This is a genomic window from Vampirovibrionales bacterium, from assembly GCA_016712355.1.
In the GTDB taxonomy this organism is placed as follows: domain Bacteria; phylum Cyanobacteriota; class Vampirovibrionia; order Vampirovibrionales; family Vampirovibrionaceae; genus JADJRF01.
The window spans coordinates 1-55,073 of sequence record JADJRF010000001.1 but is presented as its reverse complement, the minus strand read 5'-3'; the positions used below and the strand labels follow the sequence as shown (position 1 = coordinate 55,073).

General features: G+C 60.9%; 73 protein-coding genes (1 of these 73 running past the window's edge). 11 read left to right on the top strand and 62 right to left on the bottom strand.

Features of this window, described 5'->3' with window-relative positions; genetic code table 11:
- Together IPK79_00365 and IPK79_00360 are read left to right on the top strand one after the other, a co-directional pair.
- Positions 1-1,446, top strand: partial view of a recombinase family protein gene (locus IPK79_00365; GenBank protein MBK8188886.1) — the 3' portion only. The gene continues 84 nt to the left of window position 1, outside the view; 1,446 of the gene's 1,530 nt are visible here — the last part of the coding sequence; the start codon falls outside the window, past its left edge; its stop codon occupies positions 1,444-1,446.
- A gap of 90 nt (positions 1,447-1,536) precedes the next feature.
- On the top strand, positions 1,537-3,009 hold the full coding sequence (locus tag IPK79_00360; GenBank protein MBK8188885.1) for a recombinase family protein: 1,473 nt from the start codon (positions 1,537-1,539) through the stop codon (positions 3,007-3,009).
- 38 nt (positions 3,010-3,047) lie between these two features.
- On the opposite strand, the gene IPK79_00355 is transcribed toward IPK79_00360, so the two are convergent.
- The gene (locus tag IPK79_00355) at positions 3,048-3,311 is read right to left on the bottom strand and encodes a hypothetical protein (GenBank protein ID MBK8188884.1); all 264 of its coding nucleotides are present in this window, start codon (positions 3,309-3,311) and stop codon (positions 3,048-3,050) included.
- A 214-nt stretch (positions 3,312-3,525) separates the two neighbouring features.
- Between IPK79_00355 and IPK79_00350 the strand changes: the two genes are divergently transcribed.
- From IPK79_00350 to IPK79_00325, 6 genes are read left to right on the top strand one after another with little or no spacing between them, the layout of a single operon-like run.
- A complete protein-coding gene (locus tag IPK79_00350) occupies positions 3,526-4,311 on the top strand; it encodes a ParA family protein (protein MBK8188883.1) in 786 nt (261 codons plus the stop codon).
- A complete protein-coding gene (locus IPK79_00345; protein ID MBK8188882.1) occupies positions 4,292-5,212 on the top strand; it encodes a hypothetical protein in 921 nt (306 codons plus the stop codon). Before IPK79_00350 ends, IPK79_00345 begins: the two co-directional genes overlap by 20 nt.
- A 14-nt stretch (positions 5,213-5,226) precedes the next feature.
- Positions 5,227-5,439, top strand: coding sequence for a hypothetical protein (locus IPK79_00340; GenBank protein ID MBK8188881.1), 213 nt, complete (start codon positions 5,227-5,229; stop codon positions 5,437-5,439).
- A 2-nt stretch (positions 5,440-5,441) separates the two neighbouring features.
- Positions 5,442-6,824, top strand: a complete 1,383-nt coding sequence (locus tag IPK79_00335; protein ID MBK8188880.1) for a hypothetical protein — start codon at positions 5,442-5,444, stop codon at positions 6,822-6,824.
- A gap of 10 nt (positions 6,825-6,834) precedes the next feature.
- Entirely contained in the window at positions 6,835-7,323 is a 489-nt protein-coding gene (locus IPK79_00330; GenBank protein MBK8188879.1) for a hypothetical protein, read from the top strand.
- The gene (locus tag IPK79_00325; protein MBK8188878.1) at positions 7,320-7,622 is read left to right on the top strand and encodes a hypothetical protein; all 303 of its coding nucleotides are present in this window, start codon (positions 7,320-7,322) and stop codon (positions 7,620-7,622) included. The genes IPK79_00330 and IPK79_00325 overlap by 4 nt, the downstream gene beginning before the upstream one ends.
- 53 nt (positions 7,623-7,675) lie before the next feature.
- On the opposite strand, the gene IPK79_00320 is transcribed toward IPK79_00325, so the two are convergent.
- The 53 genes from IPK79_00320 to IPK79_00060 form a co-directional block, all read right to left on the bottom strand.
- Positions 7,676-9,781, bottom strand: a complete 2,106-nt coding sequence (locus IPK79_00320; GenBank protein MBK8188877.1) for a hypothetical protein — start codon at positions 9,779-9,781, stop codon at positions 7,676-7,678.
- 88 nt (positions 9,782-9,869) lie between these two features.
- On the bottom strand, positions 9,870-10,796 hold the full coding sequence (locus tag IPK79_00315) for a tyrosine-type recombinase/integrase (protein MBK8188876.1): 927 nt from the start codon (positions 10,794-10,796) through the stop codon (positions 9,870-9,872).
- A complete protein-coding gene (locus IPK79_00310; protein MBK8188875.1) occupies positions 10,796-11,017 on the bottom strand; it encodes a hypothetical protein in 222 nt (73 codons plus the stop codon). Before IPK79_00310 ends, IPK79_00315 begins: the two co-directional genes overlap by 1 nt.
- 80 nt (positions 11,018-11,097) lie before the next feature.
- The gene (locus IPK79_00305; protein MBK8188874.1) at positions 11,098-11,661 is read right to left on the bottom strand and encodes a hypothetical protein; all 564 of its coding nucleotides are present in this window, start codon (positions 11,659-11,661) and stop codon (positions 11,098-11,100) included.
- 14 nt (positions 11,662-11,675) lie between these two features.
- Positions 11,676-12,416, bottom strand: coding sequence for a phosphoadenosine phosphosulfate reductase family protein (locus IPK79_00300; protein MBK8188873.1), 741 nt, complete (start codon positions 12,414-12,416; stop codon positions 11,676-11,678).
- Positions 12,413-13,096, bottom strand: coding sequence for a hypothetical protein (locus IPK79_00295; GenBank protein ID MBK8188872.1), 684 nt, complete (start codon positions 13,094-13,096; stop codon positions 12,413-12,415). Before IPK79_00295 ends, IPK79_00300 begins: the two co-directional genes overlap by 4 nt.
- Positions 13,077-13,379 (bottom strand): hypothetical protein, encoded by a 303-nt coding sequence (locus IPK79_00290; protein ID MBK8188871.1) that lies wholly within the window; start codon positions 13,377-13,379, stop codon positions 13,077-13,079. The genes IPK79_00295 and IPK79_00290 overlap by 20 nt, the downstream gene beginning before the upstream one ends.
- A 1-nt stretch (position 13,380) precedes the next feature.
- Positions 13,381-14,838, bottom strand: a complete 1,458-nt coding sequence (locus tag IPK79_00285; protein MBK8188870.1) for a hypothetical protein — start codon at positions 14,836-14,838, stop codon at positions 13,381-13,383.
- The gene (locus tag IPK79_00280) at positions 14,835-15,584 is read right to left on the bottom strand and encodes a hypothetical protein (protein MBK8188869.1); all 750 of its coding nucleotides are present in this window, start codon (positions 15,582-15,584) and stop codon (positions 14,835-14,837) included. Before IPK79_00280 ends, IPK79_00285 begins: the two co-directional genes overlap by 4 nt.
- Positions 15,585-15,591: 7 nt before the next feature.
- Complete coding sequence (locus IPK79_00275) at positions 15,592-15,885, bottom strand: hypothetical protein (GenBank protein ID MBK8188868.1); 294 nt, start codon at positions 15,883-15,885, stop codon at positions 15,592-15,594.
- Positions 15,886-15,894: 9 nt separating this feature from the next.
- Positions 15,895-16,389, bottom strand: a complete 495-nt coding sequence (locus IPK79_00270; GenBank protein MBK8188867.1) for a hypothetical protein — start codon at positions 16,387-16,389, stop codon at positions 15,895-15,897.
- Positions 16,386-17,132 carry a hypothetical protein gene (locus IPK79_00265; GenBank protein MBK8188866.1) on the bottom strand — a complete coding sequence of 249 codons (747 nt, stop codon included), beginning with the start codon at positions 17,130-17,132 and terminating at the stop codon, positions 16,386-16,388. Before IPK79_00265 ends, IPK79_00270 begins: the two co-directional genes overlap by 4 nt.
- Before the next feature lie 131 nt (positions 17,133-17,263).
- Positions 17,264-17,623, bottom strand: a complete 360-nt coding sequence (locus IPK79_00260) for a hypothetical protein (GenBank protein MBK8188865.1) — start codon at positions 17,621-17,623, stop codon at positions 17,264-17,266.
- Between the two features lie 157 nt (positions 17,624-17,780).
- A complete protein-coding gene (locus tag IPK79_00255; GenBank protein ID MBK8188864.1) occupies positions 17,781-18,014 on the bottom strand; it encodes a hypothetical protein in 234 nt (77 codons plus the stop codon).
- A complete protein-coding gene (locus IPK79_00250) occupies positions 17,998-18,600 on the bottom strand; it encodes a hypothetical protein (GenBank protein ID MBK8188863.1) in 603 nt (200 codons plus the stop codon). The genes IPK79_00255 and IPK79_00250 overlap by 17 nt, the downstream gene beginning before the upstream one ends.
- Positions 18,597-19,181, bottom strand: coding sequence for a hypothetical protein (locus tag IPK79_00245; protein ID MBK8188862.1), 585 nt, complete (start codon positions 19,179-19,181; stop codon positions 18,597-18,599). The genes IPK79_00250 and IPK79_00245 overlap by 4 nt, the downstream gene beginning before the upstream one ends.
- The gene (locus tag IPK79_00240) at positions 19,166-19,486 is read right to left on the bottom strand and encodes an N-acetyltransferase (protein MBK8188861.1); all 321 of its coding nucleotides are present in this window, start codon (positions 19,484-19,486) and stop codon (positions 19,166-19,168) included. The genes IPK79_00245 and IPK79_00240 overlap by 16 nt, the downstream gene beginning before the upstream one ends.
- A 2-nt stretch (positions 19,487-19,488) precedes the next feature.
- A complete protein-coding gene (locus IPK79_00235) occupies positions 19,489-20,781 on the bottom strand; it encodes a phosphoadenosine phosphosulfate reductase family protein (GenBank protein MBK8188860.1) in 1,293 nt (430 codons plus the stop codon).
- Positions 20,781-21,428: a hypothetical protein gene (locus IPK79_00230; protein ID MBK8188859.1), complete on the bottom strand. Its 648-nt coding sequence runs from the start codon at positions 21,426-21,428 to the stop codon at positions 20,781-20,783. The genes IPK79_00235 and IPK79_00230 overlap by 1 nt, the downstream gene beginning before the upstream one ends.
- Positions 21,425-21,784: a hypothetical protein gene (locus tag IPK79_00225; protein ID MBK8188858.1), complete on the bottom strand. Its 360-nt coding sequence runs from the start codon at positions 21,782-21,784 to the stop codon at positions 21,425-21,427. The genes IPK79_00230 and IPK79_00225 overlap by 4 nt, the downstream gene beginning before the upstream one ends.
- Complete coding sequence (locus IPK79_00220; GenBank protein MBK8188857.1) at positions 21,781-21,987, bottom strand: hypothetical protein; 207 nt, start codon at positions 21,985-21,987, stop codon at positions 21,781-21,783. Before IPK79_00220 ends, IPK79_00225 begins: the two co-directional genes overlap by 4 nt.
- Positions 21,988-22,440: 453 nt before the next feature.
- Positions 22,441-22,617: a hypothetical protein gene (locus IPK79_00215; GenBank protein MBK8188856.1), complete on the bottom strand. Its 177-nt coding sequence runs from the start codon at positions 22,615-22,617 to the stop codon at positions 22,441-22,443.
- A gap of 3 nt (positions 22,618-22,620) precedes the next feature.
- Positions 22,621-22,908, bottom strand: a complete 288-nt coding sequence (locus tag IPK79_00210) for a hypothetical protein (protein MBK8188855.1) — start codon at positions 22,906-22,908, stop codon at positions 22,621-22,623.
- On the bottom strand, positions 22,905-24,326 hold the full coding sequence (locus IPK79_00205) for a DNA cytosine methyltransferase (protein ID MBK8188854.1): 1,422 nt from the start codon (positions 24,324-24,326) through the stop codon (positions 22,905-22,907). The genes IPK79_00210 and IPK79_00205 overlap by 4 nt, the downstream gene beginning before the upstream one ends.
- 161 nt (positions 24,327-24,487) lie before the next feature.
- On the bottom strand, positions 24,488-24,856 hold the full coding sequence (locus tag IPK79_00200; protein MBK8188853.1) for a hypothetical protein: 369 nt from the start codon (positions 24,854-24,856) through the stop codon (positions 24,488-24,490).
- Between the two features lie 369 nt (positions 24,857-25,225).
- Entirely contained in the window at positions 25,226-25,465 is a 240-nt protein-coding gene (locus IPK79_00195; GenBank protein MBK8188852.1) for a hypothetical protein, read from the bottom strand.
- Positions 25,466-25,599: 134 nt separating this feature from the next.
- Positions 25,600-25,950: a hypothetical protein gene (locus IPK79_00190; GenBank protein ID MBK8188851.1), complete on the bottom strand. Its 351-nt coding sequence runs from the start codon at positions 25,948-25,950 to the stop codon at positions 25,600-25,602.
- Between the two features lie 607 nt (positions 25,951-26,557).
- Positions 26,558-27,199, bottom strand: a complete 642-nt coding sequence (locus IPK79_00185) for a hypothetical protein (GenBank protein ID MBK8188850.1) — start codon at positions 27,197-27,199, stop codon at positions 26,558-26,560.
- The gene (locus IPK79_00180) at positions 27,196-27,579 is read right to left on the bottom strand and encodes a hypothetical protein (protein MBK8188849.1); all 384 of its coding nucleotides are present in this window, start codon (positions 27,577-27,579) and stop codon (positions 27,196-27,198) included. The genes IPK79_00185 and IPK79_00180 overlap by 4 nt, the downstream gene beginning before the upstream one ends.
- A 264-nt stretch (positions 27,580-27,843) precedes the next feature.
- Positions 27,844-28,143: a hypothetical protein gene (locus IPK79_00175; GenBank protein ID MBK8188848.1), complete on the bottom strand. Its 300-nt coding sequence runs from the start codon at positions 28,141-28,143 to the stop codon at positions 27,844-27,846.
- Complete coding sequence (locus IPK79_00170; protein ID MBK8188847.1) at positions 28,127-28,573, bottom strand: hypothetical protein; 447 nt, start codon at positions 28,571-28,573, stop codon at positions 28,127-28,129. The genes IPK79_00175 and IPK79_00170 overlap by 17 nt, the downstream gene beginning before the upstream one ends.
- Positions 28,574-28,577: 4 nt before the next feature.
- Complete coding sequence (locus tag IPK79_00165) at positions 28,578-29,558, bottom strand: hypothetical protein (GenBank protein MBK8188846.1); 981 nt, start codon at positions 29,556-29,558, stop codon at positions 28,578-28,580.
- A gap of 1 nt (position 29,559) precedes the next feature.
- Positions 29,560-30,084 carry a hypothetical protein gene (locus IPK79_00160; GenBank protein MBK8188845.1) on the bottom strand — a complete coding sequence of 175 codons (525 nt, stop codon included), beginning with the start codon at positions 30,082-30,084 and terminating at the stop codon, positions 29,560-29,562.
- Positions 30,081-30,467, bottom strand: a complete 387-nt coding sequence (locus IPK79_00155) for a hypothetical protein (GenBank protein MBK8188844.1) — start codon at positions 30,465-30,467, stop codon at positions 30,081-30,083. The genes IPK79_00160 and IPK79_00155 overlap by 4 nt, the downstream gene beginning before the upstream one ends.
- A 34-nt stretch (positions 30,468-30,501) precedes the next feature.
- Positions 30,502-31,533: a phage Gp37/Gp68 family protein gene (locus tag IPK79_00150; GenBank protein MBK8188843.1), complete on the bottom strand. Its 1,032-nt coding sequence runs from the start codon at positions 31,531-31,533 to the stop codon at positions 30,502-30,504.
- An 18-nt stretch (positions 31,534-31,551) separates the two neighbouring features.
- Positions 31,552-31,995 (bottom strand): hypothetical protein, encoded by a 444-nt coding sequence (locus tag IPK79_00145; GenBank protein ID MBK8188842.1) that lies wholly within the window; start codon positions 31,993-31,995, stop codon positions 31,552-31,554.
- Entirely contained in the window at positions 31,996-32,517 is a 522-nt protein-coding gene (locus IPK79_00140; protein ID MBK8188841.1) for a hypothetical protein, read from the bottom strand. It lies immediately after the preceding gene.
- Positions 32,514-32,843, bottom strand: coding sequence for a hypothetical protein (locus tag IPK79_00135; protein MBK8188840.1), 330 nt, complete (start codon positions 32,841-32,843; stop codon positions 32,514-32,516). The genes IPK79_00140 and IPK79_00135 overlap by 4 nt, the downstream gene beginning before the upstream one ends.
- 27 nt (positions 32,844-32,870) lie before the next feature.
- Positions 32,871-33,095 (bottom strand): hypothetical protein, encoded by a 225-nt coding sequence (locus IPK79_00130; GenBank protein ID MBK8188839.1) that lies wholly within the window; start codon positions 33,093-33,095, stop codon positions 32,871-32,873.
- A 243-nt stretch (positions 33,096-33,338) separates the two neighbouring features.
- The gene (locus tag IPK79_00125) at positions 33,339-33,626 is read right to left on the bottom strand and encodes a hypothetical protein (GenBank protein MBK8188838.1); all 288 of its coding nucleotides are present in this window, start codon (positions 33,624-33,626) and stop codon (positions 33,339-33,341) included.
- 12 nt (positions 33,627-33,638) lie between these two features.
- Complete coding sequence (locus tag IPK79_00120) at positions 33,639-34,178, bottom strand: hypothetical protein (protein MBK8188837.1); 540 nt, start codon at positions 34,176-34,178, stop codon at positions 33,639-33,641.
- Positions 34,100-34,522, bottom strand: coding sequence for a hypothetical protein (locus IPK79_00115; GenBank protein MBK8188836.1), 423 nt, complete (start codon positions 34,520-34,522; stop codon positions 34,100-34,102). Before IPK79_00115 ends, IPK79_00120 begins: the two co-directional genes overlap by 79 nt.
- Complete coding sequence (locus tag IPK79_00110; protein ID MBK8188835.1) at positions 34,509-34,823, bottom strand: hypothetical protein; 315 nt, start codon at positions 34,821-34,823, stop codon at positions 34,509-34,511. Before IPK79_00110 ends, IPK79_00115 begins: the two co-directional genes overlap by 14 nt.
- A gap of 2 nt (positions 34,824-34,825) precedes the next feature.
- Positions 34,826-35,113 carry a hypothetical protein gene (locus IPK79_00105; GenBank protein ID MBK8188834.1) on the bottom strand — a complete coding sequence of 96 codons (288 nt, stop codon included), beginning with the start codon at positions 35,111-35,113 and terminating at the stop codon, positions 34,826-34,828.
- Positions 35,104-35,457: a hypothetical protein gene (locus tag IPK79_00100; GenBank protein ID MBK8188833.1), complete on the bottom strand. Its 354-nt coding sequence runs from the start codon at positions 35,455-35,457 to the stop codon at positions 35,104-35,106. The genes IPK79_00105 and IPK79_00100 overlap by 10 nt, the downstream gene beginning before the upstream one ends.
- 5 nt (positions 35,458-35,462) lie before the next feature.
- Positions 35,463-35,897 carry a hypothetical protein gene (locus IPK79_00095; GenBank protein ID MBK8188832.1) on the bottom strand — a complete coding sequence of 145 codons (435 nt, stop codon included), beginning with the start codon at positions 35,895-35,897 and terminating at the stop codon, positions 35,463-35,465.
- Positions 35,884-36,186 carry a hypothetical protein gene (locus IPK79_00090; GenBank protein ID MBK8188831.1) on the bottom strand — a complete coding sequence of 101 codons (303 nt, stop codon included), beginning with the start codon at positions 36,184-36,186 and terminating at the stop codon, positions 35,884-35,886. Before IPK79_00090 ends, IPK79_00095 begins: the two co-directional genes overlap by 14 nt.
- Positions 36,173-36,475 carry a Vpu gene (locus IPK79_00085; protein ID MBK8188830.1) on the bottom strand — a complete coding sequence of 101 codons (303 nt, stop codon included), beginning with the start codon at positions 36,473-36,475 and terminating at the stop codon, positions 36,173-36,175. Before IPK79_00085 ends, IPK79_00090 begins: the two co-directional genes overlap by 14 nt.
- Entirely contained in the window at positions 36,462-36,785 is a 324-nt protein-coding gene (locus IPK79_00080) for a hypothetical protein (protein MBK8188829.1), read from the bottom strand. The genes IPK79_00085 and IPK79_00080 overlap by 14 nt, the downstream gene beginning before the upstream one ends.
- A 44-nt stretch (positions 36,786-36,829) precedes the next feature.
- Positions 36,830-37,117, bottom strand: a complete 288-nt coding sequence (locus IPK79_00075; GenBank protein MBK8188828.1) for a hypothetical protein — start codon at positions 37,115-37,117, stop codon at positions 36,830-36,832.
- Positions 37,118-37,388: 271 nt separating this feature from the next.
- Entirely contained in the window at positions 37,389-38,150 is a 762-nt protein-coding gene (locus IPK79_00070) for a hypothetical protein (GenBank protein MBK8188827.1), read from the bottom strand.
- 68 nt (positions 38,151-38,218) lie between these two features.
- On the bottom strand, positions 38,219-38,611 hold the full coding sequence (locus tag IPK79_00065) for a hypothetical protein (protein MBK8188826.1): 393 nt from the start codon (positions 38,609-38,611) through the stop codon (positions 38,219-38,221).
- A complete protein-coding gene (locus IPK79_00060; protein ID MBK8188825.1) occupies positions 38,602-39,003 on the bottom strand; it encodes a hypothetical protein in 402 nt (133 codons plus the stop codon). Before IPK79_00060 ends, IPK79_00065 begins: the two co-directional genes overlap by 10 nt.
- 116 nt (positions 39,004-39,119) lie before the next feature.
- Between IPK79_00060 and IPK79_00055 the strand changes: the two genes are divergently transcribed.
- Entirely contained in the window at positions 39,120-39,800 is a 681-nt protein-coding gene (locus tag IPK79_00055) for a hypothetical protein (GenBank protein ID MBK8188824.1), read from the top strand.
- Entirely contained in the window at positions 39,766-42,228 is a 2,463-nt protein-coding gene (locus IPK79_00050; GenBank protein ID MBK8188823.1) for a hypothetical protein, read from the top strand. Before IPK79_00055 ends, IPK79_00050 begins: the two co-directional genes overlap by 35 nt.
- Here the strand turns inward: IPK79_00050 and IPK79_00045 are convergent.
- The 7 genes from IPK79_00045 to IPK79_00015 all read right to left on the bottom strand — a co-directional run bounded on the left by IPK79_00045 (position 42,209) and on the right by IPK79_00015 (position 53,707).
- Complete coding sequence (locus IPK79_00045) at positions 42,209-42,535, bottom strand: hypothetical protein (protein ID MBK8188822.1); 327 nt, start codon at positions 42,533-42,535, stop codon at positions 42,209-42,211. The genes IPK79_00050 and IPK79_00045 overlap by 20 nt on opposite strands.
- Complete coding sequence (locus IPK79_00040) at positions 42,532-43,224, bottom strand: CHAT domain-containing protein (protein ID MBK8188821.1); 693 nt, start codon at positions 43,222-43,224, stop codon at positions 42,532-42,534. Before IPK79_00040 ends, IPK79_00045 begins: the two co-directional genes overlap by 4 nt.
- A gap of 82 nt (positions 43,225-43,306) precedes the next feature.
- On the bottom strand, positions 43,307-43,651 hold the full coding sequence (locus IPK79_00035; GenBank protein MBK8188820.1) for a hypothetical protein: 345 nt from the start codon (positions 43,649-43,651) through the stop codon (positions 43,307-43,309).
- 15 nt (positions 43,652-43,666) lie between these two features.
- Positions 43,667-44,062 carry a hypothetical protein gene (locus IPK79_00030; protein ID MBK8188819.1) on the bottom strand — a complete coding sequence of 132 codons (396 nt, stop codon included), beginning with the start codon at positions 44,060-44,062 and terminating at the stop codon, positions 43,667-43,669.
- 57 nt (positions 44,063-44,119) lie between these two features.
- The gene (locus tag IPK79_00025) at positions 44,120-45,811 is read right to left on the bottom strand and encodes a hypothetical protein (GenBank protein ID MBK8188818.1); all 1,692 of its coding nucleotides are present in this window, start codon (positions 45,809-45,811) and stop codon (positions 44,120-44,122) included.
- Between the two features lie 158 nt (positions 45,812-45,969).
- A complete protein-coding gene (locus tag IPK79_00020) occupies positions 45,970-46,308 on the bottom strand; it encodes a hypothetical protein (GenBank protein ID MBK8188817.1) in 339 nt (112 codons plus the stop codon).
- 1 nt (position 46,309) lies between these two features.
- Positions 46,310-53,707 (bottom strand): hypothetical protein, encoded by a 7,398-nt coding sequence (locus IPK79_00015; protein ID MBK8188816.1) that lies wholly within the window; start codon positions 53,705-53,707, stop codon positions 46,310-46,312.
- Between IPK79_00015 and IPK79_00010 the strand changes: the two genes are divergently transcribed.
- Complete coding sequence (locus tag IPK79_00010) at positions 53,696-54,304, top strand: hypothetical protein (GenBank protein ID MBK8188815.1); 609 nt, start codon at positions 53,696-53,698, stop codon at positions 54,302-54,304. The genes IPK79_00015 and IPK79_00010 overlap by 12 nt on opposite strands.
- 361 nt (positions 54,305-54,665) lie before the next feature.
- Here the strand turns inward: IPK79_00010 and IPK79_00005 are convergent, their stop codons facing one another.
- The gene (locus tag IPK79_00005; protein ID MBK8188814.1) at positions 54,666-54,914 is read right to left on the bottom strand and encodes a hypothetical protein; all 249 of its coding nucleotides are present in this window, start codon (positions 54,912-54,914) and stop codon (positions 54,666-54,668) included.
- Between the last annotated feature and the right edge of the window lie 159 nt (positions 54,915-55,073).

Sequence of the window (55,073 nt, the reverse complement as noted above, 5' to 3'; positions counted from 1 at the left end):
GAGTTTGTAGCCAACCTCTCGCGCCACTATCCCGGCTACACCGGCGCCATCATTGCCGATCTCCAGGTTATCGGCAGCCGCTCGATTGTAGAGCTATCCACCGCCGCCGAGACCTATCCCGACGCCTACGGCGAGTTGCTGCGTCTGGTGCGCGCTGGCGCCGTCGATGCCATTGTGTGCCGTTCGCGCGACAGGCTAGGCCGCACCGATGCGCTATCGATCACCGTTGAACGCTTTTGCCTGCAACACGGCGTCATCGTCGTGCCGCGCCAGAGTTTGCCGACGACGCTCGACATCAAGACGCTGCGCGACTCGGAGGGCGCCGGCCTGACCGCCGCCGTCGAGGGGTATCTGACTGGCTCAGCGGTCAGACGCCTGGTCAACGAGCACGCACGCGGCATGACGGCGCGCGTGAGCGTCGAGAAGCGTTTCCCGTCGCATTTGCCCTACGGCTACATCTACCGTTTCACGCCAGACGGCCAGCCCACTGTTCAGATCGATACGGAAGCCGGCGCCGCCATCCAGGAGGCCATCCGGCTCTACCTGACGCACCGCAACTACCGCGAGATTGCCGAAGCGCTTAACGCCGGCGGCTACCGTCCAGCGCGCGGCGCCGCCTGGACGCCCGACATGGCAAAACACATCGTCGCCAACGTGGACGCCTACGCCGGCTACATCTCGCTCAACCGTCGCTCACAGACTGGACGCACGCCGGTGCAGGTGCGCGGCGACCACGCCGCAATCATCAGCGAGCGCGACCGCCAAGACGTATTGAGCTTGCGCGCCACGCGCCAACAGGCGCGCATCGGGCGCGGCAGTGTCTTTTCCGGCGTCGTGGTCTGCACCGCGTGCGGCAAGACGCTCTCCAGCCAAGTGCAGTACTACCAGTCCGGCAGCGAACGCATAGCCTACCGCCGGCTGCGCTGCACGCACTGCCGGCCACAGCACAGCATCGCAGAGCAAGAGATCGAGGCCGTGCTGATTGCCGCCATCGACCAGTTGACGCAAAGCGGTGATCTTTCGGCGTTTTCCGAACAGGCGCGCCAGACGCTGCTTGAAAATGCACCTGACGTGGGTGAACGCCAGCGCGTGCTCGATCAGGCGCTGGCGTTGATTGCTCAGAAACAGCAGCGCCTTCTCAACTTGTACGTCGAGCGCGATGATCTGGCGCCGGAATTGTTTGGGGCCGAAATGGAACGCCTGAAGCGGGAGGCAATCAACCTCCAGGCGCAACTCGACGCACTACGCACACAGGTCGGCGCCGTGGCGGATGCCGAAAGCATCGCCGCTCGTCTACGTGAAGTGCAAAGCATCGGGCGCTATTTAATTGAACATCGCGCCGCCGATCTGCGTGGGGCGCAGATGTGGCTGGCGCAGGTTGTGCGCGTGGAAGTGAAACCGACAGCCGGCAGCACAGAGATCACGGCGGTGCGCTGGCTGGTCTGACATCGGCAGAGTGACAGGGTGACGCAATCGCATATCCGGTTTGTCTCTTGGACGGCGGTGTCTAGCCGCGCCCAGGCAGAGAAAGAGTCCTTGCCGGATCAACGCCGGCTCAACCACGAGTTCGTGGCCGATTTGGCGCGCCACTATCCCGGCTACACCGGCGCCATCGTTGCCGATCTCCAGGTCATCGGCAGCCGCTCAATCGTAGAGCTATCCACCGCCGCCGAGACCTATCCCGACGCCTATGGCGAGTTGCTGCGTCTGGTGCGCGCCGGCGCCGTCGATGCCATAGTGTGCCGTTCGCGCGACAGGCTAGGCCGCACCGATGCGCTAATCGTCACGCTGGAACGATTCTGCCTTGAGCATGGCGTCATCGTCGTGCCGCGCCAGAGTTTGCCCGTCACGCTCGACATCAAGGCGCTGCGCGACTCCGAAGGCGCCGGACTGCTCGGCGTGATCGAGTCGCATTTTGCCCACAGCGCCGTGCGGCGCATCGTCAACGAGCACGAACGCGGCATGATCGAGCGCGTCGCCAAGCACAAGCAATTCCCTTCTCATCTGCCCTGGGGCTACAAGTACCACTACAGCGAAACCGGCGCACGCACCGTCGTCATCGACCCGCCCGCCGCCGCCGTCATCCGCTACATTCTGGTCGATCTTTTCCTTGATGAAGACCTGGGACGCGTCGCCATTACGCAGCGACTCCAGGCTGAGCGCCAGCCGTCGCCAAGCGGCAAGCTCTGGGACTACGGCGCGCTGCGCAAGGTCTTCCGCATTCCCGACCGTTACGCCGGCTACATCCTGGTCAACCGCGTCTCGAAAAACGCACGCCCGCTGACCAGGGTGCGCGGCGACCACCCGGCCATCATCACCGACGCGGAACTGACGCGCATCCAGACCAAGATCGACGCGCTGACCACGCAGCACGATCCACCCTTCAGTATCCTGGCCGGCGTCGTCTGGTGCGCCGTCGCCAATCAGCCGATGTACACCGCGCACGCGTCCCATAATCCACCCATCACGCACTTTCGATGCTACTACTGCGAGAAGCGCGGTGAGGGGCGCCACAACGTCAGTGAGAAGCGCCTGTTGACTATCGCGCGACTCGCCATCCAACAACTGACAACCAACGCCGACGCACGCGAGGTGGCGCGCCAGATGCACGCCGCTGACGCCGCGCGCATCGACGCCGAACTGGACGGCGTGGCCGCCGCGCGTGAGCGCCTGCTCGCCAAAGAGCGCCGGCTGCTGCACACCTACGTGCATTTACCGGAAACGCAACTCGACTGGTTCGACGCGCAAATGGCGACGTTCCAGGCAGAACGCAAACGCCTGGACGATGCCGAGCAAGACCTGCTGGCGCAGCGCGCGGCAATCGAATCCGCCGAACATTCGGCGGATAACCTGGCGGCGCTGCACGCGCTAGGCGACCGCATGTTTGACGAGGCGACACCGGCGCAGCTACAGGCTTGGTTGTCGGGTTGCTTGAGAATCTACGTGAGACCGGGCGGGAAGGGAAGAAAAGATCGAAGTGCTATCATCGAGCGGATCGAGTTCGTCTGACTTGGCGCAAATCTGTGTGGTATGGACATGCCGCGCCGCTATGCGCTATCGGTTGGATCGTGGTAGACCATGCGCTCCCACAGGTCGTCTGGCGGTTCGACGCCGATCTCGGCGTAGCGCACCATCGCCGCCGTCCAGATCGCATCGACCGTGCTCAGCTTCACGTCAACCGGGTGATCGCGGATCAACTGGCTGAGATAGCCCGTGCCAAATCCGGCCCGGATACTCAACTGATTGATACTGATCTTCAACTGCCATTTGAGGTCTCCATCGATGAACTTGATATTGAGAGACGAACGCACGCGTAGCTCCTATCTATTTTCGCGACATAGATGACACCCTGATTATAGAGGCTATATCCCAAATGTCAATACTATAACCCAAAATTTGCAAACCGATTTTCACTATTTTTGTGTTTTGGTCTATAAGTTTTGAGTTTTAGTATTGACAATCATCATTTTCCGATCTATCCTATCTTGCAGATCGGCAATACGCACAAGGAAAGGTGACAGACTCATGCAGGTAATCACAGTGTTCGTGGCAAAAGGCGGCGCCGGCAAGACGACGGTCTCGGCGCACCTACTCGGCGCGCTAGCAAAGCGCGGCGTCAAGACGCTCGGCATCGACTTGAATCCCCAGGCGCACTTTTGCGCCAACCTGGGCGTTGAGAAGGGCGAGGCTGCCGCCGCGTGGACGATGGGGCTGGCGTCGGCGCGGTTGGAAGAAATGGTCGTGGCGGCGCGCCAGCACGCATGGATGCTGCCGGCCAACGACCTGCTCACAATGGCGGAAGCCGGCGTGCTCGGCGCGCACAAGCCCGTGACGGATTTCCGCCAACGCGTGCGCCAGCAGTGGGATGGCGACGCGGTGGTCTTCGACACGTCGGATCACGGCTACTTCAGCGAGATGGCCGTGGCCGCCGCCGATGTGGTTGTGATTCCGGTGCCGTGCCGGGCGAAAGATGTGTCGGCATTCCAGCCGACTGTCGAAGTGATTCAGAACGTGCGCAGCAAAGCGGGTTTGCCGCAAGCAAAGCTCCTGGTTGTGCCCAACATGTTCGACGGGCGCAACAAGGAGAGCGAAGTGCAGTTGCTCGCCTTGCGTGACCAGGTGCGCGGCGTCAGTCACGCCACGCTGACCGGCGTGATTCCGATTGCGGTTGACATCGACCGCGCCGGCAAGGTGGGGCTGCTACTGTGGGAGGCGTTCCCGTACCATGCGCACGCCGCCCTGTTGTCGTCGGAATTGGCGGATGGTCTTCGTTGGGCAGTCGGAGGTGAACGTGTCAGTCAACCTGCGTGAGATACTCGGCGGTTCCATCGCTGAGATGCTCGGAAACAACGGCAATGGCGGCGCACAGGTGATCGACCTGGATGCCAACCGCTGGACGGAAGGACAGGCGACGATTGCTGATCTTGTTTTCGACGCGCAGTACCAGATGCGCGTCGAGCATATCCACGACGATTACGTTGTGGAACTGCAAGAGCGCCTGGCCGCCGGCGAAGATTTGGGCGAAATCGAAATTCGCATTGTCGAGGGGCGCTGGTGCGTCACCGATGGCTGGCAGCGCACCGAAGCGCACAAGCGCGAGGGTTACACCCAGATCGCCGCGCGTTGGCGCGTTTCGACGCACGAGGAAGCGAAGGACGCTGCCTATCTTGCCAACACGCGCCACGGCAAGCAGTTGAACGACGCCGACAAACACCACAAGCTCAAGGATGCTTGCGCGCGCTGGCGCGATAAGCTCGAAAAAGGCGAGATGACCGTTACGGCGCTGGCGCGCAAGACCGGGCTGACCATCAGCTTTGTGCATCGGCACAGCAGCAAGTACGTCACGCTGCCTGCCGTGCGCATGGTCGAGCGCAACGGGCAGCAGTTCTGGCAAAACACGGAACACATCGGGCGCCCACCCAAAATCGCGCCTATCGAGGACGAGGCCGGCGACGATGTGCTCTACGAAGACGACGACGCTGACACGACGACGCAAAGCGCGCCGGCGCGCAGTAATGGCGGTGGCAGCGGCGCCGCACGCAGCGCAACGAAAAACGCTGGTGCTTCTCGCAACGGTGGGGCGCAGAGTGCAAGCCGTGAAGATCACGTCTCCTTCCACGTGCCCGCCAGCCGTGTCGAGGAATTCAAGGAGTATATCCGCGCATGGGAAGGCGCGGACGATCTGCGCAATCTGATTTTGTCGCAGGTGTGAGGTGGTCGATGCCCGTGCCGATGATCTTTGGGATGGCAATCGTGGGCGGCGTGGCGCTTGGCTTTGCGTTCCTGGCGCTGGAAGCCGGCTTTCCTCGCAATGTGGTGCGTGACCGGCTCAGTCAGTTCTGCATCGGCCTGATGCTGGTGATTCTGGCGCTGTCGGGCGGCGCCTTGTCTGTCAATGCGGTGCTGGCATCGTTGGTGCTGGCGTTAGGGTGGTGGTGATCATGGGGATGCGTGACGAAGCCTACACAATCGTGCAGGTACTCAAAGCCTACAAGCGCAAGGTGCGCATCGAAGCGCACCCGGTCTCTTACCAGACGGCAAGCGAGAACGTCCATGTGTTGACGCCGCTCGACGGCGCCACCATTGACCAGATCGTCAAGCTGGAAAAGGAGATTGAGCAGGCGCTGACCTCCACGCGCAACAGCACTGTCCAGGTGCGCTGGATCAAGCAGGGACGCTTTGCGATCATCGTCCCGCGCACCGATCCGCAGCCGGTCTCCCTGCGTGCGATGCTCGAAGGCGTCCCCAGGGGCGCGCCGGTTGTGACGCTTGGCGAGCACTACGATCACTCGTTCGTGCCGTTTGGCTCGCAGGTGCGTTCGCCGTCCTGGTTACGCTTCAGTCTGGCTGCCTCGTCCACGCCGCACCTTATCGCCGCCGGCACAACTGGCAGCGGCAAGACCACGCTGATGAAAGCGATGGTGTTGTCGTTGGCGGTCGCTTCCAGCCCGGAAGAAACCGCCATGATCCTGATCGACCCCAAAGCGGTCGATGGCTTTCCCGGTCTGGCCGGGCTGCCCCATCTGGCACACCCGGTCGTCACCGACTCGGAAGAAGCGTGCGCGATGCTGGCCGCCATCGTCGAGGAGATGGAGCGCCGCGAACGTGAGGCGACGGTCAACGGCGGGCGCGCCGGCAACTGGCAGCGTCTGGTCGTGGTGATCGATGAACTGTCGGCGCTGATCGAGAAGCAGCCCGACATCGCCACCTACTTCAAGATGCTGGCAGAGAAAGGGCGCGGCTTGCTAATCCACCTGATCGGCGGCACGCAGAAAATCTCGAAGGCGTCGCTGACGCCGGAAGCTGTCGCCAACGTGCCGGCGCGCGCCGTGGGCCTGGTGGCTTCGAGCGATGAAGCCTACTACGCGACCGGCGTGCCGGGCAGCGAACTGAACGCGCACAAGTTGCCAGGCTCTGGCAGCTTCATGTTCACGCTCAATGGCTCGAAAATCTGGGCGTTCCAGGCGCCCTGGGTGCCCGCCGAAGATCAGGAACGCATCATTCAAGGCATCAATGGCTGGTGGCAGGGCAAGCGCACGACGTTGACGCTCCAGCCGGTCAATCGCCGCACAGCGTCACGCCCTTCTGCGCCCGAAGAAAGCGCAGAACCGGTCTACACGGCCTCGGTCGCACCGCAAGACGAACGCGCCCGGCGCCACGCCGAAATGCAGGCATTCATCCAGTACGTGTGCGTCAGCGAAGGCGCACCGCCATCGGCGCATCGCGTGCGCCAGGAGTACCAGCAGCGTTACCATGTGGCGCTGAATGCCTACACGGCGCAGGCGCTTTTGCAGAAGACTGTGAATCAGTTGCAACCATCGTGAGGATCGAACCATGCGCACCGCATTCGTAGCAACCACCATCGCCGTTGTCGCCATCCTCGGTTTCGGGGTCTTCTTCCTGCTCTTTGTCGAAAATTCCATCGGCAAAAACGGGGTGATCCTGAGCATTGCCTTCGTCGGTTTTGCCGGCGTCGGCATCGTCATCCTGTTGATTCTGGCGGCAACGGTAATCGTGACTGGGCGCGTCTTTGGCGACACGGTAGGCGCACAGTCGGATGCGTTCGCGGCGTTCCTTAAGAGCTTTGGGCAGTGGGCATCCTATATGAAGGAGACCGCCAAGCAACCAAAACAGCCCATCGAAGCGCCAGTAGTCGATGACGAGTGGACTGTGTACGGAGCGCCAGTTGCGCAGTTTGGGGCGCCACAGCAAGGGCGTCTACCTGGTGCGAACACGCAGCAGCATCAACTGCCCGTGTTCCCCGATGAGTTGCCAGCACAGCAGCAAGCGCGCTCGGCAGCCAGTGAAGTGATGGTGAGGTGAGTATGTTCGGAATCGCCATGCAGTTGCTGACGGCTATCGCCCTGTCCGTCGCCATCCTGCTCAACAGCACCGGCAATCGCGATGCAACCAACTACGCGCTGTTTCTAGCCGCGATGTTTCTAATTGTATCGGTGGCGGCGGCGCTGAAAGGCGGTGAAGATTCACCGGATAATCAGCCGCCGGCGCAGGTCGCACCGCCGCCAGCGCCTACCAACACCCGCAGAGGCTTCGTGCCGGCCACGCCGCCCGAAGCGCCGTCAGCGCAGAACCCTGGCGAAATACGCGGCTTCACTTTCTGAAAAGAGAAAGCCCCTGGGGAGTGCCCAGGGGCTTTCTCTTTTGCGGCTTCAGCCTACTTGGTGATCAACACCATCTTCGTTGATACGTTCGTACCGGCCTCGTGGTAGAAGGTGCCAGACGGCAAATCCTCGACCACTTCACCGCCTACGTCTTCCAGCCACGTCCGAAACGCAACCGCCCGACTGTCGCTTCGATAGAACGCACCCGCGCCCATGATCGCGACCAACCGCCCGCCTTCACGCAGAAAGTCGTAGGCGTGGCAGACATGCGAGATGTCCTGCCCATCCTCGAAGGGAGGATTCATTACGACGCGATCTATCGGAGTGTGGCGCCAACGCTTGGCTGGAATCTCCAAAAAATCACCATCGGCAATGACGATGCGGGCGGTATACTTGAGTCGCAAGATGTGGAGCAGGGTGTAGGCGTGCTCGACCGCGATCACCTTCGCTCCGGCATCGAGCAACGGCGTAACGATATTGCCCTTGCCGGCGGATGGCTCCAGCACCAGCATACCCGGCTCGACCTGAGCGTAGTCGAGCATCTTGGCGACGACATCAGCCGGCGTCGGGAAGAATCCGGGAATGCGCACGCCGATCAGCGCACGTTCGGCCACCGTCACGGGGTCTGGTTGCGCCGGCGCAACTACGTGCGGCAGCAACTCACGCAGTGCGTGACGTAAGATCGGCAGGTTGTCGATCCCCATCCGTTCCAGCCGCTGATAAGAGATCGTGCTTGCCCGTATTGCCTCCGTCCAGTAGTTGTTAATCCCTGGAAACATGCCGGCCAGCGTTACCATCGCGTCGGCGCCCATCTTCGTGCGGGCCGTTACCATGCCGCTGCTGCTGACGCCCTTGATCATGTTGTTGAGCACGGCGAGCGCATCGCCGGCGCCACGCTTGCCCTTGAGCAGCGTCGCCACTTCGCGCGCATCGCCTTCGTTCCACGCCGGCCAGGGATACTCCGCATGGCGAATGTCGGCAGCGTCGTAGCGCACCGGGTCGCTGTAGGAGATGGTCTCGCCGCGTGCCTTTGCGCCGGCGATCATGGCGCGGCGCAGCAGATAGAGAAGCTCGGCAACCTGCACGGCGCTGCGCACGTTGGCAAGCACCGTCAACGCATCACCGTTCGCTTGCGCCGTGGCGATGCTCATGATCGTAGCGGCCATTGCCTGGTCGCTGCGTGCGTCCGCTTCCGCGCTGGCCGCCATACGTGCGCGCCGCACGGTGTTGGTGAGTCGATCCATCGCCAGCACATCGGCGGCGGCGCCGTCCTTGCGGATAGCGTACTGCGCCAGGCGATCTGCGGCTCGCTCCTCACGCATCCGGCGATTGCGTTCCCATCGGTCGCCGGCGCTTACGTCGCCGTCCTTGACGCCGGCAAAGGTCTCGGCGTCTTCTTTCTCCCAAAACAGGAAGCCGTTGGAGTAACGCGACCAGCCGCCGCCCAACCGCTCGGCGGCCTCGGCCAACTGCTTGTAGATGTCGCCATCGACGCGCGTCGAGAGCCGCACGATCCAGATGTCCACGTCCTTCTGCGTGTGACGTTCCTGCGTGACGGTCAACTCGACATCGCCCAAATCGACCTGATCGATCTTGGCGCGCCGCTCCTGCTCAGCACGGATGTTAGCCTGGTCGCGCTCCCAGATCAGGGTGTCGAAACGCTCCAGTTGATCATCGGTCAGCGCGTCCACGCCCTTGCTGCGCAGGAAGACGGAAAAATCTTGCAGCGTTTGGGGATCGGTCAGTGCAGCGGTGTGTGCGGCAGCACGCTCTGCGCATCGGGCTGCGTAGGCGGCCATGTCGTCGGGGGTAATCGCCTCGATAGACTTGCGCACTTGCGCCAGCCGTTTTGCCTCTACCTGTCCTGTGCGGTGATCGTCGTAGCTGTACGAGTAGGCGAGACCGACCGGCGACATCACCGTGAGCACGCCGGAAATCGCCTTGTATGCCTCATCGGCCACTTCGGCCTTCTTGCTGCCACGCGCCACGGTAAGCAGCCTGGCAAGCAACTCCTTCAGTTGCGCCACTTTGAGCGCCTGAAGTTCAGCCAGTAAATCGCTCTCGAAGTAGAGCTTGATCGCCCACTCTTTCCACGCCACAGCGTCGATCTCGCCGTTGCGTGCCTTCTCCCACTGCGCGAACACACTTTCGACAAGCATATATTCTCCTTTGGAATCACCTTGCATCAATTGCCTTTAGGAGAATAAATTATCATACGGTGTATACTTTGTCAATCTATAGGCATATTTAGAAGATAGGAAGCATATCGGAAGGGGAAATGTGGATGTCGGCGCGGTCGCCAATGTAGTTCTCGGTCGTCTCGACCGATTCGTGTCCAAGTGCATTCTGGATCGACTTGAGCGAAGCGCCGGCTTCGTAGGCGAGGATAGCGAAGGTGCGCCGCATGTCGTGGGGCGCCAGGGGCATGTCTTCTGGGTTGTACTTCTGCACGACCAGCCAGACGGTTTGCGCTGTCATGCTGGCGCCAATCTTGCCGTTGCGAAAGATGCGCCGGAAGATCGGCCCGCTGGCGATGCCGGCCGCTTCCAGCCAGGCGTCGATGCGCGCCTTGATGCTTTCGTGGATGGCGACAGATCGCGTGCGGTGGTGCTTGCCTTCGATGTCCACGATCAGCCAACGTTTGTCGCGCTGCTGAATCTGTTTGACGGTGAGCGATGCGATTTCCTCACGCCGCAAGCCGGCGCCCAGTGCAATCGCCAGGATTGCGGCATCGCGCTTGCCGGCCAGCGTCGTTCGGTCTGGTGCGTCGAGGATGGATTTTGCCTGCTCTGCGGTCAACCAATTACCCAGTTTCTTGCCTTTACGCGGCTGGTTGGGCACGCGCTTGATGGCTTGGGCGGTCGATTCGTCGAGGAAGCCGTTGTCGGCGGCCTCCAGCGCCAGCTTGCGGATGGCCGCCAGCCGCTGGTTGATGCTCGACGCCGGCACGCCAGCCTCTCGCAGCGCGCGGATGTGCGCCTGCACGGTGATCCGGTTCAACCCTTGCCGGTTTTCCTGGATGTACCACGCCAGAAAATCGCGCAAAGCGCGGCTGTAGTCGCGGCGCGTGCGCGGCGAGGTAAGCGAATCCAGCACCATCTCGATAATCGGTGAAAGATCGGCGGATTGATAGGGCGTCGGCGTGCCGGCGGGTAAAACGGTGATGGCGTCCATCACGCTTGACCCGGCGCGGCTCGTTCTGCCCAGTCGATCAACCATCGACCAACGGCCAGCGCCGCTTCCGGCGTTAATTCGGTGCCCAGAGTGATGTTTTTGACCTTCACCCCGAATCCCAACTGCAAGTCGGCGTAGTCGCCTTCGTTTGCCACGATCAGTTCGACGGGGCGGTCTGGCTCTGTGATCTTGATGTAGTTTTTATTCTGCGTGATCTTCATCGTGGTCTTCTTTCCCAAAAAAAACACGAAGTGGAGTGTAGTTGACACAACCTACATCGTGTCAACTACACTCCACTTCGTCAGTCGCTAGATGCGTCAGACAAGATATCGCGCCGCCTTACCTTTTGACGCCCTTGTCGTTCAGGCGCAAATGGATCGACAAATACATCTAGCGAACCACGCTCTATCCGTTGGCTGATTGCCTGCACGGTGACGCCAGCCAGCCGTGCAGCGTCGGCAATGGTGATCAGTTCGTCGCCCTGATTGCGAATGACCGCAGCCCACCAGAGCGCACCAAGTTCGGTTTCCGCCCAGTAGTCCGGGATTTCATACCGGTTGTGCGTCGGTAGGCTGAATAGCCATTCCGCCATGCTCTGTGCGATTTCCTGCATTTCGCCGGGATCGCCATCGATCACGCCAGCGCCGTAAAGCGCCAACGTGCGCCACTCTTGCGGCTCCATCGTGTATTGCAGTGCATCGGCGGCGCCGGCGTAGAGTTGCGCCAGGGCGTGACGTGCGGCGGGCACACCGTCGGCGCCGGGCACGATCTGTCCTAACTGCCACAGCAGGCGGCGCTCGATGTACTGCATCGTAAACTCGCGCACAATGCGCTCGACTTCTGCACGTTTTTCATCGTTCGTCATAGTGGTATTTCCTTTCATGTGTAGGTCGCCGCTTCTGGGAAGTGGGCAACCAAGTTACGGTAAATTTCCGGCCAACCGCGCCGCAAGATGGCGAGTTGACCGTATCCCAAAACACGTTCTACTGCCAACGGGCCTATTCGCTGTTCAGCGGCGGACAAGCCCAACTCGTCAAGCCTGTCGTATGCGGCGTTGTAGTCGATTTGGTGGCTAAGAATGTACGCCCACACATCCTCGACGCTCCACCAGGCAATGGGGTTGCAGTGCCACTTACCGGTTTTTTGCGCCTGAAACAACACCCCATTCTTACGCAGATGAACGCGCCGATAGCCGGCCTCGTCAGCGCGCAGCCCCAGGAAGACGCCGGCTTCGGGAGCGCCGCGCGTGGCGATCTCGTCGTCATCTAGCCAACGTGCGCCGGCGGCCTCGGCTGCTTCTCTGCTTTCCCATCGCTGTGCCCAGTCGGTGCCGTCGAAATTTTGGTAGGCGACACGTCGCACGTTGGCAGTGCGATCCAGATAGGCGAAACTTTCCGGCAGCATTCGCTGGTGTAGCGAGTGGTGCGCTACGGCGTCGGGGAGCACCTCGCGCACCAGCGCCAATACGCAGGTCGAGTCCTTGCCGGTCGAAAACGCCACATACCACGATGGGCACGCCGCCAGAGCATCTTGCACGATTGAGCGCGCTTGGGCCAGCTTGCGTCGGTGCGTCGGCAGCGTGGCGTGCAATAGGTAGCGTTCCCGGTTTGCCGCTTTCACGCCGGCATCTCCATCAGAATCTGGTTGGCCCGCACGAAGTAGGGCGGGCGTACTCCGTAAATCTCAGCATTATCCAACGTCGTCGCCGGCAACCCTCTGGTCAGGCGGCCTTCAGCGTCGCGTTCGCTCCAGTCGTGCGGCCAGGCTTCGACCCGCCAATACTGGCCGGTTGCGTACTCCTGAAGCGCACCGTTGCCGTATGCCGCCTTTTTGCCGATGGCATGGATGTAGCCATTGAGTAGGCGGTCGATCTCGGCAATATCACCAACAACATACCAGACGCATTCATCGAGCGTGCGCAGATGGATAGGCATATTGTACGCCTTGTCGCGTCCGGCAGTCGTGTTGATCCGCCTGGCTTTGTCGTGCAAGTAGCTCACGCCATCGGCGTCGCTGAATTGACGCACCCAGGCGGATGCGTCCTGTTGCAACTGCATCGACTGTACGTCGCACCACGACGCCGCCCAGTATTGATGACCGCCGCGCTGTCGAGATTCGAGCGGCAACGCGCAATCCATCAGATCGCTGGCGGGAGAGCCAGCGGTAAGCGTAGGGAGTTGATAAAACTCTGCGCCAAATTTGTCCAGTAGATATGCCCGCTGGATCAATGCATCTACTGCGATCCAGCGGTCGTACACGAATAAAGTGTTGGGTTTACAGCTAATCTTCATTGGCGGCATATAGTTGCATCCTTCCTCGATTTTGACCACGCTTTCCGCTTTTCAGAATCGTCGTCACGACAGGTAGCGGATCACCAGGTACGATAATGGCGCGAAAATGAAACGGCTTGCGCACTCTAACACGCATTGCTGTACCGTTGTAAGTGACGGCGTGACGCTCTATCGGTGCAGCTTCGAGTGCATCCGCAATGACACGGATGCACTCGGCATATTCCAGGCGCGCAACACGCGCCTGGAATTGCTGTACCGCATGGGGCGTGATGAAGTAGCGCCCCCGCACCATCTCAGTCGGTCTCCTGCGCCAGCAGATCGCCTTGCAGGTTGCCGGCGTCCACGGTGCCGGTTGGGATTGGCTCACCCGGCTCAACAGCCATCAGCAGGATAGAGATAGCCTCTTTACGTGCGTCCAGGTGGCGCTGGTAGGCGTCGAAAGCGGCCTGTGCTTCCGGCGCCAACGCGATCTTGCCATCTGTCACGGCAAGGAATGGCTCCCCGTTGCGCCGGTAGTCCACATCGGCCATGCCGTGGCCGTGCTGCGACGCTCCACCCAGAACCGGGCGTTCGGCCCACTTCACCCAAGCGGAAATCCACGCACCGAGTTGGTGCTCAGTCGCCTGATAAAAGTGCCACTGATTCCACAGGCGCGTGCCGGCGACGATCACTTCGCGCTCGAACATCATGCCCATGTGCGCATCGGTGGCGCCGACCGTCGCTTGTCCGGCGATGTACGATCCCGCCAGCATCGCAGCGTCTTCGCGGCGGCTGTAGGACTCGGTGCCGATCACGCTCTGCATTGCCAGCATGTCGGCTTGACTGCGAAGAACTTGCGGAAGCACCGGGATCGCCTCGCGCACAATCGGCCATGCCTTGCCGCATTTTGTGCTGCCCTCGACCATGCTCGATGTGTTGAACGCGCCGCCAAGTAATCCATAGAGCGGCATCATGTCGATGAGTTTGCGACGCTGATCGATGTCGAAGCCCTTTTCGCCCGTGCGCACCAGGCTGCCGCCGACAAAAAGCGCACGGAAGTGGTCAATGTCCAACTTCCAGCCGAAACGATCCAGCAAGAAGCGGGCGGCGTGACGGCGAATGACGCCGTTACGGATGGCGTTGCCTGAGTAGACTGGCACCATCGGTATGTACGGCATCGCGCGCGTGCGGAATGCTTCCGGTACGGGTTTCTCGTCGGGCGCCGGCGCGCCAAGCAGCGCCATTTGCCCGTTTTCGGCAGCCTTGATCGTGCGCCCCTCGAAGCGGGCGGCGCTTTCTGCCTGCATACGCGCGACGATCAGCAAACGCTCACCTTGTTCGCGCAGCAGCGCCAGCAGCGTGTTGGCATCGGCGGCGGCCAGAATACTGGCAACGAACTCGGCGTCATCCTGAAAGTAGATTGGACTTTCGCCGGCGCCCATCTTCTGGAGCATCTCCATGAGGAAATCGCCAAGCGTCGCCTTCATGCGCGCGGTGACGGCGATGCGCTCGGCAAGTTGTGCGTAGCTCCAGGCGCGGTCGCTTTTGGACTGCCAGACGACGCGCAAAAGGCGCTGTGCGTACTGGCGCAGTTGCTCACGCTGCACCGGATCGGCGGTCAGCGCAGCGTAGGGGTCGAGAACAGGCGCACCGGCATCGTCGCGTTGGAGCACAGGCTCGCGGCGGAAGGGGATCACGGTTGCACCGGCATCGAAGGCGCCGTGTGCCAGGGATGACCGTAGGGTGATCGTGGCATGGAGGTTGAGATTCATTCGTCGTCGGTTCCTTTCTGCGCCAGGAATAGCGCAAGCTCAAAAATAGGCTGCCCTCGCAATGGGACGATTGACGCTTCTAGTCGCGCCCAGTCGTTTTCGCCCTGGGCAAGAATCCATTTGGGCGTATAGACGCCCGTGCGGATGGCGGTCTTGCTATGCTCCGCCAGGTACAGCGCCTCGATTGGCGTCAGCACGGCAGCAAGATGCGTAGGCGAACCGGCAATGACGCTGCCGCCAAGCGTGACTCGCCACGCGGTTGCGCCGGCGGCGTTGACCGGCGTGCGGTAGATGGCGTGGCCGGCGCTAAGCGGCGCATCCTGAATGCAAAGCAGCCAGGGATCGGCGCGTGGCGGCGACAACAACACCTCAGCCATGCGGCGCTTGTCGGAAAGTCCAAGCAACTCCCATTGACTACCAATAACCAAATGCGTCATTGTACGCATCTTGAACGGATTGGGCTTTGCCGGGTGCGTCGCCGCTTCCGACAGGCTGAAGGCGCAAGCAGCACACAGCCACTCCGCATCGGGTTGAAGCGCGTCGCCATGTGCCGTCCAGGTCTCGCCAAAGCGTTCTGCGGTAGGCACGCCAGCGCCTTCAACTTCACCGCCACAAAGATAACACTTGCCACCGGGCGGCGCGGTGGGGCGTTTCCGCTTGGACAGTTGCATCCATCCTGACGCGTCGATGACGGCGGGAACGGGCGGCTGGCCGGCGGCTTGATAAAGCAATCGAGTCGAGTTCATAATCCTCCTATTTCACGCTGAATCGACGGGCGTAAGTAAACAACCGGTGCGCATCGTCAATGAGGCGTTGCGCTTCAGCCTGTTGTTGCGCAGTCGGCGCATCGATACCGCGCAACTTGCGACCACGCGCCACCAACTTGACGGCACTGTACACCGCATTGTACTGCGTGCGCGCTCGGATGATGGCGCTGGCACGTTCGCGTCCGGTGAGATCGGCGGTAATCTCTTTTTCCGAAATATGGCGCAGTTGCGATAGATGCGCACGCGCCTTATTGATGCGTTCTGTGATCGGTGTCGCCATCTTCGATCCCTACAAAAAGCGTGGAACCGCCACGAACGGTACGCCGGCTGCCGAGGCCGCCTGTTGATCTTCCGGGCTGTCGCCATAATACACCGTGGCGCCAGCAACTTTGAGCATGAACGCGTGAGGCTTGCGCGCCCGCTCGGTCGTGTAGACGTGCCAGCGCGGGACGACCACAGAGATAAGCTCACGCAACTCTTGCGCCACCCGTTGAATCTCGGCAGGATCAGCTTTGGGGTGGTAGGTGGATGCAAAAATGGCGGCGACTGGGTAGCCGTTGCGCGTCAGGAAATTGCGACCTGCGTTCAGGCGCTGCGCAACCTGCAATGGTGTCGGGTACTTGGCCGGGTTGAGCCGGCTAAAGGCCATGCCGCCCTGGTTCGTGCAGATCACGACCGGCTGGCGCTGCCGGGGGAGCAGCGCCAGCAGACCCGTATTGAGCCGGATCGTCGTGGTGTGATCGCTGTAGTTGGCGACCACACCATCAAAATCGAGGGCGATCACAATGCCTGCACCAGGTCGTACTTGCCGAGGTACCCGCTGATGACGACGGCCTCGCACGCGCTCCAGCCGTAGCCGTCCGCGTAGTCCATGTCGGCGTCGGTTTTGGTGTCGGCGGCCGGCGCCGTCAACCAGACAACATCTACCGGGCCAAGCCCCAGGGCTTCGGCAGCTTCGGCGGTGTCGAGGGACTTGGCGCTTGGGCAGGTGGCCGACTTCCATTTGGCGGCGTCGTAGATGTCGGCAGTGAAGCCGGGCGCTTCGACGGCGGCGCGCTCGCGGACATAGAGCGCCTGGCAGTCATGGCCGCGTTCGACGCCGCGACGCAGACGGTCGCTGCCGTGCGCCTGGCACCACGCCAGCTTTTCAACCTGGCGTTGCTGCTTAGCTGCTTCAACGACAGCCTCGGCAGCCTTGCGCTGTGCTTGTTCTTCTAAAAATCGAACGTGGTCGGCGGCGCGCTTAGCTTCGGCGTCGGCTTCCTTTTCCGCGCGCTGCTTCTCTTGGCGCTGGTAGGCGTCCAGCGCCTCTGCGAGTGTTGGCACGGCATCAAACTCGACGCCGGGCGAAATGCTGATCTGAGTGTCAGCAATTCGCAGCGCCGCAACATTGCGGCGCTGTTCGACCGTGGCTTCCACCAGGTCGAACGTCTCTTGCCCGATAGTCGCCGGTCGGCAGCCGGTGGCGACGAACTCGGCGTCTCGCCATTTGTCGGAACGGTAAAAAGAAACTTTTAGCGTGCTCACGATCAATCTCCTTGCCGCACTTGCGGCGACACTTCCCTCTGCATTGCTCCGGCTTGGGACGGTCAGGCGGCGCACTTGCGTGCCTGGCTGCATTAAAGCGCCGGGATTGACCGCCCGGCGCGGCGTATGGTTTAGTGGCTAACAGCGGCGGCTATGGCCGCCTTGACTGTCTTGTGGCCGGCGGTGCGGCGCACCCAGGCGCCGGCCTCATTAACAAAGTAGAAGCTGCCGCCGACCGGCGAGACCGTGTGCTTGTGCCAGCCGACCACAGTCACCTTGATGACGTTGGCGGTCAGCGACTTGACGGTGCTACGCACGGAAGGCGTGCCCCACGAGCGGCTGTCGCCTTTGCCGTTGTAGACAACCAAGCTGCCGTCTTCGCTGAAAAACGGCGTGCAGTCGCTGGTGCGGAAATAGGTGTTGCTGCCAGGCATTTCGCTGAAGTTGCGGGTCTTGATTGCGACTGGGGCGGTGGTCTGTGTGGTGTTCATCGTTCTGACTCCTTACCGCACTTGCGGTCGGTAGTGGCTCGGCTCTTGCTTTGCCTTTTGGTTTCGTCTCACCACTTGGTGATAAGCTGATTATACCACACAATTCAATTGAATTGCAATACGGCAACCACGTAAATTCAATTGAATTATCAGGATTTTACACTTTTTTTACAATTTTGTACATCTCGCTGTTCTCTAGCGAGTCAGCAAGGATAGCCGCTGGCGTAATCTGGTAGACGTAGACGCGGTGGCGCCGGCTCCAGACGCGTGTCACTGCCTGGTCGCCATCCACGATGGAGCGCACCTCGAACGTGCGCCAGACCATCCCTTTCTTGGAGTCATGCACAAGCTGCTTGTACCGAAGTCCAATCAGGTTATCGTACTGCGACATCTCCAAACCTCGCTTTCAATGTAAACCAGTAGTCCGGCAGCACGCCCGCATCGAACAACTCGCGTCGATGCTGCCAAAAATGCTCCAGCCAGTCTTCATCGTCCCAGTCCGGGTGGGTCTTCTCCGCTGTCCTGAAGATGCCTTCGACGGCTATTCTTGCGCGCACCGTCTCACCGCGCCGTTGCAGGTCGGCCATTCTCTCCATTTGCGCTTCCAGGAAGCCTGGCTGCTGCGATTTGCGCCAGAAGGTCGCGCCGTAATCCCCGAAGGGCGGATAGGCTTGACGACCTTTCTCCAAAAAGGCGATTTGCTCAGGCGTCTTACCTTCAATCGCCTTCGCTCTCTCCTCGGCTTCCTGCTGTCGCTCTTTCTCCTCTTTCGCCCGCATACGGTCGCCAAATTCGCGCGCCTGTTGCCGATTCCGCTCGACAGCCGGCAATTCTTGTTCTGGCGTAGTAAGCCATGACGCCATTGCGCCATCAGGACGGAGTGCGTCCGCAAACAGCGGCATCGACCTGATGAGCTTCCCGTTTTTCCTTTTCGCGCGGCGGGCGGCGCGCTGCTCGTTGGTCAGAGTGTTGTTCATGGCAATTGCACAGCTTTCAGCGTAAACCAGTAGTCCGGCAGCACGCCCACGTCGTACAACTCGCGTCGATGCTGCCAGCAATACTCCAGCCAGTCTTCATCGTTCCAGTCTTGGTGAATCTTCTCTGCCATCTTGAAGATGCTCTCGACCGCCAACTTTGCTTCGCACACTTCGCAATGGCTGCGAAACGGGCCGCCAAAGAGTCCAGGCGACGTAGTGATCATGAAGCTCATTGGCTGGCGTGGCCGGCCACACGCGCACAGCGGATTGAGGCTGTCGGCGTCAACCGGCTTGTAGTGCAATTCGAGCGGCTTGCGGGGTGGGGTGTAACGCGGTGGGTACCGTTTCTCCATGTCGTGATACCAGCCCCAATAGTTCCCGATTTGCTCACGCACTGGCGCCCACTCTGCCAGCCACTCAGCCGTGCGCTTGCCGTCCTGCGTCGGGATCGTGTCGTATGCCGGCACGATGGCTTGCCAGCACGCGTCGCACAGCCAAAAACGGCGCGTGCGCTGCACATGCTCGACAACCTGCCCGCAATTGTCGCAGTGGTAGTGGCCGGCAATCAGATCGAGTTGCATAAGTCGAGGTGCCACACGTTGATCGGTCTGCCCGATTTCGCCGTCTCCGTCGCGACGAGAAAGAACCCTTTGCGCGCATACCAGGAATTCGCTGAAAGATCGGCGGGACACTTCGCAACGATGCATGACGCGCTAGCGACGACGCGCAGCAGATCGAGCATCTGCGTACCGGCTCCCGATTTCGTCGCAATGATCTCCCTAATCGTTAGCTGACCGTCGCGTCGCAAATGCCAGTGGCACATACCGCCGTCCACCAACAATAATTCGCCACGCTTGGAAGATTCGTGCAGTTGCTCGAAACACATTGCTAGTTCAGCCTCTCGATTTCATCGCCGTGCACGCGGATAATCTGATCCTGTGCGTTACCCCAAATCGTTGCAGCGTCCTGTCCGTTTCCAACTTGTGATTGGTAGTTCCACGATACCCCCGGCGACAATTCGACCAGTGTCGCTGCATGGCGCTGGATAACGCCGTGGTACGAATCCTCCCATAGCGGTGCTTCGTACAGCGCTCTGGCCGTGCGCAAAGGAAACTGAGAGATGTGAACGCGTGTCGGTTTCGGCGTCATGTCGAGCAGCGTCTCCTGCGCAATCACGCCGCGCATTGCCTCTGGCGCTTGCTCTCGCCATATCCACAGCGTCTTGATACCGTCAATCTGCCACTCTTTTAGCAGCGTGCGCCCATGCCGATTTTGCATGTCGGTCAACTCACCAAAGAGCCGGCGACAGTAGTCCAGCGACAGGCGCGCTTCTTGCCCCTCAAATAGCTCACGATTCACTGACGCCCAAGCTGCGCCCCCAGGCCGTAGGTTGGCGTTTGTCCAGGTCAAAAGCTCAGCGGTCAGCGGGTCGGTTTCCGCCCAGTACTTGGCTGTGCGGTCGTTGAAGACCAGCGGGCACGACCAACACCCGTAACGCAAATCGCCGTCCGGCCCGTAGATGGCGCGCAGCCGGCTGTTATCTAGCCCGTAGGAGGGCGCAATCAGTTGCAGGAAGTCCCACACGGCGCAAGTGCGCCAGTTGACCACGGGCAGCATAGTCGGAAACTTGCTCTTGACGCGCGCCATCGCATCCGGCCCGCATTCGCCGCCCATCGTGCATGACAGGTACTCGTCGCGCCGTGCGCTTTCGCCGTATCGTGCGCCGACCATCAAGAGCGCGTCGTTCAGGTTGAGGGCGTTGCGCATCTTGCGCGCCGGCTGAATCTTGAGTTGGTCGGTACACCAGCGCATCGCCTTTGTCGGAGGGGCGTAGCCGTACCCCAACAGACGCACCCAGAAGTCAGATTGCAACACCGGCGCAACCTTTACGTATCGCGCCTTGATGCCAAGCGACTCCCACGCCGCTACCAATGTCTGCGCCTTGTCGTCTACTTCTTCGAGAAACTGGTGAAACTCCATCTGCGTATCGGCAAACAGGATCGTGGCCGTCGCCGGCGCCTGCACGCTCCCTTCCTTGACGCACACCCATGCCGATTGTACGGTGGCGTTGCTGTCTTTGCCACCGCTGAACATGAAGAACCAGTCCGGGTTGTACGGTTCCTCGTTGATAATGCGCGCCGTGTCTTGCAGCGCGGCAAGCGGGTCTTGTATGCCTTGCATCACAGCATCCTTATCTGTCGTGACCGGACATCGGTCAAGCTATCCCACTCCCATGCCGGCGCGGGCAATCGCCAGCACCAGCCGTATTTGCCGGACGATCCCGGTATCGGGTTGCCGCTGGCGTCCCGGTACATCGGCGTGGCGTGGCTATGCTTGTAGATCGTGCCGCGGTGGTACTGCGGATCGTGATAGCTGATTGCCAACTCGATATGATACGGCTGCTCCAGGTAGACTGGCGGCCACAACCGCACCCGGTCAGCCTGCACGCGTTGTAGCACCTCGCTGATCGCCCAGGTCGGCGTAGTCGGGCGAAACATGCCGCGCCGGTCGTAGAAGCCGGGGACGGTGTACGGATCGCACCAGCGACCGCCTGCTTGCAAACCAGGGTCAATCCAAATGCGGCACAAATCGACCACCTGCCATTGCGTCGGCAAGCCGGGATAGCCACACCATCCGCCGCACCGCGTCGCGTGCGGGATGCCGAGCATGACCAGACCAACCGGTACGGCGTCGTAGTCGAGGACGTACACCATCGGGCGTGCGCGTGGGTCTACGCGCTGATGCAGGTAGTGGTCGCTCTCAACGATGCGTTGCGCCCAGTCGAGATCGTCGCGGTTGCCGAGTCGGATGGTAAGTGAGTGGGTCATTCAGCGAGTCCGTACTTTTTGCGAAGGAAGTCCAGAAAATACTCCGGGCGCGCTGGCACGCCAGATGCGTTCCACGCTGCGATGATCTCCGCACGGCGTTCTGCCGGCAACTGCCGCAAAAGCCGGCGTCCCTTCAGCCAGGATTCGGCTTCGTATTTGCGGTGAGCGTCGAATTGGCGCTTTGTCTGGCGATCTGCCGCCGCCACCGATTCTTCAGGCGTAGGCTGGCCGGCGCGAATCTGATCGGCAAACAACGGTAGTGCCATTGCCTGTCGTTCCAGCCGGCGTCGCGCCGCGGCCAGACGCCGGCTGGTGACATGCGGCTTAAAACGAACGTGGCTGCGTGCGAATCTCATGGCGCGATACCGACATTCCACATGTACGTGTCCGGCCCGTCCTCTCCATCGCACGCCGCCTGAATGATCTCCGCGTAATCGCTTCCGGCTAGGATACGCAACACTTGGTCGATCACCCACGTCTTGTGGTGATCGCCAGGGATTTGACCGTACTGGACTGCAAGAGAAATAGCAGCCTTGATCTTGCGCTCCTGGTCTGCCATCTTCGCGTCGTCTTCTTCTCGACTGGGCAGCGCGGACTGCATTTTGTGCAGTTCCACCCACGCGTCAAGCTGCGCTCGCAATCGCTTCTCGGCTTCGCTATTTTCCTGATTCGCCGGCGCCGTCGAGGTGCGCACGCCGGTGCGCTGGCATCGCCAGCAAAACGGTCGCGACTCAGGCGTGCAGTCGCACGGTGTCTCGACAAGCGTCCAGCCCATCGCCAGCAACACCTTGTCAGCTTGATGGCGGTCGCTTTCTTGTTCGCGTTCGGTCAGATCGGCATAGCGCGTTTCGATCTGGCGCGTCCAGCGGTCAACCAGATCGGCGGATATGGTCACGCTGCCATCTGGATTGTGGCGCGCCATGTTGAATAGGTAGCGCATCCAGTGTGACCAAATTTCATGCTGTACGCCGGCAACCGCTTCGCGTGTATCGCTGCTCATGCTGTTTCTCCCCTAGTCCTCGTCAGGCGGCCAATCGACATCGACCCACTCGGCGCCGTTCCACTCGAAACCAAGCTCGCCTAGCCAGGCTTCCAACTCGTAGTCTTTGTACTTGCGGATTTCTTCTTCCGGCACCTCTGTTTCCGCTAACAGAATGTCGATTGCCAAAATGCGTTGATAGTCACCCACGTGTCACATGTTCCTTTCTACATGTCGAATCGTTACGAAACGGCCAGGATCGAATGGGTCTTCGACCAATGGAGCATCATATTCGCCCACGTAGCGCATATCGGCGTCAACCAGCACGGCGCCGGCTTTTCGCAGCTCGGCTGCTCTCTGGAGTCTGGATCGATCAGTATTGGATAGTCGCTGATTCCAGAATTGCGCCGACAGTGTTTTGAGTTCTTCAACCATGATCTTGAACCACGCTTCCGCGTTCAAGTCGAGGACATCCTGTTCGGTGTAACGAAGTTCGGTCATAGCGCCGCCACCACACGTTCGATCAGCATCTGCATGATCGGCGGCGTCACTGCATTTCCGTACTGGCGCACCTGATCACGATTGTTCCCGCGCACGATGTAGTCCGTCGGGAACGCCATCGCCGCCTTGATTTCGTGCGGGCGCAACATCCTGAATCCACAATCCTCGACAGATGACACATCGCCTGGTTGCACCAGATAGTGACGCGGCTGCGTGCTCTGCGTGGGCATAGGCTCATCAATTCCGCTGACAGCGGCTTGGACGCCGGCAACACGCGTGTAATAGCCGAGCAGGAAGGGCGGCACAATCAATGCGTGGCGGTCGGTTGTGGTTACGGTCGGAACTGGTTCGCTTGCCGGTTTGGCGACGCCAGTGCTGTAGTAGGGCATGATCAATGCCGTGTCTTGCCTGGTCGTCTGCGTCGGCATCGGTTCGGACGCGCTTCGCGCCCTATTGTTCGATCCGCCATACGACAACTGCACGACCAACGCGTGATGGTCGTATGTGGTGATCGTACCGAATGGCGCATCGCTCGCTGGCCGTGACCAGCCAGGCGTGTAGTTGGCAACGATCAGGTCTTGCCGCCCGTACTTGTCCAGTCCCCTCTGGATGCGTTCCAGAGTCTTGGCCTTGAGCGGTTTGTCGCGGTCGCCAATGCGCGTGGCTGGCAGCGTCCAGTCGATTGCAGATGCAGCGGGGTTGTAGAACGGCTTGACCTCGGCGGCGCAAATTGGACAACGATAGACGTACTGCGCACCGTATCGGCCCCACCGCTGACCGTGACGCTTCCAGGACTGGACGCTCTCGACGGTCTTGCCGCATGTCTCGCAGTGCGCAGCCGGGTGGAAGTCGAGATCAGGGCGTGCATTGCCCTTGCGCGAGAAGATGACGTACATGCGGTCTCTCGACTGCGGCGTCGGCCACGCAAACATGCTGTTGAAGAAGACGATCTGATGCTCATAGCCCAACAACTGCATGGCGTGCAGCCATGCGTCCCACGTGACCCAGTGCCGCGCATCGACCACGTTCTCTACAATGATGGCGTTGTAGCGGTGATACTCCGCAAATCTGGGCACGTCCCACATGGTCGCCCGGCTGCGCTCCTCTGCCGGGTCGGGCACGTTCGCACCGAACAGATCGGGCTGGCTGAATCGGCGTTTGCCTTTCGCCAGGCTGTGATTTGTGCATTCTGGAGATGTAATCAGGATGTCCGTCGATGGATAGCGACGCGGATCGCACGCCGAAATGTCGGTGCAGTCGTGCATGGCGTTGGGAAAGTTGCTGTTGTGCGTCTCGATGGCAAGTTGCCAGTGGTTGAGCGCCAGCCGAAGCTCTACGCCAGCCGCGGTCGCGCCGATACTGGAGCCGCCCGCGCCGCAAAACTGGTCAGTTACGGTGAGATAGGATTTCTTGGTCATTGTTCTGCGCTCTTTCCTCTTTCATCTGCTCCACGCAAGCCAGGCAGTACGCCTTGACCGCGCCATCTTCCCGGATCGCCATTTCGACAACCGCCGACCCACACCGTGCGCACACGGTCGAGGCCGGCATCCGCACGCGCCCGATCTGGCGCAGAAAGCCGTCAGTCTCCATACGCCAGCGCGCCTTGTTCGACCTTGATAACTTTGGATCGCTGAGCTTTGCGCCGCGCATCGCCGGCTTGCGCCTCTCGCATGGCATCTCGAATCCAGCCCAAAAACAGGTGGTTGTCGATCTTCGGCATCTTGCTGTTGAACTCCAAGAATACAAACCACCGGCTGTAGAGCAACTTGATCGCGTCTGTCGCTTCCTTCTCATCGAAGCCGGCCAGACCGTAACCGAACACACGCATGTAGTACCGCCAGACGGCGATAGGATCATCCGCGTAAGCCGGGTTGTTGCGCGGTGGGTTGGTGCGGATGGCCGATTCGTTGGCGGCGATGTAGTCGTCAAGTTGAGCGGAGTGCTTCATGGCTCTCTCTCGATCCACGCGACCAATGCCAGTATTCCGGCGCGAGTGCGCGCATCGTATGCGGCGCTCGCAAGGATTAGACGTTGAACCCAGTTCGCCCGATTCCTGGTGCAGTCGCACCAGTCGAGGAGGCGCCGAAACTCGTAGATGGTCACGGCGTCACTTCCCTATCGCGCAGATTCCGCAATGCCCGCTCGCACCCATCGCTAATAGTTCCGTAGGATGGCGTTCCTGGGATAAATCGGACGCGGCCATCGTCGTAGCTGATCCAGTACTCTTTTGTATCTTGGAACGCGACCCGGATCGTCACGCTGCTCATGCGTGGCAGAGCGTCAAGCAATTCTTGTAGAGCTTGTGCATCTAATTCATTCATTTCATCCCCTCCGCTTGCGCTTCCAAGTCATCCGCCACTTGATACCACAACCTGGCGCGCGCCCGATAACTGGACACGTCACCGCGTGGCAGGCCGAGCGCGGTTTCTCGGTCAGCGAAGGCGGCGTGATCGTCGGCTATCCTGCGCCAGTGCGCAGCGGCGTCAAGCACTTGTTGTTTGGTGATCGGTTGCGGCGTCAGGTGCGCCGTGCGTGGCTTGGTGTACCGTGGTAGCATCGTCGATCCTCCGTAGTCGTGCCAACTTCACTATGCCGCTACCACCGCAACGATGGCAGTGTGGCCGATGCTCTGGCGTGCAGCGGCACGGGCGTTCCTCGTGTGTCCAGACGAGCGTCTTGAATCCCATGCCGTCAGTCACGCGTCACCTCTGCTTGTGTTGCCGCCAACGGACAATTCGCCAGCGTGCAAATTCCGTAGGCCAAGATCGATCCGCCGGACAACCACCAACGTAGCCCCAAGCCGTCAGGCGATTGCAGCAGGCAGCGATCTAGCGCCGCGCCGGATGCTTCGACATTCAGCCCATTGACGCGCCGGCGTTCTATTTCCGGCGTGACGCGCCGCTGGCAGTTGCGGCGGATTTCTTGCCAGTGCCCGACGATCTGGAAACGTGCCGGCGAGCGTAGACTCTCTAGGAGAGCTTGCGCAGCGTCGGCGTTGCCTCGGTCGAATTCCTCAAGAGCGATAAACGCTACTGTCGGCATGTTCTTTCTCCTCTGAGGAATCAGAGGATGACGGCGCCACCCTCTGTAGTCGTGCGCTCCTGTAGATGCCCGTGCCACTGCAACGGTGGCAGAATGGTCAGTGGGACGGCGTACAGCGGCACGGGCGTTCTTCGTGCGTCCATTCGTAGGCGACGGGCAGCTTGCCCGTACCGTTGCAGTCTGGGCAGGGCACACCGTAAAAGCCAAAGGTGTCCACGCTGCCAGTTCCACTGCACATTCTGCATGTGGTGTCAGTCACGCGTCACCTCGATCAATATGTCCTGCCACGCACCAGCCAACGGCATATCCCGCCGCAACGTCCGATGGTTCCGTTGGCGATCTGGCGCCGCCACCCAACACCCGAACAGCAAGTCGGCCACAGGCTGATGATCCCAGTAGAGGCCGGCTCCGCTTGCGTCTTGCGTCCACCAGCGCGCCCATTCCGGTGCGTGTGCAAGTAGTTCCGAGCGCACACGCTGATCGACACTAGCATTATTGATAGCAATCAGACGCGTCCCCATCGGTGGTACGTCTGGCAGTAGATTGATTTGGGTAGCAGACATTTCAACACCTTTCCGCCCTGTATATCCGCCGATCATTCGCCGTTTTACTTGCCCCAAAGCCATTTGCCGAACTGCTTTGCAGCGCCGGCTGTTGGCGCGTTTGCCTTCGCAGCGCGCTTGGCGCTGGCCTTGCGCTTGCCCGCTGTGCTTCCCCAGGGCGTCGGCATCGACGGCTTTTGCCCTTCGGCCACTTGCCGGTTTAGCCGGTTCTGTGCCCAGGTCAGATTACGTCCCTCGACCAGATCGCCGCGCAGTTCGTACCGGTTGAGCAGGCACCACGTCACCAGCGCGTACTCGGCCCACTTGATACGATCCTCGGTGACGTTGCGAAAGGTCACTTCGATCAACATCAACGCTGGCTGGCCTTTGGGCGCCACTGCGACGCCGGCGGCCACACCGGCCGCGCCCGCCGCCATGCCCAACCCGGAGCCAGTGGCGACCGCGCCCACAAATGTCACGGGCGGCAGCAGGAAGCCGCCAGCGATGACGACCGACCAGGATGCCAGTAGCAGCAAGTTTTCCGCTGGCGCTTTGAACCGCTCGAAGTCGCGTACCCGCCGCGTCGCGCCGTTGGTGTAGTAGAGTTCGGCGGCGTACTTGATGTCGAGCTTGTACTCGGCCAACGCGTCTTTCAGTCCCCAGGGTTTGGCGTTGGGTGGCGCCGTGATGTAGTAGGTCTGTCTCACGCCTCACCCCCATAGACGGCGGCAAAAATTCTGACGCAGTGCGCACACAGATCGTCACGCGTCGAGATGTAAGCGGCGATCTGTGCGCCGTCCATCCCAGATGCTTCCAGCGTCAACATATCGCGCCGGCACAACGCCAATCGCCGTCTGGAGCGACCGACGACCGGCGCGTCCAGCGCAATGTGAGCGCGCAACGCACCAGCATCCAACCGACCAACCACAAATGATGGCGACGCGCCGTTGTCGTCTTGTACCAAATGCAAGATTGCGCCACACTGCTTCTTCCCGGTGCGACGCCCACACACGCCGCCGATTACACGGTCGGCACAGTTCGGATCATGACGATCCGAACTGTGCATGTGGCCTCTGGTGCATTTCAACAGCACGCCGCCTCTCCTACATCCCGCCAGCGGCGCCGGCGGCCACAACAAAGAAACCCAACACGCCGACGATGCCAATAATCAGCATCACATAGAAAACGCCTGAGTAACCACCTTCTTCTTCCATGATGTCCCCCTGATGAATTATGAAACATTGCCGATTCAGTAAAATAATACCATACAGCATAATATATGTCAATTATGCATAAACAAGGACGCCAGGTACATACACCTGGCGTCCTTGCGGAAGTTTGGCGGCTCTCGCTATGGCGTCGGCGTAACGATGGTCAGAGTCGGATGGATCGGCGGGATTGGCGTCGAGGTTGCGGTGGGCGTCGCCGTGTTCGTGGGTGTAGGCGTGACGATCTCGATACCAATCAAGGCGCCGCCGGCAACCAGCGGCAGAAATAGTTCCGGGCTGCGCGTGGAGGAGATTGGTGGGTTTGGGTCTGGCGTCAGCGGCGGCGTCGTCTCGCAACACGCACGCGCCGGCAAGTACAGCGCCAGCAGTAGGGCGGCCAGCACGATCATCAGAATTGCACGCTTCTTAGATGACATCTTCATCGCCAATCGCCTCAGTCGCCATCGTTGTAATCGCCGCCGTACACCCGTCCCACGCCGTACACCCGTCCCACGCCGTCACCATCATCGCCGCACTGTACCGGTCGAGACCGTGCCCAAGCTCGGCCAGCACTAGATCAGATAGTCGTGCCCAGTCGTCTTGCGTCACCGGCGTGAACGCATCTAGCGCGTACGGATTATTCAACCGCGCCGTCTGCACCGCACTCTCCCACGCCGCCACTCGCGCCCGCAGCCTGGCGTTCTCTACCTGCATCGCCAACGCCCGATTCGACGCAACTGTCAGCCCCTTCCGTACCTGGCTGATTGCATCCGCCCACGCCGTCATCGTCCGATTGCGATGGCTTGGCGCAGGCTCCGGTATCGAATCCAGCTTGTCCCATAAGCTCAACAACTCCAGATGTAAATCGTCCATGTCGCTAAATCCTGTAGTCCTTGATCACTTTGCCGGCGTGCTCATCTCCAGCGACGCGCATGTCCCACCAATACAGCCCCTTGTGTTTTCCAAAGAGACCGCCGGAATTGCGATAGTCCTTAAAGTGGCCGCGCACAATGTGCATTGCGCGCTTGGCGCCGACATTGCCGCCATCGGTCGCCGTCGCCGCCTGCTTACGTATAGACTCGATAGTCAGCGTCTTGAATGTGATGGCGGGTTTACCTTCACGCCGTCGCCGCTTGGCAACGGCTGGCGGCAGCGGGCTATCGACAAGATGCACATTCTTGGCGTGCATCAAGGAGGTGGCAAACAGGACGGGATGAAACGTGCCCCAAATCTCGTAGCCGTACAACCAGTGTTCCGTTTCGTCGGTATCCTGGCGTCTTTGCTCGATTGTCGCCTCGGTTTCTACAAAATGGTCGCCATCTTCATCGAACTCGTACAAGATGCTGTCGGTGATAAGTTCCCCTTGCCGGGTGCATTTTGCCGTCATTTTCCACCAGGGATGGAGCGATCCTTCCCATCCATCGAACCAGCGACCCAAATGTCCTGTTTTGCGCTCCATCCGTTCCAAGCGCGCGTTCAGCATCCGCCAAGATTCCCAGGTAATCAACCACCCATACTCGGACTGCAACGGTTCGGCGCGAATCAGGTATCCCATCGTGTCGATGTTGTTTCCGACTTCCGTGAAGACACCGTTGGCGTCAACTATGTCGCTGATCCACTTCGGAATCTTGTACTCCATCCATGTCACAGGGAAGGGTGGAATGACGGCGGGAAAGTCGCCATCCCACTTCCAGGCAAAAACCTTGTGCGGAGTTTCAAGCATCAACGGTTCCACGATGATATTCTTGGTGTCATCGAAGAACCACGTGGCGGCGTTCGTGATGTTCACCGCCTGTAGTTGGGTGCGATCTGGCAAGCCTTTTGTTAGCGCGTCGTAGTGCCGTTCCAGCATGTACATGCTATGCCCCTCCTGTCGCCACCTGCACGCAACTCGCCAACAGCGTTGCGCTGGTCGGCGTGTACTGCACGTCGTCATCCTCGAAGTGTGCGAACTCTGCCTCGGCAATCCGCTTGGCGTATACGAGCGCCGTCTGAATGTCGCCGGCCACGACGTTGACTTGCATCTCCATTGCCATCTGCGGTTTGTTTGGTGAAAGCTCAACCTGCCACAAACTCAGATAGTCACCGTCTCTGCCTTGCAGTTCGTACTGTCCCCTACCTGCCAGGTAGGGGTAGTAGGGCGCTGAGTCCCAGATCAGGTTGTTGTCGCTCGACAACCGCTCAAGGCGCTCGAAGTCGCAGCGCGACTCGATTACGATGCCCTCCAGATCACCTGGCCGGCGCATTCGCTCATGCAGTATCCGGTCGCCTTGTCGTTTCGCCGCTCTCATGGCTCCCTCTGGTGTCTCAGAGAGCGCGTACACCACAAGCGACGCGCCGAGTTCCAGTTGGTGCGGACGCAACGTTGCTTTCCACAGAATCATGATTGCTCCTTTCTTGAAGCGTCAGCCAATCGTCGGTTTCCGTATCCCTCGCGATAGCCGGCGGTGTGGCCGGCGAAGAATGCTGCGTGAGCAAGCTCCTCGGCATCGACGTTTTGCAGCAAAGCAAGCGCGGCTTCGACGCTGCGTGCAATCTCAAGCGCCGGCGGAATCGGGCGCGGCGTCTCGATGGCATTGCGCCATTGCTCGTTGTCGGCGCGCAACGCTTCGTTCTGACGCATGACTGTCCGCGCCAGCGATGCCAGGTCACTATCGTCGTACCCATCGAGCGCAATGCGAACGCGCTCAAGCTCAGCCGCCAACAGATCGGCTCTTGCTTTTTCCACCTGCCACAGTTCTGCTACGTTCTCTTTGTCCAAAATCATCGGGCAATCCTTTCTTATGCGTTGTCGCCTACGCTTACGGCGTTTCGTTCCACTCGCGCCCGTCGAGCAGTCGGCCGGCTGCGGCCTTACCGACGCGGTAAACCGTTGGTCTCAAGGAGCGCAACTCGACATCGCCAACCATTGTGCCGGAAAACTCGTGCCGATTCACCCCTTCGGGCGGCGTTTCATACCACCCGGCACGCGCCCGCCCAGTTACCGTAATTGAGATGGGATCGCCCCATTCGCCCCACTGCTTGAAGAAGAAGGGAACGCCGGCATCGACGCATTGATCGCGCAGCAAGCGCGCCCATTCCGGGTTCATCGGGCGCGCTTGCTGCCCAGACTCCCCGCCTACGATTACCCAGTGGATACCAGTCTCGCCAACAGGCAAGCGCACGGATTCGTTCGCCATGCCGTATGTCCCACGATCATCGAGGATTGCGTGCGTTTGCTTGCGCACTAGCACTCCATTCAACCGGATCAAATCGACCGGGCTAAGCAACGGCTCGCACGACAGGAAGCGCACCTTTGCCGGCGCCGCCAGCAACTTCGGAATGCGTTCGTCGGCGGCTTCCTGGTTCTCGACCGACGTACCAAGCCAGACGTTGGAATAGTAGCCCGTTTCCAACAGGCGCCAAGCGTCTAGCGTCCCACCCGGCGTAGTAATGGCACGCAGCATCGGCTCGATATTCTCTGGACGTTTGGTCAGCAGCAGCCAATCGAGCATCCGCGTCTTCGCAATCAACTCGAACAGGTCAGCGCGCCACGGTGCAACTTCTTCGCGACCCTCGAAGACATCGGCCAACGACGCGCAGAAGACGCGCAACCGCCGGCCTTCCTTTTCCGCTTGCCGGTTCCATGTCAACGGCTTGCGCCAGTTGGCGTCGCTGGTGCGCACGCGCGTGCCAGCCGGCCCCCACTTCACCTTGCCGTAGCGCGTGTCCATCAGCGTCTCGGCGTAGCAGTGCTTGCAGCCAGAGCTTACCTTCTGGCAACCCACCCAGGGGTTGAAGGTAAACCCAGGCGTCACCGTGCCATCCGGGTTGCGCTGGTGCGTCCACTCGATCTTCGTTTCTGCCACTTGTCACCTTCCCTTTCTTTCTTTGCCGGCTTTGCCGCGCGGCGCTGCCGGCTGAAGACCATCCCCGTGACCCGTTGCCCAGGCGATTGCGTCGAAGATAACTTCGACCGGCGACGCCGTGTGCTTCTTCTTTCCGTCCCAGGCTGGCGGTGCGCCGGCGTGCCGTTCGGCGCGCTCGCGGTTGCGCGGATCGATTAGTTTGTTGACCAGCGGCACACCAGCGCGCAATAGGATGTATTCCGCCCAGGCCGCCTGTTTGCGGTTGATGTTTGCCCACCGGATCGTCTCGCCGTTGCGCGTGTACATGCCGACTTCGTAAAAATGAATCCTGTACGTTCGCAGTAGGCTGCTTACGCGGTAGCCGTTCCAGCCAACCCACTCGATGCGATGCAGCCGGCCGTGCTTCGCCAAACCAATCAGGGTTGCAAAAGGCGAAATGATGTCCACCTACTCCTCCTCCTTGAACGCAGCGCCGGCCAACGTCAAGACCGCGCCATTCCGCAACGGCTTCACTTCGATCACGGCGGAGAACAGATTCACGCCGGTTTCGATCCAGACTTCGACCGGTAAACCGTCGGCGTCGGTTTCCGGCCAACTTGCCAACAGGGTGCGCAACTGCGTCACGGTCAGCGCCTGGTCGAAGCTCAACGTCATCGCTTGTGGCGTCACGTTCTGCGAAGCGGGTTGCTGCGCCGTGCTGACGAACTGCGCCACGCGGCGTCGGAACGACTCGAACTCGTCGCCGGTCATCTCGCCTTCGTAGCTGGCAATCGCCGTGCCGTCTTCGTACACGCGCAACCGCACAGTATCCGGCTCCGGGTAGACGCGTTCATCCGCCCACCGTTTCAGCACGAACGTGCCGGCGATCAAGGCGACAACAGAAGTCGTCTCGACCGGATATGCGCGGAACAGCATCACCATGCCGACGAGCACCGTCCAGGGCAACAGAAAATACACGACCCACTTCATAAAGACTCCTTCGCTTTGCGATTGAACGTTGATTCGATGACGCCGTACTTGCCGCTGGCGGCCTCGAAGTGCATACCGAAGATTCTGATCCCGCCCGGCACGAAACTCAGCACGGCGATGCTGTGCGCCAGTTGGTTCGCCAACTGCGACGCCTCCCCTGTCTTGCCGCCAAAGAGCAGCGCATCGCCGCGCTCACCGAGCACCTGCGAAAACTCAGACAGCGACGCGAACTGTTCAGGCGTCGGCCCGCCGGCGCTTTTCAGTTCGCGCATCAGCAACGGAACGGACGCCGACAGGAACGCCGGCAACGGGTGCGTGCTATTCATTGCTTTGCTTTCTCCGTTCGACATAAATCACAGTATGCTAAATTGAGGGTTAGCCGACAGTACATCGGCGTCGAACCACAGCGTGTCGCCGCCATCGACCGCGACGCGTACGCGCTCACGATTCGACGCCGGCGCTTCGACCACGCGCCCGGTGTACTCGGCGGTGCGCCCGCGCCCAAGCTGATCCACGAGCGCGCCGGAAAGCACGCTGGCATCGATTTTCACCCAGTCCCCAACCCGAAAAACGCTCATTTGCCACCCTCCAAAAATCGACCTTCACAGACGGGCTGCAAGGCCACTTCGCGCGCGTCCCGCGTAGTTTTGATCTCGCGTGACCTCGAAACGCCGTGTAGACCCTCTCACGCCCCGTAGCGGGCATTTTCGCGCGATGCACTCCCAGAAACTCTTTTGCTATGCCTTATTAGCACTAATTACACCGCGCATAAAATCCGCCGATCATTCACCGCTTTATGCCCGTAGGCATATCGGCGGCGATCAGGAAGCCTGACCGCGATCCTCTTGTTTGACCGTCTTCACGAAGTACGGTGCGCCGTCCACGTAAATTACCAGGCCGTAACCCTCCGCGGTTGCGATTGGGCCGGCTTCTTCTGGGACGCATTCGTAGATTTGCGCAATCACGTCGGCGCGTAACCAATCCGCACCGATGAAGATGTTGCCGACGTTGCTCACCACGTGGACGCTTTCGCCCGGTGCGATCATTGCGATGGCGTCCTCTTTGCTCAGGCAGACGCGATCTCCCCCTGGTACATTGACGAACTGCATTTTCTTCTACCCTTACTTTCTGCGCACGCCGTCCGGCAAGCGCACAATCAACGCATCCGGCATCGTCTCGGAAACGATGCGCGCCACCATCGACCAATCGCCGCCGCCGAGTCCGCTGCCCAGACCGAACGGCACATAGACTTGCGCGCCGATTGTCGAGTTATCCAACGTCTCGCTCATTGCGACTAGCGCCTGGCGTAACGCATCGTATGCCGTCTGTTGGCTGCCGCGCCCGACCGTGAATTGAGCGTAGAGATTGCCCACCCACGCCGCCGGCCACGATTGGCAGCGGAAGATCGTCGCGTCGCCTAGCTTGCGGTCGTCGTTGCGATACGCTTCGTACCACGCCGGCCAGCGTTGTCGAATTTGCAGCGCGATGCCGGCGCCCGCCGCGCGGATGCAGTTGACCTGGTGCAGCAGCACGCCGCCCTCACGCCCTACGATGTCGAGCGCATCCCCCACGATGATCCGATTCACCACAATTGCCACCACGCTTTCTGTTCCGCTTGCTTTCTGGCCGGCTTGCCCTGTCCCGGCTGCTTGATTTTGCAACCTGGCTCAACCCAGGCTTTAGGCATGACGCCGTTGTGTCGCGCCGCCCACTTCATGTTGCGTTTGTCGATAGGCTTCGACAGCAACGAAAACTGCGTCGTGCGGCACAACAGGTATTCCGTCCACGCCGCCGCGCGTTGACGCACGACAATCTCGGCAATGTAGATGTACGCCCCACTCACACCATCATCCGTGATCTCGCCACCTAACCCGCGTCCGTAGGTGCGCATCGAGAAGCGCACACCGTAGGGTTGCAGCGCCGTGAGCACCGCGCCGCGGATCGGCGTGCAAATGCCTTTGCCGACGATGATCTTCCGTTGCTGCTCTGGGTCAGGTTTGCGCATGGTTCACGCTCGGCGGGACAGCCAGAAGCTCCGTCCAGGGTGCAAGGTGGCTTTGCGCAAACGGATGGGTGTACGGGTACTCGATCCCATCCAAATCTTCCGGCTCCACGCAAACGACGTGCAGGTCGTACCCCTCGCCGTCAGCGACGAAGGTCTCGAAGGTTGACTGGCGATTGGCAAGCGCGTCATCGATGGCAGCGCGCAACGCGACCAACGCATCGCGCGTGCCGACAATGCCGGCTTCGTCGTGCCACGTGACCGGCGCGTACACATGCAGGATTTCATAATCAGATCGGCGCACGGCTACTCCCCTTTCCCGCTTAAAATCGCACCCGTCCAAAGCGCATCCGGGCGCCCGAACGTGTCGCGCCGCACAGCTTCGTCTTCGGGGATGTCCGACCACACGTGTTCGTCAACGGCAATCGTGTCGCGGATCGCCTGCACGCGCAGGTGGTCGATGTGCTTCTCGACTTCGCTACGGCTGGTGCCATCCGGCACGTCGAGCGTCACGTTGAAGGCAGCCAGCGACGCGCCAGTGTCAAGACGCTTTACCACGAAGCGCACGTAAATCTGACGATCTTTCACCAGCATTCCGTCACCTCGCCTTTCTCGCAATCAGCGATGATCTCCGCAGCCATGTCACGGTGATACTTGGATGGCTGCGCCCCTGGATCGGTGAGCACCTGCGATGCGTACAGGCGCGCTTTCTCGAAATTGCCGGCTTTCAGGTAGAGACTCGAAACTGAGATCGCTATGATCGTCCAGGTCGGTTCGCTTTCGGGTGGAGCCGGCAGCAACTCGAAAGCCTGGCGCTCCAGTTCGGCGGCCTCGGCAAATCGACTTGTCGCCGCAGCCGTGTCGCCAAAATGCCGGAGTATGTGCGCGTCATCCGCGATGCGCATTGCCTTGTGGTGAAGGTCACGAACTGTGAGCATTTCTCCTACCCGTTACCTTCCGCCGGCCCGGTCAGCAGACCAGCCGACCGCTCGTACATCGTCTGCCCAGTGTCGGTCAAGCTGTACGCGAAGAACACTTCCCGCAGATCGACCATCTGCGCCTCAACAATCGCCATTTGCGCTTCCACCCAATCTTTGAGAATCCGCCACGCCACGCGCAGCGCCTGGGCTTCGGTGCGCTGCGCCTTCGTTGTGCGCGGGTCGCGCTGGAGTTGCTTCCACACCGCGTGATGGCGGCACGGCAACTGATAGCGGAAGATTGCACCCGACGCGGCGATCTCGAACGCCAGTGAGACGGGGTTGCCGGCATCGTCGTACCCGACAAGCACACCACGCGCACCTTTGCCGGCAAGAAGTTTCTGAATCTCGCCCACGCTCTTGTGTGGGTCGATGGTCGTGGTGTAGTTAAGCACCGCCATGATCGACTCCTTGCTCGACGCTCAGCATCACGTCGATCTGAAGTTCCACGCTCCCGATGCGCCAACGCAAGAGCACCACCCCAACCGGCGCCGCGTCGTCCTTGACTAACCGCACGCCAAACACCTTCCGGTATTGCAACTGCTCTGGCGTCAGGTTGAGCAACGGCGCCGTGTCGCCGGCCAGCACAAACCGCGAATCGCTGCCGGGCGTAAACGCACCACGCGACATCGCCGCATAGTACGCATTCGCCAGCCGGCTATACGCCATCTGAAAGTCAATCATTTTCATTATGTCGAATCCGGGTGGTCGATTCTTGCACGACGGTCAACGCCTTCTGGAGTTCGTTGACCTGCCGGCGGTGAAGTTCATCGAGGTGACGCTGGCGCAGTTCCATGTCCTCGAACTGGACGCGGTAGTACTGTGCGGACATCCACGCCTTTTCGTTGTCCAGTCGGAGAAGGCTATTCTCCTGCAACTGTTGCTGCCAGCGACGATACAGCGACGCCCATAGGACAATCGCCGCCGCCAGCGCGATTGCCAACAGGACAATCGCTCCCCACAATTCAGAGTTCGGCATGTGTAACCTCCTTGATCCTGGTTGCCGTGTACTCCGGCACCAAGTAGCCCGTGGCGCGATAACGCGGCAGCTTGGCGATAACTGCGTTCGTGGCGTCTTCGTTTTCCAAGTCGGTGATCTCCTGCCACTCGCCCCACGTGCAGACGCGCACGTCAAGCTCGCCGCCGTTGAGCAGATGATAGTCGCCGTTATCATGTTCGCTTGCGTACTCTACGACCGCCGCCTGTTCATCATCCGCAAAGATGCTGGCGGGGTCGCCGTCAATGTCGAGGAAAACCGCCCAACGCGGCTTGCACTTGTGGTTGAACAATCTGATCTCCCCGCAAATCGGGCATCTGTCGAGCATACTTCCTCCTACCGGCGCCCGTGCCGGCCACTGCGTTTGACGACCGGCTGATCCGCCACCGCGCCGGCCAGGTGCTCCAGGCTCAAACGCGTGATAGTGAAACTGCCTCCGCCCTGGTTTTGTTCAAGCACGCGCAAAGCCGCACGCGCCGCCGCTTCGACGCTGCCGAAAAGCCGGCTCACGTCGAGCAAATCCACATCGAAGCCCATGATTGCCTTGACCGGCGTTACCACGCCGTCCTTGACCGTCACCTCGGCAACGGTCGTGCCAATCCGAGAAATTGCGTAGTGCGTCACCCCTACACCTCCCTTTCTTTCAATTGCCGACTTCTTCAATCGTGGTGCAGGCGGGAACGTGCGTGCAATTTCCCTGAGACCCTACCCGCCTGCACCCCTCTACCGTCTTTCCTGTGCGTCACCTCCTTTTTGGCGAAAAATTACACAATCATAATACCGTACAGTGTAAATAATGTCAATACGCATTATTCATTCACTCAAGAATATCTGATGGCAAAAAGAAGCGGACAAGATCAACATCTTGTCCGCCAGGGGTCAATCCGATGTTTGCCTACTCGGTCGCGGCGACATCGATCAGCGCCGCACGCTCCAGTTGCAGCGCCAACGCCATGACGGAATCGAGGCCGGCTGGCGTCGCAATCGCCTTGATAATCTCTGGCGCTTTGCGTCCGTTCAACGGCTCGACTGCGCCGGCGAGCCGTTGCGCCAGTACAGCGTCGCCGCGTTCGATGTCCGTGCGGATGATCCGCGCCAGCCGGGTCTTGCTGGCCGTTTCCAGGTGGGCGCGGGTGCGGAAGTTCTTGCCGCGTGACGGGCCACGGCGCCGGCCTTCGATCCAGGTCGCCAGCCCTTCCTCATCAAACATGACGATACGTTTCCCACCCACCATCTGCGCCGCGCTCAGGGGCACGCGGCCATTTCGGTAAGTGGCCGTCTTGATCGAGTTCTTCGATACGCCGGCATGTTCGGCAGCATCGCGCACGCCGTAACCGAGCTTGGGACGGCTGCGCCACGTGCGCGGCACCCACCGCCAATCGGACGGCGGCTGCACATCGGCGCCGTGATAGAAAAACAGTGCACCGTCCTCGCCAGCGTCGATCAATCCGCACGCACTGGCGATGCCGGCTTCCGCAACCGGCGCGTAGTGGTAGAGGCTATCGAGCAGCGGACGCACGAGGTAGAGCGTCTCGGCGCCACGCTTCTCGAAGATCGCCGGCACGACAACCAGCCCCTCACGCACCTTCATCGTATAGCCCTGGTCTTCCAGGCACTGGGCGGCTTTTCGCCACCGCTTGTCGAACAGTAAAACCATTGCGTCTGACCCCTGAATCTTCATGGATATATCACTTTCATACAGGATAGTATACAGTGTAGGAAATGTCAATCGCCCGCATCGAACAACGCCGGCTGGCAATCCGGCACGCCTGGCAATTCTATCGAAACAACAGGCGGATTGCACGATGCTTCTCTTGCTTCTACAAAGCGAACTCTCTCACGCACCATCTGCGTGACGCGCATCTCAATCGGCAGCCAATCCACGTAGGGCATACTGAAATGCCAATTGAACCACGCATCCCAATTGTCGCTATCAAGTGACGGCGAAGATGAGCAAGTTAAGTGCAATCCTGTCTCGCTGACAATCCAAAACTGGTCATCGTCCTCGCTTTCCTCCCACTCGTCAATGCTTTCCACGATCAGTTTAGCGCCGCAGATCGGGCATACAGCGATCCGCTCTGGAATGTCGATTTCAGACCCGATTGGTACTATCTGCACGGCGCACCTTCCTCGATCAACTTCGGAAACTCGCGCAGCACTTCCGCCGGCACTGGCAACCCCATCGCCAGCGCCCGGCACACTTCGGCGCGGCGCACATTGCGCAGAAAGAATGTCGCATCGGCGTTGCTCATCGATCCCGCCGCCGTCTTGGACGCGCGCAGTCCCGGCCCCGCAACGTAGAGCCGATTCGACATGCTCATCTGCGTGCCGCGCCTGTGGCGACTGGCGTACCAAAACGAGTACACCCGATCTTCCACAACAATCCGCGCCGGTAGGTCGTAGTCGCCAATCGAGTACGGCCGGCGCGCAGGATCACGCGCATCTCCCTGCCCCTCGGCAAATGCCCGAAACTCGCTGCGTGTCATCCCCCAAACTGGTTTTGCGTCCAATGCTTGACTATCCTCCGCTTACAGATTATTCTAGTAGTGTATAAATCGTCAGAAATTATGCCCGACAGAATAAAATTCTACTATACAGTACATGAATTGTCAATAAGGCTAGAGTAATGGCTAGACTCAAGAAATCCACCAAAACGAAAGACGAACCGCACATCGAGATCGAGGAAAGCCCCAATCTATGGGAGAAACAGCCCTGGGACACGGCGATAAGCTACGAGGCGTTTGTCTATGCGTACCTGGATCAACCGCCGCCGCGCCGGGTTGCAGCAGCGTATGTGCGTTGGCAGGAAAAGTGCGGACGCAAGGTTGTCCGACTCGCGTACAATCGCATCAGCGTACCGATCCACTTTTACGACTGGGTGCATGGGCGCGACACACAAGGTCAAAAGCCTGTCGGTTCGGTCTTTGAGCACTCGAAGACTTGGGCCGAACGCGCCGCCGCATTCGATGAAGATGTGTACCGCAAGCGCCTGGCCGCCATCCGCACCAAACAGGCGGCGCTGCGCGACAAGGAGTACGAGGCCGGCGACACGCTGTTAGACCGGGCACTCGGCATGATGGCGATGCGCCCCAATCCCACCGAGTTTGACGAGGCTGATGTCAACAAGCACATTGATATGGCGTTCAAGCTCATGCGCCGTGCCTTGCAGATGCCCACCGATAGTAAGGAAGTCATGGTCAAGCAGTGGCGCGAAGCCTTGACCGACGCCGGCCTTGACCCCGACACGGTGTTCGAGGAGACCGTGAATGCTCTTGTCGAGCAACTCGAAGCATCCGATCCTGAGTGATGACCGCATTGTCAGCGCCCTGCTGCGCGATGCGATGGCTGAAGCGCGCAAGCGCGCCCGCAAAGGAACGCGCGCCAAGCAAGATCGTTCCAAGTTCTACCGCTACCAGTCCGATCCCGCCGCGTTCGGGCGCGAAGTGCTAGGCGACACCTTCACCGATGATGTGATCACGGTGATGAACTCCGTCTACAGCAACCCTGTCACGGTCGCGCAATCCGCCAATGCCACCGGCAAGAGTCTGCCGGTCGATACGCCTGTCCTCACGCCCACTGGCTATCGCCCCATCGGTAATCTGGCTGTAGGCGATCTGGTCATTGGGCGCAATGGCCGCCCCACGCGCGTGACCGGCGTCTTCCCGCAAGGGTTGCAACCGACCTACACGCTCTACTTCAGCGATGGCGCCTGGGTTGATTGCAGCGAAGATCATCTATGGCAGATCGAGCAGTACGACGGCAGCGATCAAATCCTCACGACCGCCCAGATTATCGACCAACTCGACCAGCGCCTGCACATTCCCATTTGCGATCCTGTCGAGTTTCCCGCCGCGTCCCTGCCCGCCCCCCACGCAATGGGCGTCTGGTTCGCCGCTCACTCCACCGACACGCTGCCGCACGCGGCGTTGTTCAGCAGCATCGACCAGCGCCGCACCATCCTGGCCGGCATCCTCGACGCCTACGGCTACATCGATGACGAAGGTAACTGTGTGTACGCTGAACCGGACGCCGCCAAGCAGCGCCAGTTGCGCACCCTGGTCAACACCCTCGGCGGCGTCATGCTTCCCTTGCCAGATAATCCGCCGAAAGATCACCGCATTGCAGGCGCGGCGTCGCACTTTGCGATTCGTGTGCCGTTTTGCCCGTTCACCGTGCCACACAAGATCGCTCAGTGGCGACCGCAGCGCATCGAGCGGATTGTCGAGTCTGCTATCTATGTCGGCGCGATAGATAGCGTCTGCATCCGCGTCGAGGCGGAAGATCGTCTGTTTCTGACGCAGGATTGCATCGTCACGCACAACACGCACAGCGCCGCCCGCATTGCGGTGTGGTTCTACAAGTGCTTTCCCGGCGCGCAGGTCTACACGACCGCCGCGCCGCCTGAAGACAATCTGCGCCGGCTGCTGTGGGGCGAGATTTCCAATGTAGTCGGCAAGCACCCGACGTTATTCAACGATGATCGACGCTCTTTGATGCATCTGGAGCGTTCCCCAGTCGAGTTTCTGACCGGCGTCACGATTCCGCTCAACACGCAGCCCAACGAACGCGAAGCGCGCTTCTCTGGCAAACACGCGCCCTATTTGCTCTTTATCGTGGACGAGGGCGACGCGGTGCCTTCGGAAATCTATCGCGCCATCGAGGGGTGTATGTCGGGTGGGTTTGCGCGCATGTTGATCATGCTCAATCCACGCCAGAAGACCGGCCCGGTCTGGCAGATGACGCGCGACCGCCGCGCCAATGTGATCCAATTGAGTGCGCTTAGCCATCCGAACGTGATCACCGGTAAAGAGTTGATGCCCGGCGCCGTCAATCGCGATACGACCGTGCGCCGCATCCAGGAGATGTCGCGCCCGCTTTCGCCCAACGAGCAGCCCGACAGCCAGTGCTTTCAGGTGCCCGATTTTCTTGCCGGCCACGTGACGGTCGGCAAGGATGGCCGCCCCTATCTACCTCTGGATGCCGGCTGGCGCAAGGTGACGGAGAACTCGCTGTGGTACATGACCTTTGGCGAGTACCCGCCGCAAGGCGACAATCAGTTGATTGCCGACGATTGGATCGACGCGGCGATCACGCGCTGGCACGCCTACGTTGCCCGCTTCGGTGAAGGCCCGCCGCTTGGCATCAATCCGATCATCGGGCTGGACGTGGCTGATTTCGGCGTTGACTCGAATGTGTTGACGCCGCGCTGGGGCGGTTTCGTGGGGCGCTCGTACACGTGGGGCGGCGTCGATCTGGGCGTGACTGCCGATAGGACGGTGGATATTCTCATGTCGCTGCCGCGCTCGCAGAACGAGCGCGTCTCCGTGGCGCGCATCTGTGTGGACGCAAACGGTCTGGGCGCGGGTGCGCCGCCGCTGATCAATCGCCGGCTGCGCCACAAGGTGCGCGTGATCGGTGTGCGCGTGACCGAGAAACCAGACCAGAAAGCGAAGCAAGGTCAAGAGGAACTAGGGGAGTTCGTCGCGCTGCGCGACCAGTTGTGGTGGTCGGTGCGTGAGTGGCTGCGCACCGATAAGGGCGCAATGCTGCCTCCCGATGACGAACTACGTGAGGAACTTCTGGCGCCAACCTATGGGCGCGACCGCAAGGGCAATATCCTGGTGATGAGTAAAGACGACATGAAGGCGCAATTGCGGCGCTCGCCCGACAAGGCCGAGTCGCTGGCTCTCACTTTCACGCCGGCCAATCGCCGCTTCAAGCTCGACTTCCTGTAACGACGAAGACCATGCGCCGGCGCGCCGCTTTGACCATCAGTGCAAACCACGTCCACATCAGCAACGCGGCCGTCGCCTCTGTGACGCGGATCAGGATGGCGATGTCGCCGCGCGTGATCGGGCCGGCGACGGTCGAGACGGCCAGAAACATAAACCACATCACGGTGGCGCCAAGCCCGACGATCAGCACGGGGCGATGCGTGAAGCGGATACACCCGCCGTCGATAACGTGAATCGACACGATAATCGCCATCAGCCAGGCGATCCACATGACGTGCGCCACAATCGAAACAATTGCCCAGTTCACTGTCTACCTCCAAACACGCTCAGCGCGTAGATGATCACTACGACCACCGACAACGCGACCATGTAGAACATGATCGACCGCATCAGGCGGTTTTTGTCGATGGTAAGCGCCAATGTTTCCTTCTCCATCTTCTCGAACTGCGCAGATAGTTGGTCGATCTGCGCTTGCATCTCGGCAATCTTGTCGATGTAGCGGATGATCAGGTTCGGGGAGACCATGTAGCCGTAGTCGCTATCGCCGGCGTCCGCAACCGCCAGCGCCGCCAGTAAGGACGCGTCGCTGGTGTCTGTGGCGTTGCGGTAGAACGCTGTCGGTTTCGACCATGCCTTGTCGTCTTCCAAATCGACCACCGCAAAGAAAACGAATGCCGCGCCGTGCCGGATGGAGTATGCCGCAAGCCGGCCTGTCGAGCAAGCGTTGAAAAAGAGCACACGCGCGCCGCTCATGCGCGACAGGGTGGCGATTTCATCCGCCGACAGCAACACGTTGTCGCTGAGAAGAATGCCGTCCGGCCCGCCGTGCCCGGCAAAGTGCAGCACGTCGTACCGCTCGCTGGCGCAGAGATCGAACAACATCCGGGTTGTGACCCGCTCGATCAGCAGACGCACGTTGTGCGAGATCGTGATCGAGGAAATCTCAGGTAGCGTCCTGAGATCGTGATTTTCGGGCGCAATCAGTAGGATTTTCATAGTGCCTTCCACCGGACAACCCGGCTTGGGGATGGCTGGTCTTGCCCCTCTGCGCTAAGCTGCAAGACCAGCGTCCGGTTGGTTACTTCTGCTCGATCTCGATACGGTTGACGAGCGAGTTTGCCTCCTTGAGCCAAAAGACGGCGCTTTCGATGAATGCCTTGATGTCGTCTTCGTCCAAGTCGCTGAAGCGCGCTTGGAGTCGCTCTACTACCCACCGATACCGCAAGTCCGCCTGCAACTGCCCACTCTTAGACATCTGCTCGGCAGCCTCGACCAGCTTGACTGCATACTGCTCGACTTCACGCAGGTTCTCTGCGCCGATCTTGGCGGCGAGCCACTGCCGCCCCACCCACGCAGCGTACAATGCGATGGCCGTCAGCACCACGGAGATCATAGCGTACACCACTTCCATATCGACCGTCATCAGACACCTCCCGTGTCAATCCACCTTCAAAAACGGAACCAACATGTACAGATCGGCCGGCGTCAGGGGTTTGCCGCCGATGACTTCCAGATCGTTCGGGCCGATGGCCGGCGCGTCGAAGTCGTGCGTCGTCTCGAACAGCGCCTTGATCTGCGCTTCGATTGCGTCGTTGATCCGCACCGTGCCCTTTTCCTTGTCTAACCACACGATCTCGCCGGCTTCGTCCTTGTCGGCGTTTGCCATGACGATGCTCTCGCGCCGCGTCTGGATGTCCTGGTGTACCGGCGCCACAATGCGGTGAAGGATCGCCAGTTTGACCGGCGTGGCCGGCGGCTTGAACTCGCGCCCCATCAGCTTGTCGAGCGCCGGCATTGCTTCCAAAATCTCCCGATACGTGACCGTTACTTTCACTGACTTGCCTCCTGAAAGATATATTGGGCAGGGAGATAGCTCCCTGCCCGTCTCGAACTACCGATGGTGGTCGAACACATACGTGACCCACGACGGCATACCCGCCGGCGTGATGTCGTGGTTGATCGACCGGCAACTGTTGCACGGCTGCTGCACAAAGCCGGCCAGCCCCTGCCCAATCGCCGTGCGGAGGGTGATGTTGCTGTACTCGATGGGGATACAGTCCATGCCCACTGTCGCCATCGAACAGTTGCCGTTGATGCCGCCAAAACGGTCGAGGAACCGCTGCCCCAGGCGCAGATCGACGCGCCGCTGCCCGCCATACTCTGGGAAGTAGTAGGAGTTCAACGGCAGCACGTATTGGATGCGCGCCGTGAATTGCGAGTGTCGCCACCGGCAGTTGACATCGTTCATGCCGCAAAACTGGGTGAACGATCCATCCTGATTGACGTTACCCACCGGGTCGAACATCACAAACTGGAAGCGGAAATCGCTGGCGCCGTGCGCCCACCATTCCGCCGGCCCCACCGCCGGCCCGCTGCTGCGGAACTGAATCGGCCCCGCCGCCACTTCCTGCGCGCTCAATACCTTGTGGCAGCGCGACTCATCAAAAGGCGCGTCCTGGTCAAGTTGGCGGTACGGAAGGTTGTCGGATGCTACCGGAATCCAGATGTCCGGGAAGCGATCCTGTCGCGCCTGGAAGCAATCTTCATTGGATCGCGGTGCGATCAGATGTCCGTAGTCCAACCAACCGCCAGTACGCACAATGCCGCACGTCTCTGGCCGGCTGGCGTCGTCACAAACGCGCCCCTCGAAGGAGGCCGAGTGCATTCCCACGCCGCCGTCGAGGTTGCCGTGGAAGTGATGCTGAAGTCGAAAATCCGTCACGCACGCGCCGCCGTTACAGGGCTGGTTGCGACGCACTACCCACAAGTACCCCTCGTGCTTGTACTCGTTCTCCAGCAAGCCAGGATACATGCCAGGCGGGTCGCTGGCGCGCTGCGCCGGATAGGTCTGCCACGGGTAAGAGATCGATTGACCTGCGCGCGTGAACCATGCGCCAGGCTCGCCAAAAATGTCGTTGACGGCGTGCGGGTTGTCGCCGTGATGATGATCGAAATGACACGATCCGCCTGGCTGGTCATCGTCGGCATAGTTGAGCAGCGTGTGCCAGCGCGTGGCGTCGTGCTCCGCTTCGGTGCATTCCCGGTCGAATTGCCCGCCGGCTGCATCCGCCGTGATCTGGCTGTAGGTCGCCGGCGCCATGCCAAGCTCGTCGCGCATCGCCGTGCTGATCGTCCAGTTCGGCGCATTTACTGCGCCGGCTGGCGTCGTCGGCGTCGCCGTGGGCGGCGCGACAACTGGCGTATTCGTCGGCGTGGCGGTTGCTGGCGCTGTCGGCGTACTCGTCGGTGTGGCTGTCGCTGCCACCACACAGCGCAGGATCGCCCGGCTCGTATCGCGCGCGCCGCCCGTAGCTGGCCGGCTCACGCGCAGCGTCCCACCGGGGCAGAACGCCGTCACCTGTTCCCCGGCGGCCAGCGTGATCGACTGGCCTTCTAGCACAGCCGCCGCGCCAACCTCACCGTCTACATTCGTAACGCTCACCACATCGTCACCTGTCGTGACGACAGGCAGGTACAGCGGCGCCATCGGCGCGTCAGGCGTCGTCTGTGCCCACACGACGCTGACGCCAGCTAAAGACAAGAGCAACGTCACCGCTACCACCAAAATCGTCTGTCTGCGCATGATCTCCATCTCCTGTGCGATAACACTTGTGGGGACGATTCTGCGCCGTCCCCCACGCCCGCCAAGCCGATCTTGGCGGGCAACTTATTCCTACAGGCATATTTTGACCGACAAAACCGTATGGTCACGGTGTATTATATGCCTATAAGAATACAAAATCAACCAGTTTGCGCTGTGTACCGCTTCATCAGCACCTGCATCGGCGTCGCCTCAATCGACGCAATCGGCGTCTGCAACCACGTCTGAAGCTCCGTGAAGACGACGCCCCACCGATACCAATCTTGCGGTGAGTGGCCGGCCAACAGTTCGTTGTTGGTGATCGCCGCCTGCACCATGTCGGGGATACCGTTCAGGTTCCATGTCTGCTGCATCCCGCCGAGCAGCGCCAGCGTGCCGCGCAGTTCTTTGAGAATCTGAAGCACCGTCATCGCTACTTCCGTCTCGACAGGCACTTCCGAAAGTTGATCGGCGTAGAGCGCCGGATCGTAGGTTGGCATATTATCCTCCTGTAAAATAGGTGAACTCCAGTGAAACCCAGTCGTTCAGACTGAAATTTTCCTGTGGCGAAATAAGTCCGTTTGTGTTGATGATGACGCGTCCAATTGTTCTTGTGCCGGCCACTGTACACAAACACCCAATCAGTCGAGCATACGCAGGTCGATATTCCGTTGGCAATGCAGTATTGACTGCTACGTTCGCTGCAATAGCGGCATTAGCACGGATGCGCCCTTTGACGCTGACCATGTTGCCGAACCGCTTAATGCCTAGCGTAGCAGCAGTTCCACCGTAGTTTACCCAGTTATTGACAGGCGTCAGTTCGCTCCAGTCGTAGCCAACGCTGCTGGTCGATAACAGCGAGCCGGTAAATGTAGCGCCGGTCAACAGCGCGAACTGCGCTGCCTGGTAGCCGTCGAGCACGTCGGCATTCAGCCCCGTTCCCGGCCCGTCGTTGCCGGCGTGCCAGACGGGATTACCGTTGATTGTCACGTTATCCGCCGTCATCGCTATGGAGCGTTGTGGCGATGCTTGGCGCATGACGAACAGGCTAATAGACGCCGTAAGTGTTGTGTCGTAAACCTGCTTGGCTTGAATTAAGACTTGGGTGTACCGGGCACCTCCGTAACCAGAAGCGCCAACGGTCAAAGTTGTATCGTTATCATACGTATAAAGCATCGTGCCATCAGGCTTTAGGTTGGCGCCTAACGTAGCTTGGATTGTCGCTTTCTGTACGCTTGCTGTTGCTGGCGTAAAACGTGTGTGCAACGTAGCGATATTGAAATAGTCGCCCCATAGCGTATCGTAAGCGTTAAAGTAAACACCTCTTTGCGTGCTAAAATCATCCGCAGCATACACGGTAATACCTTGAGTCGGACTTAACGCTATACCGCCCCCATACATCTGATTACTCTGGATCGAAAATCCACCGATGCTACCGGATGTCGCCGTGATCGTCCCCGACAGTGTGGCATTGGTCGCCGTCAGATTGCCGCTGGCGTCCAGTTGTGCATTGGCCGCCTGCCAGGTGATCGTCGTGCCATCGAATTGAAAATACCGGTTGCTGCCATTGCCGATGTAGGCGCGCGGGTTGCCGCTGTTGTACTGCAACTGGATGCCGTCCGCACCAAAGGTGTTGCTGTTGATCGACAGATAGCTCGTCAGCGCCAATCGGTCGCCAGTGAGCGTGCTCGCGGCAATCTGCGCTGCCGTAATCGAACCAGTCGTGATCTTCCCACCGCTGATCGTGGTCGTGTTGGCGTTGACATCCGCCGCCGCGCCGCCCGCCGTGATCTTCGTCGTCGGGTCGTAGCCGCTGCTAAACGTCACGTTGCCGTCGATGCTGATCCGGCTGCCAGAGATGCGAATGCCCTCCGCCGTCGCGTTGATGCTGGCAACGACGTTATTGGTCTGCACTGGCGTGAAGTTCAAGAGGCTGGTCGTGATCGTGCCTGCCGCAATCTGCGTTGCCGTGATCGATCCCGTCGTGATTCTGCCGCCGCTGATCGTCGTCGTGTTGGCATTAACATCCGCCGCCGCCCCGCCCGCCGTGATCTTCGTCGTCGGGTCGTATCCGCTGCTGAAGGTCACGTTTCCATCTATGCTGATCCGACTGCCAGCGATGCGAATGCCCTCCGCCGTCGCGTTGATGCTGGCAACGACGTTATTGGTCTGCACTGGCGTGAAGCTCAGTTGACTGAGCGTCACCGTGCCGGTCGTGATGTTGCCGCCATTGATCGAGGTCAACCCCGATCCATTGCCGGCGATCACCAGCGATCCATCGTAGTAGCGCAGATGCTGCGACGCGTCCCCGATGAAAATCCCCCACTTGGTCGAGGTGACGCCCGGCATTCCATTCAGATCGCCCAGGCGAATGTACTCACTCTGCGCGCTGTACGTCGCGCCCTGCACGATCATGCTCAGGCGCGGCGAGGTGTAGGCGTTCATTTCGAGGCGCCCGTTGCCGCTTTGCCCAAGCACCGCAGCCGGCGTGCCATCCGCCCAGGCCGGGTCGGTCACGTGTGCGCCGGCAACATCGCGCGTCACGTTGTAGGTCGTGCCGCTTACCAGGCCGCCTACCGTCATATACTCGACCTTGATCGTTCCCGCCGCGTCGTGCGACCGGATCACGAGGAAATCGCCCGGCGTCATGCTCTGGCCGAAGTCGATCTGGGTCTGGCTGGCGCCTACGGCTGGCAGGTTGACGGCATTTTTCGTCACCATCAGCCCGCCGCCAAACAGTTGCACGGTTTGTTTGGCAAAGACTACCGCGTTGATCTGGCTCACGAATTGCTGCCGCCACCAAAGCGTTTCGCTGCCGAGGTCGTAGCTGTCGGTGTACTGGGGCAGCACGTGCCGCGCCGTGATCGTGCTGGCGAACGTGTGCGCACCTGTCCACACGTAGTCTTCCGCCACATCGACGCTCACCGCCGGCGTGCCTGCTAACGTGTAGGATGGCGCCAGCGCAAGGAGCACCGCTGCGTTCGCCGCTGCACTTGCCAGCGTTGCCGTGCGTGCGCTTGTGTCCCCTGCGCTGGAGAGCAGCAGACTTGCCAGATAGACCGACGCCGCGCCCGTGCCCGTGTCCACAAGCTCGGTCATGCCGGAAGGCGGCGTGGCGCGCACGTTGCCGGCCACGCCGCCGCCAAAGAGCAGCATGTCGGTCGCAATCGTCGTGGTCAGCGCCGGCGCGGTCATAGAGGTGCTCGACGCATTCGCCTGGCCGTCGTGGTCATCCAACGAGACCACCGTGTCCACATTGTCAAATGCCGCAATCGCCACCGCAATCGTGTCGATGGTGTCCAGTGACCATGTGGAGTTTGCCGGTTCCGACGCGCCGGCAATGCGCAGATAGGCCGCCGTCGTGACGCCCGTCCCCACCACCGACCGGATCGGCGTCCATCCAACCGGCGCCGTCAACCCGCCGCCGCTGTAGGCAACGATGGCAATCAGAGCGTCGTCCTGTGCTACGCCGGTTGGCGTATCGACCGTCACCGTTGCGTAGGTGGCTTCGGAGGGTGTCGGCGCCAGCGCCAGGAGGATCGCCGCATTCGCCGCCGCACTCGCCAGCGTCGCCGTGCGCGTGCCCGTGCTGCCTGCCGCGCTTAGGGTCTGACTCGCCACGTAGACTGACGCCGCACCCGTGCCCGTGTCCACAAGTTCCGTCATGCCGCCCGGCACGGTCGCGCGCACGTTGCCCGCCGCACCGCCCACAAAGAGCAGCACCGTGTCGGTTTCGGTCGTGGTAATCGCCGGCGCCGTCATGGAGGTGCTCGACGCGTTGGCTTGGCCGTCATGCGCGTCGATAGGCGCCGCCGTATCGACGTTGGTATAGGCCGCAATCGCCACGGCAATCGTGTCGGCGCTGTCGAGCGACCATGTGTAGTTGGCTGGCTCCGAACTTGCCACACGGCGATAGGTCGCCAGCGTCACGCCGCTTCCCGTTACCGTGCGCACTGCCGTCCAACCCGCCGGCGTCGAGAGCGTACCGCCGCTGTGTGCCACGGTCGCAATCAGCACGTCATTGTCGATCACGCCGGTTGGCGCGTTGACCGTGATCGTGGCGTTGACCGCCGCCGTGTAGACGGGGCGCAAGCTCACCAGCCCTGCTGCGTTTGCCGCTGCACTCGCCAGTGTCGCCGTGCGCGTGCCCGTAGCGTCGCCGCTTGCCAGCAACTGATCCGCCATGTAGACGCTCACGCCGGTCGTGCCCGTGTCGGCGTCTTCGGTCATGCTGCCCGGCGCCGTGGCGCGGATGTCGCCCGCCGCGCCGCCGACAAAAACCAGCATATCGACCGACGAGGCCGGCGTCACGCCCGGCGCCGTCATGGAGGCACTCGACGCGTTCGCCTGGCTGTTGGAATCGGCAATCGGGTTGCTGCCATTGACGCCGCTGTACGCCGAAATCGCCACCGCCAGCCCATCCGCTGTGCTCAATCCCCACGTGTAAGAGGATGCTTCTGACGCTCCCGCCGTGCGGCGATAGACTGCCGTCGTCACGCCCGTTCCCACCTGGCTCAGCACCTGCGTCCAGCCGCTGGCCGCCGTAAGCGTACCGCCTGCATATACCACCGTCGCCAACATGACATCATTCTCGACCACGCCGGTGGGCCGGTTCACCGTCACTTCGGTGTCGCCGCCTGCCGTTCCGGTGGGTCGCAAGCTCACCAGGAAGCCGGCGTTACGCGCCGACGCGCTGAGGGTCGCCGTGCGCGTGCCCGTTGCTCCGCTGGCTGTCAGTAGTTGCTGCGCGGCGTAGCTCTTGATCCAGGTAGTGCCGCTGGTCGTGTCGGCAAGCTCCGTCATGCCGCTTGGCGGCGTCGCTGTGCGGCTGCCGGCATTGTCATCGCCCACCGCGCCCAGGAAAATCAGCATATCCGCTGTCGTCGCGGCGTCCACGCCTGGCGCCGTCATGCTGGCCGAGGTCTGCGTCTGTGCGCCGCTGGCTGAAATTGGATCGGTCGTATCGACGTTGCTGTAGGCGACGATGGTACAGGCGATGTCGTTGGTTGCGCTCAGTCCCCACGCGTAGGAAGACGGCTCGCTGGCGCCTGCCACACGGTAGTATGCCCGCGCGTATACTGTGCCGTCCGGGTGCGACCAGCTTTGCGTCGTGCCGATCTGCGTCCATCCGCTTGGCGGCGTGAGGGTGTTTGCCCACCAGGTTACGACGGCGACAAGCACGTCGTTCTCGACAACGCCTGTCGGTCGCGTTACGCTCAGGCTGTTGGTGTAGCTGTTGGCCGATGTGGCCGTTCCGCGCTGCGCAATCGTGTTGTAGCCGCCGGCGCTTCCCGTGCCTGCCGCGGTCGTTGTCGCACCGCGCTGCGCTATTGTGCTCCAGGCCGCCGCGGTGCCGGCGTTGCTGCCCGATGTCGCTGTGCCGCGTTGGGCGATGCTGCCGCCCGTGCCGCTGCCGGTGTTGCTGGCATACGTCGCCGCACCGCGCTGCGCAATCGTGTCGTACACGCGCGTCGCGCCCGTGACGACAATCCCCGGCCCGGCGTTGATCTGGTACTGCCCGCCCGACCACAGCAACCCTGCGCCGGCAAATGCGCCGAGCGATGTCCAAGCCGGTGTATAGGGCGATGCACCTGTCACCAGCGCCTGGTACTGCGCCGTGCCAAGCATGTCGATGCCATCGACCTGATCGGCATTCAATCCCGTGACCAGCCGTCCCTGGGCGTTGGCGCCAAGCGTAAAGGGAGCGCCAGCCGTTGCCGGATTGAAAGTGTGCTGCGCCGAGATCGCGCGCGCAATCGAGATATGCACGTACTGCGTGTGCGGATCACCTGTCGTGAGGCCGCTCAATTCGCTGTGATCCAGCACGCCGAACGCCGCCGTCGTCGCGCCGCCGGCGCGCAGCACTTGGCCGGCCGTCAAGCCACTCACCGTGTGGTCGGCGCCGAGTCCGCTTGCCGTCGCCAGTACGTGCGACTGATTGTGGTGATCATTCGCCGTTATGCCGCCCAGGTCGCTGTGCTGCAACTGTGCGAAGACCGCCGCCGTCGCGCCGCTGGCGCGCAGCACTTGGCCGGCCGTCAAGCCACTCACCGTGTGGTCGGCGCCGAGTCCGCTTGCCGTCGCCAGCACGTGTGACTGAGCATGATGCTGATCCGCCGTTATGCCGCCCAGATCGCTATGCTGCAACTGCGCAAAGACCGCCGCCGTCGCACCCGATGCGCGCAGTACCTGACCGGCGGTCAGACCGCTCACCGTGTGGTCGGCGCCGAGTCCGCTTGCCGTCGCCAGTACGTGCGACTGATTGTGGTGATCATTCGCCGTTATGCCGCCCAGGTCGCTGTGCTGAAGCTGTGCGAATACCGCCGCGGTCGCTCCGCTGGCGCGCAGCACCTGGCCGGCGGTCAGCCCGCTGACCGTGTGATCGGCGCCAAGCCCGCTTGTCGTCGCCAGCACGTGCGACTGTGCATGGTGAGCGTTGGCATTGGCGGCGTGCGCTGCGATGTCCACCCCATCCACTGTACCGCCAAGAGCAATGTTGCCCTCTACGTTCAGGTGCATCGTGCCGGTGCCTGGATTAGTCACGTAGAGCGTGCGAGCGTCGGGGGAATTCGACCGGATGTACATGTCGGTCAAGTCATACTGCCAGATTTGCCCGGTCAGTTGCGTGCCGCCTGCGATCGTGCCGGCGATCAACTCGTTCACATAGAGACGCCGCCACACGAGCGACGTTGATCCCAGATCGTATGTATCCGAAGCGTTGGGCAGAACATCGGTGCTGCTATACAGAAAATCGCCGTTTAGCGTAGTGGTTGCGACTCCTGTCGTCGGATTTCGCACCAAATACAAGCCCGGCAACCCGACGACAGTCGAGATGTTGCTGAACCACAATTCCGCGCCGCTTGTGCCTCCCGATCCCTCGATCCACAGACGCGGCCCCGTCGCGCTGCCGGGGTTCACATCGATCTGGAACGCCGGGAGATCGCTCTGTCCGATTCCACCCCAAATGCGCGCGATTGGCGTTTCGCTGACTTCAATCGCGCTGGCGTCATTCCACCACGCGATGGCGCTGATATTATTCGTCGGATTCGGATTGCCGCTGCCAACATCGTATGCGTCGAGTCCAATGCCAAGCGCAGACAAAATCACTGCGCCTGTGCCGGCGGATAAATTACCATTTGTGCCCAGGACGATCTGATCTACGCCGTCGTACTGCCCGACGATTTCAGTATCGTCTACCACCCACCCGCGCAGCGTGCTGTCTTTTGTAGAATACGCTGATCCCGCCACGACCAGCGTGCCGGTGAATGTGAGCAGCCCGATGTCCCGCTCCCACTTGAGATATTGCGGCGCCGGCTGCCCCTCGACTACCGCCTCGCGCCCGATCACCACATCGCCGGAACTGGCCGTGAACGAAAATCCCGTGCCCAAAACTCCCGACAGGTCTGATCCGAGTCGCATGTCGCCGGCGTCGATCTCGACTACCATATTGGCGCCGCTGTACTGCGTAAACGCAGCGTTGCGCAGGAAGATGCCCTGGTCGCTCAACTCGGCGGTTTGCCCGTTGCCGGCTGCGAAGATACCGTAGTCGCCGACGGGCGATCCGTACTCCGTGCCCAGTCCACTCAGGTTGCCAATCTGCACGTCGGTGCTCACGTTGGCTGGCGTGTAAGGATTCGCGCCGGCCCACCGCGCAAAGCGGATGTAGGGCGCGCCGCTGCGGTCGATAGTAGACAGTTGGATCATGCCCTGCCCACTCTGGCCGAAGTCCACGCCAAGCGAGCCGACCGGAAATTCGATCTCGGTTGCCGTGGGCGGCGTCGCGTCGGGATCAGTCCAAGAGCCGGTTGATCCCTGTCGCAGCGTGAATGTCCACGACTGCTGATTCTCGCGCCCTACCACGCCATCCAGCGCGTTGTAGCCGCTGACTTGCCCCCACACGCGCACATTAGAGAAGCCGCCGTCGATGTCGATCTGCTGGAACATCAGCCAGTCATTGGCGGTGAACAGCGCACCCTCCACGGCTGGCGAGTCCTCGAAATAGATCGTCACCGTGCCGCCGATGGCCGCCGGCATCGTGAAGGCTTCCGCCACAATGCCGAAACTCTTGCCCCAAAGCTCCTCGCCGCGATCTACCCTGGTTTCGTCTGCCACGAACACGCGTACGCGCAATTCATCCGCCTGAATCGCACCGATGGTCAATGCGTACCAACCATCGATGCCGGCCACTTCGTTGACCTGCCAGCCTGTGATCGCCGGGATCGTGTTGGCGAAATTCTCATTGCGCAGCGTCGTGCCGTCGAGGAAATCGACGCGCCCGCCAGTCGGTTCAATTCGCAGAACATTCGGCGCTTTGATGGTGCCGACGTTGACGGTAGTCGCCGTCAACTCACGCAGCGTCAGATCGCCTTCCGCCGTCGTTTTCAGCAGTTGACCCGGCGCCGTCGCGCCGTTGCTGTAGGCTGCTACGGCGTGCGTATGTCCTGTGCCAACCACTTCGCTGCTACTGGTAGCCGAAACGCCTGTAGGCGTGCCTAGCGCCAACCCCGTGTCGATGATCAAGCCTGGATTGGCGGCGCGCAGTGTTAGGCTGATCACCTGACCTGTCGCCACCGAGATCGGCGCCGTGCCTGTGACTGGGTTGTGGTGCGCGGCGGGGTTGCCGGCGTGTACGTCCAGATCGACGCCATCAATGGTCACGCCGGTGAGCGTGCTCAGGTTGCCGGCCAGCGGGCGCGTGCCATCCGTTTTGAGGAATTGCGGCGCCTGTGTGTCTGCCAGCGTGCCGTAGTGGTAGGTGCTGTCGAGCGCGTGGACGGAGATCGAGCCGCCAACGACAACGCTGGTTCCGCCCGATCCTACGCTCTTTTGGAGATCAATCTTGCGCACCACATCGCGTTTAGGCATCGATGGCCTCCAGGTCTAGCTCGAATGCGTAGACAACGTTGCGCACGATGTATGCCATCCCCGGCAACAGCCAATCAATCGTGTCCAGGTCGAAATACATCGTCTTGCCTTCCTCACCGTCCAACGTGGTCGAGAAGTCTTTATCTTCGACAGGATCGGCGTGCAGTAAGGTCAGTGCTGTTGGATCGTCGTCATCTTCTACCATGTAGATCAGCCAACGATGAGCACGTCGATGCGTCACAGATCGCGTGTCGTCAGACCCTGCGTACTCACCGCCCCCCGAACACGTTACGCCGGCCACGCCAGGGTGCGCAGTGGAAAAGTGCGTCAGGTTGGCGGCGACGATATTCAGTCCCGCTACCAGATTCGTGTCGGCTTGTCCGTGTGCCCATGCGGGCGG

Coding starts and splice junctions, on each gene's coding strand:
- IPK79_00235 (MBK8188860.1), bottom strand. CDS start 20,781: ATGCAAGGCATACAAGACCCGCTTGCCGCGCTGCAAGACACGGCGCGC.
- IPK79_00295 (MBK8188872.1), bottom strand. CDS start 13,096: ATGCCGCCAATGAAGATTAGCTGTAAACCCAACACTTTATTCGTGTAC.
- IPK79_00230 (MBK8188859.1), bottom strand. CDS start 21,428: ATGACCCACTCACTTACCATCCGACTCGGCAACCGCGACGATCTCGAC.
- IPK79_00335 (MBK8188880.1), top strand. CDS start 5,442: ATGGGGATGCGTGACGAAGCCTACACAATCGTGCAGGTACTCAAAGCC.
- IPK79_00190 (MBK8188851.1), bottom strand. CDS start 25,950: ATGCCGACAGTAGCGTTTATCGCTCTTGAGGAATTCGACCGAGGCAAC.
- IPK79_00310 (MBK8188875.1), bottom strand. CDS start 11,017: ATGAAGATCACGCAGAATAAAAACTACATCAAGATCACAGAGCCAGAC.
- IPK79_00090 (MBK8188831.1), bottom strand. CDS start 36,186: ATGAAAATGATTGACTTTCAGATGGCGTATAGCCGGCTGGCGAATGCG.
- IPK79_00175 (MBK8188848.1), bottom strand. CDS start 28,143: ATGAAGATGTCATCTAAGAAGCGTGCAATTCTGATGATCGTGCTGGCC.
- IPK79_00305 (MBK8188874.1), bottom strand. CDS start 11,661: ATGACGAACGATGAAAAACGTGCAGAAGTCGAGCGCATTGTGCGCGAG.
- IPK79_00315 (MBK8188876.1), bottom strand. CDS start 10,796: ATGGACGCCATCACCGTTTTACCCGCCGGCACGCCGACGCCCTATCAA.
- IPK79_00105 (MBK8188834.1), bottom strand. CDS start 35,113: ATGCTGGTGAAAGATCGTCAGATTTACGTGCGCTTCGTGGTAAAGCGT.
- IPK79_00255 (MBK8188864.1), bottom strand. CDS start 18,014: ATGTCGCAGTACGATAACCTGATTGGACTTCGGTACAAGCAGCTTGTG.
- IPK79_00195 (MBK8188852.1), bottom strand. CDS start 25,465: ATGCTACCACGGTACACCAAGCCACGCACGGCGCACCTGACGCCGCAA.
- IPK79_00200 (MBK8188853.1), bottom strand. CDS start 24,856: ATGAAGCACTCCGCTCAACTTGACGACTACATCGCCGCCAACGAATCG.
- IPK79_00320 (MBK8188877.1), bottom strand. CDS start 9,781: ATGCTTGTCGAAAGTGTGTTCGCGCAGTGGGAGAAGGCACGCAACGGC.
- IPK79_00130 (MBK8188839.1), bottom strand. CDS start 33,095: ATGAGCGTTTTTCGGGTTGGGGACTGGGTGAAAATCGATGCCAGCGTG.
- IPK79_00085 (MBK8188830.1), bottom strand. CDS start 36,475: ATGCCGAACTCTGAATTGTGGGGAGCGATTGTCCTGTTGGCAATCGCG.
- IPK79_00205 (MBK8188854.1), bottom strand. CDS start 24,326: ATGACCAAGAAATCCTATCTCACCGTAACTGACCAGTTTTGCGGCGCG.
- IPK79_00070 (MBK8188827.1), bottom strand. CDS start 38,150: ATGGTTTTACTGTTCGACAAGCGGTGGCGAAAAGCCGCCCAGTGCCTG.
- IPK79_00025 (MBK8188818.1), bottom strand. CDS start 45,811: ATGCGCAGACAGACGATTTTGGTGGTAGCGGTGACGTTGCTCTTGTCT.
- IPK79_00160 (MBK8188845.1), bottom strand. CDS start 30,084: ATGATTCTGTGGAAAGCAACGTTGCGTCCGCACCAACTGGAACTCGGC.
- IPK79_00140 (MBK8188841.1), bottom strand. CDS start 32,517: ATGAAGTGGGTCGTGTATTTTCTGTTGCCCTGGACGGTGCTCGTCGGC.
- IPK79_00055 (MBK8188824.1), top strand. CDS start 39,120: ATGGCTAGACTCAAGAAATCCACCAAAACGAAAGACGAACCGCACATC.
- IPK79_00210 (MBK8188855.1), bottom strand. CDS start 22,908: ATGACCGAACTTCGTTACACCGAACAGGATGTCCTCGACTTGAACGCG.
- IPK79_00170 (MBK8188847.1), bottom strand. CDS start 28,573: ATGGACGATTTACATCTGGAGTTGTTGAGCTTATGGGACAAGCTGGAT.
- IPK79_00280 (MBK8188869.1), bottom strand. CDS start 15,584: ATGAACTCGACTCGATTGCTTTATCAAGCCGCCGGCCAGCCGCCCGTT.
- IPK79_00240 (MBK8188861.1), bottom strand. CDS start 19,486: ATGTGTTTCGAGCAACTGCACGAATCTTCCAAGCGTGGCGAATTATTG.
- IPK79_00290 (MBK8188871.1), bottom strand. CDS start 13,379: ATGGTGCGGGGGCGCTACTTCATCACGCCCCATGCGGTACAGCAATTC.
- IPK79_00225 (MBK8188858.1), bottom strand. CDS start 21,784: ATGAGATTCGCACGCAGCCACGTTCGTTTTAAGCCGCATGTCACCAGC.
- IPK79_00100 (MBK8188833.1), bottom strand. CDS start 35,457: ATGCTCACAGTTCGTGACCTTCACCACAAGGCAATGCGCATCGCGGAT.
- IPK79_00285 (MBK8188870.1), bottom strand. CDS start 14,838: ATGAATCTCAACCTCCATGCCACGATCACCCTACGGTCATCCCTGGCA.
- IPK79_00020 (MBK8188817.1), bottom strand. CDS start 46,308: ATGCCAACCTACGATCCGGCGCTCTACGCCGATCAACTTTCGGAAGTG.
- IPK79_00245 (MBK8188862.1), bottom strand. CDS start 19,181: ATGCAACTCGATCTGATTGCCGGCCACTACCACTGCGACAATTGCGGG.
- IPK79_00115 (MBK8188836.1), bottom strand. CDS start 34,522: ATGCGCAAACCTGACCCAGAGCAGCAACGGAAGATCATCGTCGGCAAA.
- IPK79_00125 (MBK8188838.1), bottom strand. CDS start 33,626: ATGCAGTTCGTCAATGTACCAGGGGGAGATCGCGTCTGCCTGAGCAAA.
- IPK79_00275 (MBK8188868.1), bottom strand. CDS start 15,885: ATGGCGACACCGATCACAGAACGCATCAATAAGGCGCGTGCGCATCTA.
- IPK79_00350 (MBK8188883.1), top strand. CDS start 3,526: ATGCAGGTAATCACAGTGTTCGTGGCAAAAGGCGGCGCCGGCAAGACG.
- IPK79_00250 (MBK8188863.1), bottom strand. CDS start 18,600: ATGAACAACACTCTGACCAACGAGCAGCGCGCCGCCCGCCGCGCGAAA.
- IPK79_00260 (MBK8188865.1), bottom strand. CDS start 17,623: ATGAACACCACACAGACCACCGCCCCAGTCGCAATCAAGACCCGCAAC.
- IPK79_00040 (MBK8188821.1), bottom strand. CDS start 43,224: ATGAAAATCCTACTGATTGCGCCCGAAAATCACGATCTCAGGACGCTA.
- IPK79_00165 (MBK8188846.1), bottom strand. CDS start 29,558: ATGTACATGCTGGAACGGCACTACGACGCGCTAACAAAAGGCTTGCCA.
- IPK79_00220 (MBK8188857.1), bottom strand. CDS start 21,987: ATGGCAGACCAGGAGCGCAAGATCAAGGCTGCTATTTCTCTTGCAGTC.
- IPK79_00035 (MBK8188820.1), bottom strand. CDS start 43,651: ATGACGGTCGATATGGAAGTGGTGTACGCTATGATCTCCGTGGTGCTG.
- IPK79_00135 (MBK8188840.1), bottom strand. CDS start 32,843: ATGAATAGCACGCACCCGTTGCCGGCGTTCCTGTCGGCGTCCGTTCCG.
- IPK79_00330 (MBK8188879.1), top strand. CDS start 6,835: ATGCGCACCGCATTCGTAGCAACCACCATCGCCGTTGTCGCCATCCTC.
- IPK79_00155 (MBK8188844.1), bottom strand. CDS start 30,467: ATGATTTTGGACAAAGAGAACGTAGCAGAACTGTGGCAGGTGGAAAAA.
- IPK79_00095 (MBK8188832.1), bottom strand. CDS start 35,897: ATGGCGGTGCTTAACTACACCACGACCATCGACCCACACAAGAGCGTG.